General features: G+C 62.9%; 50 protein-coding genes and 1 tRNA gene (1 of these 51 running past the window's edge). 19 read left to right on the top strand and 32 right to left on the bottom strand.

What is annotated here, in order from left to right:
• Together MUU55_RS24595 and MUU55_RS24590 are read left to right on the top strand one after the other, a co-directional pair.
• Positions 1-46, top strand: the final stretch of a protein-coding gene (locus tag MUU55_RS24595) for a ParA family protein (RefSeq protein WP_244763414.1). The gene continues 749 nt to the left of window position 1, outside the view; 46 of the gene's 795 nt are visible here — the last part of the coding sequence; the start codon falls outside the window, past its left edge; it ends in the stop codon at positions 44-46.
• Positions 47-70: 24 nt separating this feature from the next.
• Positions 71-961, top strand: coding sequence for a ParB/RepB/Spo0J family partition protein (locus MUU55_RS24590; protein ID WP_244763413.1), 891 nt, complete (start codon positions 71-73; stop codon positions 959-961).
• A 15-nt stretch (positions 962-976) separates the two neighbouring features.
• Here MUU55_RS24590 and holA read toward each other — a convergent pair whose 3' ends face one another.
• From holA to leuS, 3 genes are read right to left on the bottom strand one after another with little or no spacing between them, the layout of a single operon-like run.
• Entirely contained in the window at positions 977-2,011 is a 1,035-nt protein-coding gene (holA, locus tag MUU55_RS24585; RefSeq protein WP_244763412.1) for a DNA polymerase III subunit delta, read from the bottom strand.
• Positions 2,012-2,018: 7 nt separating this feature from the next.
• The gene (gene lptE, locus MUU55_RS24580; protein ID WP_244763411.1) at positions 2,019-2,543 is read right to left on the bottom strand and encodes an LPS assembly lipoprotein LptE; all 525 of its coding nucleotides are present in this window, start codon (positions 2,541-2,543) and stop codon (positions 2,019-2,021) included.
• Entirely contained in the window at positions 2,530-5,157 is a 2,628-nt protein-coding gene (leuS, locus tag MUU55_RS24575) for a leucine--tRNA ligase (RefSeq protein WP_244763410.1), read from the bottom strand. The genes lptE and leuS overlap by 14 nt, the downstream gene beginning before the upstream one ends.
• Positions 5,158-5,344: 187 nt before the next feature.
• Between leuS and MUU55_RS24570 the strand changes: the two genes are divergently transcribed.
• Entirely contained in the window at positions 5,345-6,004 is a 660-nt protein-coding gene (locus MUU55_RS24570; RefSeq protein ID WP_244763409.1) for a YggS family pyridoxal phosphate-dependent enzyme, read from the top strand.
• A gap of 144 nt (positions 6,005-6,148) precedes the next feature.
• Entirely contained in the window at positions 6,149-8,047 is a 1,899-nt protein-coding gene (locus tag MUU55_RS24565; RefSeq protein WP_244763408.1) for a propionyl-CoA synthetase, read from the top strand.
• Between the two features lie 235 nt (positions 8,048-8,282).
• Here the strand turns inward: MUU55_RS24565 and MUU55_RS24560 are convergent, their stop codons facing one another.
• Positions 8,283-8,981, bottom strand: a complete 699-nt coding sequence (locus MUU55_RS24560; RefSeq protein ID WP_244763407.1) for a DUF1013 domain-containing protein — start codon at positions 8,979-8,981, stop codon at positions 8,283-8,285.
• 234 nt (positions 8,982-9,215) lie between these two features.
• Here MUU55_RS24560 and acs point away from each other — a divergent pair, with 234 nt between their 5' ends.
• Positions 9,216-11,171 carry an acetate--CoA ligase gene (acs, locus tag MUU55_RS24555; RefSeq protein ID WP_244763406.1) on the top strand — a complete coding sequence of 652 codons (1,956 nt, stop codon included), beginning with the start codon at positions 9,216-9,218 and terminating at the stop codon, positions 11,169-11,171.
• Positions 11,172-11,436: 265 nt separating this feature from the next.
• On the opposite strand, the gene MUU55_RS24550 is transcribed toward acs, so the two are convergent.
• A complete protein-coding gene (locus MUU55_RS24550; protein WP_244763405.1) occupies positions 11,437-11,634 on the bottom strand; it encodes a DUF1674 domain-containing protein in 198 nt (65 codons plus the stop codon).
• A gap of 159 nt (positions 11,635-11,793) precedes the next feature.
• Between MUU55_RS24550 and htpX the strand changes: the two genes are divergently transcribed.
• From htpX to purH, 4 genes are all read left to right on the top strand, one after another.
• The gene (gene htpX / locus MUU55_RS24545) at positions 11,794-12,759 is read left to right on the top strand and encodes a zinc metalloprotease HtpX (RefSeq protein WP_244763404.1); all 966 of its coding nucleotides are present in this window, start codon (positions 11,794-11,796) and stop codon (positions 12,757-12,759) included.
• Positions 12,756-14,162: an RsmB/NOP family class I SAM-dependent RNA methyltransferase gene (locus MUU55_RS24540; protein WP_425314228.1), complete on the top strand. Its 1,407-nt coding sequence runs from the start codon at positions 12,756-12,758 to the stop codon at positions 14,160-14,162. The genes htpX and MUU55_RS24540 overlap by 4 nt, the downstream gene beginning before the upstream one ends.
• 113 nt (positions 14,163-14,275) lie before the next feature.
• Positions 14,276-15,958: a heparinase II/III family protein gene (locus MUU55_RS24535; RefSeq protein WP_244763402.1), complete on the top strand. Its 1,683-nt coding sequence runs from the start codon at positions 14,276-14,278 to the stop codon at positions 15,956-15,958.
• Positions 15,959-16,070: 112 nt separating this feature from the next.
• On the top strand, positions 16,071-17,681 hold the full coding sequence (purH, locus tag MUU55_RS24530; RefSeq protein ID WP_244763401.1) for a bifunctional phosphoribosylaminoimidazolecarboxamide formyltransferase/IMP cyclohydrolase: 1,611 nt from the start codon (positions 16,071-16,073) through the stop codon (positions 17,679-17,681).
• 58 nt (positions 17,682-17,739) lie between these two features.
• Here purH and MUU55_RS24525 read toward each other — a convergent pair whose 3' ends face one another.
• Both MUU55_RS24525 and MUU55_RS24520 read right to left on the bottom strand, forming a co-directional pair.
• Positions 17,740-19,125, bottom strand: a complete 1,386-nt coding sequence (locus tag MUU55_RS24525; RefSeq protein ID WP_244763400.1) for an MFS transporter — start codon at positions 19,123-19,125, stop codon at positions 17,740-17,742.
• Positions 19,126-19,207: 82 nt separating this feature from the next.
• Complete coding sequence (locus tag MUU55_RS24520) at positions 19,208-23,989, bottom strand: NAD-glutamate dehydrogenase (protein ID WP_244763399.1); 4,782 nt, start codon at positions 23,987-23,989, stop codon at positions 19,208-19,210.
• Between the two features lie 276 nt (positions 23,990-24,265).
• Between MUU55_RS24520 and pdxY the strand changes: the two genes are divergently transcribed.
• Together pdxY and MUU55_RS24510 are read left to right on the top strand one after the other, a co-directional pair.
• Positions 24,266-25,141 carry a pyridoxal kinase PdxY gene (gene pdxY / locus MUU55_RS24515; protein WP_244763398.1) on the top strand — a complete coding sequence of 292 codons (876 nt, stop codon included), beginning with the start codon at positions 24,266-24,268 and terminating at the stop codon, positions 25,139-25,141.
• An 86-nt stretch (positions 25,142-25,227) separates the two neighbouring features.
• Entirely contained in the window at positions 25,228-25,869 is a 642-nt protein-coding gene (locus tag MUU55_RS24510) for a carbonic anhydrase (RefSeq protein ID WP_244763397.1), read from the top strand.
• A gap of 78 nt (positions 25,870-25,947) precedes the next feature.
• Here MUU55_RS24510 and MUU55_RS24505 read toward each other — a convergent pair whose 3' ends face one another.
• Together MUU55_RS24505 and MUU55_RS24500 are read right to left on the bottom strand one after the other, a co-directional pair.
• Positions 25,948-26,769 carry a lytic murein transglycosylase gene (locus MUU55_RS24505; protein WP_244763396.1) on the bottom strand — a complete coding sequence of 274 codons (822 nt, stop codon included), beginning with the start codon at positions 26,767-26,769 and terminating at the stop codon, positions 25,948-25,950.
• A gap of 215 nt (positions 26,770-26,984) precedes the next feature.
• Complete coding sequence (locus MUU55_RS24500) at positions 26,985-28,019, bottom strand: aspartate-semialdehyde dehydrogenase (protein ID WP_244763395.1); 1,035 nt, start codon at positions 28,017-28,019, stop codon at positions 26,985-26,987.
• Between the two features lie 479 nt (positions 28,020-28,498).
• On the opposite strand from MUU55_RS24500, the gene MUU55_RS24495 reads away from it, so the two are divergent.
• A complete protein-coding gene (locus MUU55_RS24495) occupies positions 28,499-30,388 on the top strand; it encodes an MFS transporter (RefSeq protein WP_244763394.1) in 1,890 nt (629 codons plus the stop codon).
• A 64-nt stretch (positions 30,389-30,452) separates the two neighbouring features.
• On the opposite strand, the gene MUU55_RS24490 is transcribed toward MUU55_RS24495, so the two are convergent.
• The 5 genes from MUU55_RS24490 to MUU55_RS24470 form a co-directional block, all read right to left on the bottom strand.
• Complete coding sequence (locus MUU55_RS24490) at positions 30,453-31,145, bottom strand: phosphatase PAP2 family protein (RefSeq protein WP_244763393.1); 693 nt, start codon at positions 31,143-31,145, stop codon at positions 30,453-30,455.
• A 121-nt stretch (positions 31,146-31,266) separates the two neighbouring features.
• On the bottom strand, positions 31,267-32,376 hold the full coding sequence (gene leuB / locus MUU55_RS24485) for a 3-isopropylmalate dehydrogenase (RefSeq protein ID WP_244763392.1): 1,110 nt from the start codon (positions 32,374-32,376) through the stop codon (positions 31,267-31,269).
• A 108-nt stretch (positions 32,377-32,484) separates the two neighbouring features.
• A complete protein-coding gene (locus MUU55_RS24480; protein ID WP_244763391.1) occupies positions 32,485-32,865 on the bottom strand; it encodes a RidA family protein in 381 nt (126 codons plus the stop codon).
• 4 nt (positions 32,866-32,869) lie between these two features.
• Positions 32,870-33,475, bottom strand: a complete 606-nt coding sequence (gene leuD, locus MUU55_RS24475; RefSeq protein ID WP_244763390.1) for a 3-isopropylmalate dehydratase small subunit — start codon at positions 33,473-33,475, stop codon at positions 32,870-32,872.
• Between the two features lie 153 nt (positions 33,476-33,628).
• Positions 33,629-33,883, bottom strand: coding sequence for a hypothetical protein (locus MUU55_RS24470; RefSeq protein WP_244763389.1), 255 nt, complete (start codon positions 33,881-33,883; stop codon positions 33,629-33,631).
• A 108-nt stretch (positions 33,884-33,991) separates the two neighbouring features.
• Between MUU55_RS24470 and MUU55_RS24465 the strand changes: the two genes are divergently transcribed.
• Positions 33,992-34,915, top strand: coding sequence for an HpcH/HpaI aldolase/citrate lyase family protein (locus MUU55_RS24465; protein WP_244763388.1), 924 nt, complete (start codon positions 33,992-33,994; stop codon positions 34,913-34,915).
• Entirely contained in the window at positions 34,912-35,118 is a 207-nt protein-coding gene (locus tag MUU55_RS24460; RefSeq protein WP_244763387.1) for a DUF1737 domain-containing protein, read from the top strand. Before MUU55_RS24465 ends, MUU55_RS24460 begins: the two co-directional genes overlap by 4 nt.
• 23 nt (positions 35,119-35,141) lie before the next feature.
• On the opposite strand, the gene MUU55_RS24455 is transcribed toward MUU55_RS24460, so the two are convergent.
• Positions 35,142-35,576, bottom strand: coding sequence for a metallopeptidase family protein (locus tag MUU55_RS24455; RefSeq protein WP_244763386.1), 435 nt, complete (start codon positions 35,574-35,576; stop codon positions 35,142-35,144).
• Positions 35,577-35,921: 345 nt separating this feature from the next.
• Here MUU55_RS24455 and MUU55_RS24450 point away from each other — a divergent pair, with 345 nt between their 5' ends.
• The 3 genes from MUU55_RS24450 to MUU55_RS24440 all read left to right on the top strand — a co-directional run bounded on the left by MUU55_RS24450 (position 35,922) and on the right by MUU55_RS24440 (position 40,094).
• Positions 35,922-36,275, top strand: coding sequence for a (2Fe-2S)-binding protein (locus MUU55_RS24450; RefSeq protein ID WP_244763501.1), 354 nt, complete (start codon positions 35,922-35,924; stop codon positions 36,273-36,275).
• The gene (gene bfr / locus MUU55_RS24445; RefSeq protein WP_244763385.1) at positions 36,241-36,726 is read left to right on the top strand and encodes a bacterioferritin; all 486 of its coding nucleotides are present in this window, start codon (positions 36,241-36,243) and stop codon (positions 36,724-36,726) included. The genes MUU55_RS24450 and bfr overlap by 35 nt, the downstream gene beginning before the upstream one ends.
• A gap of 398 nt (positions 36,727-37,124) precedes the next feature.
• Complete coding sequence (locus tag MUU55_RS24440) at positions 37,125-40,094, top strand: calcium-binding protein (protein ID WP_244763384.1); 2,970 nt, start codon at positions 37,125-37,127, stop codon at positions 40,092-40,094.
• Positions 40,095-40,144: 50 nt separating this feature from the next.
• Here the strand turns inward: MUU55_RS24440 and MUU55_RS24435 are convergent, their stop codons facing one another.
• The 10 genes from MUU55_RS24435 to obgE form a co-directional block, all read right to left on the bottom strand.
• The gene (locus MUU55_RS24435; RefSeq protein ID WP_244763383.1) at positions 40,145-40,672 is read right to left on the bottom strand and encodes an RNA pyrophosphohydrolase; all 528 of its coding nucleotides are present in this window, start codon (positions 40,670-40,672) and stop codon (positions 40,145-40,147) included.
• 10 nt (positions 40,673-40,682) lie between these two features.
• Complete coding sequence (locus MUU55_RS24430) at positions 40,683-41,891, bottom strand: divergent polysaccharide deacetylase family protein (RefSeq protein WP_244763382.1); 1,209 nt, start codon at positions 41,889-41,891, stop codon at positions 40,683-40,685.
• Between the two features lie 73 nt (positions 41,892-41,964).
• Positions 41,965-43,287, bottom strand: coding sequence for a S41 family peptidase (locus MUU55_RS24425; RefSeq protein WP_244763381.1), 1,323 nt, complete (start codon positions 43,285-43,287; stop codon positions 41,965-41,967).
• Positions 43,277-44,653: a murein hydrolase activator EnvC family protein gene (locus MUU55_RS24420; RefSeq protein ID WP_425314232.1), complete on the bottom strand. Its 1,377-nt coding sequence runs from the start codon at positions 44,651-44,653 to the stop codon at positions 43,277-43,279. Before MUU55_RS24420 ends, MUU55_RS24425 begins: the two co-directional genes overlap by 11 nt.
• A 191-nt stretch (positions 44,654-44,844) precedes the next feature.
• Positions 44,845-45,327, bottom strand: coding sequence for a 23S rRNA (pseudouridine(1915)-N(3))-methyltransferase RlmH (gene rlmH / locus MUU55_RS24415; protein WP_244763379.1), 483 nt, complete (start codon positions 45,325-45,327; stop codon positions 44,845-44,847).
• 85 nt (positions 45,328-45,412) lie between these two features.
• Complete coding sequence (gene rsfS, locus MUU55_RS24410; protein ID WP_117371367.1) at positions 45,413-45,826, bottom strand: ribosome silencing factor; 414 nt, start codon at positions 45,824-45,826, stop codon at positions 45,413-45,415.
• A gap of 103 nt (positions 45,827-45,929) precedes the next feature.
• Positions 45,930-46,538, bottom strand: a complete 609-nt coding sequence (locus MUU55_RS24405) for a nicotinate-nucleotide adenylyltransferase (RefSeq protein WP_244763500.1) — start codon at positions 46,536-46,538, stop codon at positions 45,930-45,932.
• 37 nt (positions 46,539-46,575) lie between these two features.
• Positions 46,576-47,853, bottom strand: coding sequence for a glutamate-5-semialdehyde dehydrogenase (locus tag MUU55_RS24400; protein WP_244763378.1), 1,278 nt, complete (start codon positions 47,851-47,853; stop codon positions 46,576-46,578).
• Positions 47,846-49,015 (bottom strand): glutamate 5-kinase, encoded by a 1,170-nt coding sequence (gene proB, locus MUU55_RS24395; RefSeq protein WP_244763377.1) that lies wholly within the window; start codon positions 49,013-49,015, stop codon positions 47,846-47,848. Before proB ends, MUU55_RS24400 begins: the two co-directional genes overlap by 8 nt.
• A 1-nt stretch (position 49,016) precedes the next feature.
• Entirely contained in the window at positions 49,017-50,027 is a 1,011-nt protein-coding gene (gene obgE, locus MUU55_RS24390; protein WP_244763376.1) for a GTPase ObgE, read from the bottom strand.
• A gap of 85 nt (positions 50,028-50,112) precedes the next feature.
• Between obgE and MUU55_RS24385 the strand changes: the two genes are divergently transcribed.
• Positions 50,113-50,973, top strand: coding sequence for an endonuclease/exonuclease/phosphatase family protein (locus MUU55_RS24385; protein WP_244763375.1), 861 nt, complete (start codon positions 50,113-50,115; stop codon positions 50,971-50,973).
• A gap of 32 nt (positions 50,974-51,005) precedes the next feature.
• Here the strand turns inward: MUU55_RS24385 and MUU55_RS24380 are convergent, their stop codons facing one another.
• The 4 genes from MUU55_RS24380 to rplU form a co-directional block, all read right to left on the bottom strand.
• Complete coding sequence (locus MUU55_RS24380) at positions 51,006-51,596, bottom strand: GNAT family N-acetyltransferase (protein ID WP_244763374.1); 591 nt, start codon at positions 51,594-51,596, stop codon at positions 51,006-51,008.
• A complete protein-coding gene (locus tag MUU55_RS24375; RefSeq protein WP_244763373.1) occupies positions 51,593-52,225 on the bottom strand; it encodes a GNAT family N-acetyltransferase in 633 nt (210 codons plus the stop codon). The genes MUU55_RS24380 and MUU55_RS24375 overlap by 4 nt, the downstream gene beginning before the upstream one ends.
• A gap of 126 nt (positions 52,226-52,351) precedes the next feature.
• Positions 52,352-52,621: a 50S ribosomal protein L27 gene (gene rpmA, locus MUU55_RS24370; RefSeq protein ID WP_117371375.1), complete on the bottom strand. Its 270-nt coding sequence runs from the start codon at positions 52,619-52,621 to the stop codon at positions 52,352-52,354.
• A 25-nt stretch (positions 52,622-52,646) separates the two neighbouring features.
• Positions 52,647-53,015 carry a 50S ribosomal protein L21 gene (rplU, locus tag MUU55_RS24365; protein ID WP_050745338.1) on the bottom strand — a complete coding sequence of 123 codons (369 nt, stop codon included), beginning with the start codon at positions 53,013-53,015 and terminating at the stop codon, positions 52,647-52,649.
• A 340-nt stretch (positions 53,016-53,355) separates the two neighbouring features.
• On the opposite strand from rplU, the gene MUU55_RS24360 reads away from it, so the two are divergent.
• A tRNA-Ser gene (locus MUU55_RS24360) sits at positions 53,356-53,445 on the top strand.
• A 246-nt stretch (positions 53,446-53,691) separates the two neighbouring features.
• On the opposite strand, the gene MUU55_RS24355 is transcribed toward MUU55_RS24360, so the two are convergent.
• The 3 genes from MUU55_RS24355 to MUU55_RS24345 form a co-directional block, all read right to left on the bottom strand.
• Positions 53,692-53,841 carry a hypothetical protein gene (locus MUU55_RS24355; protein ID WP_244763372.1) on the bottom strand — a complete coding sequence of 50 codons (150 nt, stop codon included), beginning with the start codon at positions 53,839-53,841 and terminating at the stop codon, positions 53,692-53,694.
• A 247-nt stretch (positions 53,842-54,088) separates the two neighbouring features.
• Positions 54,089-54,514 (bottom strand): hypothetical protein, encoded by a 426-nt coding sequence (locus MUU55_RS24350; protein ID WP_244763371.1) that lies wholly within the window; start codon positions 54,512-54,514, stop codon positions 54,089-54,091.
• 748 nt (positions 54,515-55,262) lie between these two features.
• A partial coding sequence (locus MUU55_RS24345; protein ID WP_342346072.1) for a cadherin domain-containing protein occupies positions 55,263-57,671 on the bottom strand: 2,409 nt, incomplete at its 5' end.

The following is a 57,671-nucleotide window of genomic DNA, read 5'->3' as shown; positions in this document are numbered from 1 at the left end:
GGCCTCCGAGGTGATCCAGCGTGAAAGGCAGCGGAAAGCTGCCTGATTTTCGTATCCGTGAGTAGAACCGATGAATGATGACAACTCCAAGCGGCGCCTGGGCCGTGGCCTTGCCGCGCTGATCGGTGAAATGGACCAGCTGCCGGCTGCCGATATCGGCGAACGACCGGCAGTCAATCCCGATCGGCTCGTGCCCATCGAATTCGTCGGCCGCAATCCTCGCAATCCGCGTCGATATTTCGATGAATCGGAACTGCAGGATCTCGCTTCCTCGATCCGCCAGCACGGGATCGTTCAGCCAGTGGTCGTTCGCACCACGGCGGATAACCGTTTCGAGATCATCGCCGGTGAACGACGCTGGCGTGCCGCGCAGCTCGCCGGATTGATCGAAATTCCGGTTATCATTCGCGATGTGGATGACCGAACGGCACTGGAGATTGCGATCGTCGAAAACGTCCAGCGTTCAGACCTCAATCCGCTGGAAGAAGCGATGGGCTATGAACTGCTGATTGCCGATCACGGTTACACGCAAAACGATCTCGGCGAAATCATTGGCAAGAGCCGCAGCCATGTGGCCAACAGCCTGCGCCTGCTGAAATTGCCCGAGCCTGTGCGCGATATGCTGGCCTCCGGTACGCTCTCGGCGGGACATGCCCGCGCGCTCATTCCGACGTCGGATCCCATTGCGCTGGCAAAGGCTGTCGTCGCAAAGGGCATGTCGGTGCGCGATGCTGAGCGGCTGGCGCAGAACGATATCAAGGCGCAGAGCGATCCAAGCCACGGTCAGGCTGCTCCGAAGGACGTAAAGGATGCGGATACACTGGCGCTGGAGCGTACGTTGTCCGACGTTCTGGGTCTCGACGTGACCGTGAACCACAAGGGCAATGGCGGCCAGCTCAAGATCGCTTACAAGACGCTGGAGCAGCTGGAAGAAATCTGCCGCCTTCTGGAACGCCGCTAGGATAATTAGCCGGATTCAGCGGCGACCGGATTGAAGTACGGTCGCCAGCATGGTTTGCATGGCGATTGTATCTTCAAGCGCTGGCCGCTGGCGGCTCTGCAAAATGGCGGCCTGCAGCCGCTGGCTTTCCCGGCGAATGGCCGGCGCAGTCCAGGCCTTCAGGGCGTTCTCCACGATCGGTTTGCGGCGGAAGTGCAGGTGGCGGCCCAGGGTTGCCATGACCTGCCCGGCGGGCGCCCGTTTTTCATCCATTTCGGCGCGCATGATTTCCAGAAGCTGGAACTGCCGCAGGCATCCTTGCAGAACAAGGAAGACAGGCGTCTTGGAGGACACGATCTTCTGAATGGCGTGGAGAAAACCCTCGCGGTCGCCCTTGAGAATGGCGTCTATGGCATCATCCGTGGAGATGGCGCTGGCATCCCCGACGATCTCTTCGACATCCTGCTCCTCGACGACCTCTTTGCCACGGCAATAGAGCGCGAGCTTGCGGACCTCGTTGCGGGAAGCAAGACGATCGCCGCCGATCGTTTCCATCAACCTTTCCCGCGCGGCGGGTGAAATGCGAAGACCTTCGGCCGAAAGCTCCTGATCGATGAGCGCCTGGAGGGCGCGACCGTCGTCCGCGTAGCAGGCGATGGCGATGGCCTGGGCTGCGGATTCGGCCGCCTTGCGCAGCGCCGAACCTTTCTTAAGATCGCCGGCCTCGATCAGCAGCGTGCAATCGCCCGATGGCATTGCGGTCAGCATTTCCAGCGCGTCGGAAACGCCTTTCTCGCTCCCGGCATTGCGAATCCAGACCAAACGTTCACCGCCGAACAGACCGATGGCGTTCATTTCATCCATCAGCTTGCCGGCATGGCTGCCGATTTCGGTGGCATCGAGTTTTATGACGGAGAAGGCGTCGGCGAGATCGACGCCGCTTGCCGCGGCAAGCGCAGCCGCCCGCTCGGACACCAGCCCGCGATCCGGCCCATAGACGAGGAAGAGCCGAGCGGGCAGAGGCTTCCTCTTCAGGAAACCATCGAACTCATGCGACTTTACCTCGGCCATAGCCGGCTCAACGCCGTGCGAGCGCCGAAGCGACGTCCGCGCGGATCAGTTCCGCCAGTTCCCGTGCGGCGCGATTTTCGGCATCGCGTACGGCGCGCAGCTTGGCGAATTCCTGCACCGGGAAATCGACAAGAGCGACAGCGGAGCGTTTACCGGATGCAAGCGTTTCGCCGGATTCGGTCTTCGTCAGATTGTAGTCTGCCGAGACGACGATGCGGCCGGCGCGCGGAATGTCGTCCGTGACATCGATGAGCACGCCGATATTGCGGACCGATACGTTGAGTTCCAGGTGATAGATCGCGTTCTGCGCCTCGCCGGCACCGCCGGCGAAGAGGAAGATCAGATCGTTGCGAACCTGCTGCTCGACCCGGTCATCCGCCTCGGAAATGGCGACGGCCGCGAGCTTTGTATCCGTGCCCGCGCCGGTCGAATAGAGCGGGCGAACCTGGCAGCCCGCCAGCGCGCCGACAAGCGCGATGCCGGCAACGAGTTTTGCGAGGCGTGAAAGACCGGTTCCGTCAGACAACAACATTCACGATCCTCTGCGGTACGACGATGATCTTCTTGGGGCGCTGGCCGGCGAGTGCGGCCTGAACGGCTTCGAGCGCGAGCACGGCCGCTTCGACCGCACTCTGGTCCGCATCGCGGGCGATTGTCAAATCCGCGCGCTTCTTGCCGTTGATCTGCACCGGCAGGGTGATTTCGTTTTCCGCGACCAGCCGGTCGTCATAGGCCGGCCAGGCAACGGTTGCGACGAGACCCTCGCCACCGATTTCACGCCAGGCTTCTTCGGAAAGATGCGGCGTCATCGGGGCGACGATGCGGATCAGGATGCCGACGGCCTCGCGCAGCGCCGAGACCAGATCGGCCGAAGCGGTGCCTGCTGCGGCATTGGTCAGCGGTGCGGCCAGCGCGTTGACGAATTCGTAGATGCGCGCGACGGCCTTGTTGAAGGCGAGCTTGTCGTAGTCAGCCTGAACGGCCTTCAGCGTCTTGTGCGCGATCTGCGAGACGGACAAAGCTTCGCCGTCCGTGCCCGGGCGGTTTTCGGCACCCCTGAGCGCAGGGGCCGCCTCCGAGATGAGGCGCCAGACGCGCTGAACGAAACGATGCGCGCCTTCGACGCCGGCTTCCGACCAGATGACATCGCGGTCCGGCGGGGAGTCGGAGAGGACGAAGAAACGGGCGGTATCGGCGCCATAGGAGGCGATGATATCGTCGGGATCGACGACGTTCTTTTTCGACTTCGACATCTTCTCGATCGAGCCGATGGCGATTTCTTCGCCGGATTCGAGATGCAGTGCACGACGTTTTCCGTCCACTTCCTCGATGCGGATCTCGGCCGGTGTCACCCATTCCCGCTTGCCGTCAATCGCGCGGCTATAGGTCTCGTGCACGACCATGCCCTGCGTGAAGAGACCCTTGAAGGGTTCCTTCACGTCGACATGGCCGGTCGCCTGCATGGCGCGGGTGAAAAAGCGCGAATAGAGCAGATGCAGGATCGCATGCTCGATACCGCCGATATACTGATCGACCGGCAGCCAGGAATTTGCCGCGACAGGGTCCGTCGGATTGTTTTCCCAAGGAGCGGTGAAGCGTGTGAAGTACCAGGACGAATCGACGAAGGTGTCCATCGTGTCCGTCTCGCGGCGGGCGTCCTTGCCGCACTGCGGGCAGGCGACATGGCGCCAGGTGGCGTGACGGTCGAGCGGGTTGCCCGGCTTGTCGAAGGTGACGTCGTCGGGCAGTTGCACCGGCAGATCGGCCTTCGGAACGGGCACGACGCCGCAGGCCTCGCAATGGATGACCGGGATCGGGCAGCCCCAGTAGCGCTGGCGCGAAATGCCCCAGTCGCGCAGGCGGAAGTTCACCTTACGCTCGCCCTGCGGGGCGTTGCCGAGCGTCGCCGCCGTGAGGCGCTTGGCGACCTCCTCGAAGGCTTCGTCCGTGCTCAGCCCGTCGAGGAAACGCGAATTGATCATCACGCCGTCGCCGACATAGGCCTCATCACCGATGGCAAAGGTCGCGGCGTCGCCGTCCCTGGGCATAACGACCGGCACGACGGGCAGGTCGTATTTACGGGCGAAGTCGAGGTCGCGCTGGTCGCCGGAGGGGCAGCCGAAGATGGCGCCCGTGCCGTAGTCCATCAGCACGAAGTTCGCGACATAGACCGGCAGCTCCCAGCTGGGATCGAAGGGATGGCGTACACGGATGCCCGTGTCCATGCCCTTCTTCTCGGCGGTCTCGAGGGCCGCCAGCGATGTGCCGGCGCGGCGGCATTCCTCGCAGAACGCCATGATTTCCGGATTGGTGGCAGACACTTCCCTGGCCAGCGGATGATCGGCAGAAATTGCCAGGAACGAGGCGCCGAACATCGTGTCGGGACGCGTCGTGTAGACGGTCACGTCCTTCTCGGCAGTCTCAGCGCCCTCGGCGACTTCCCAGCGCACCAGCATGCCCTCGGAACGGCCGATCCAGTTCTTCTGCATCAGCCGGACCTTTTCCGGCCACTGGTCGAGCGTCTCGAGCGAATCGAGCAGGTCCTGGCTGAAGTCGGTGATGCGGAAGAACCACTGGGTCAGTTCGCGCTGTTCGACCAGCGCACCGGAGCGCCAGCCGCGGCCGTCGATGACCTGCTCGTTGGCGAGAACCGTGTGGTCGACCGGGTCCCAGTTCACCTTGGACTGCTTGCGATAGACAAGGCCCTTTTCCAGGAAGTCCAGGAAAAGGTGCTGTTGGCGCTGATAATATTCGACATCGCAGGTGGCGAATTCGCGCGACCAGTCGAGCGATAGGCCCATCGACTTCAGCTGCTTGCGCATCGTCGCGATGTTTTCATAGGTCCAGCCCTTGGGGTGGACCTTGTTCTGCATGGCGGCGTTTTCGGCGGGCATGCCGAAGGCGTCCCAGCCCATCGGGTGCAGCACATTGTAGCCGCGGGCGCGCTTGTAGCGGGCGACGACGTCGCCCATCGCATAGTTGCGCACATGGCCCATATGGATGCGGCCTGAGGGATAGGGGAACATCTCTAGGACGTAATACTTTTCGCGCGGATCGTCGTTGTCGGTCAGGAAGACGTTCTCGTCGTTCCATTTTGCCTGCCAGCGGGGCTCGGCATCGCGCGGATTGTAACGTTCGGTGGCCATGTCTTTGATGTTCCGGAAGTCTTTTGGGAGTTTTGGCGAGCGGTTCGCCCATGCGAATATAGTGGCGAGACCTTCATCATGAAACCGCCGAAGCGTCAAGTTTTCCGGCCTCGTGCGCGTCTGTCGCGCTTGGCAAGCGGCGTCGTTTTCGCTAGGTCCTGGCCTTGGATACCAGAGGAGAGTGACGATGGAGCTTCAGGACCGTCTCGCAGAGGTTCAGGGCCGGATGAAGAAGGCGGCGGCGGAAGCTGGCCGCAAGCCGGATGCGGTCACGCTCGTCGCGGTGTCGAAGACCTTTGACGCCGAAGCCATCCGTCCCGCCATTACTGCGGGCCAGCGGGTCTTCGGTGAAAACCGCGTGCAGGAAGCGCAGGGCAAGTGGCCGGCGCTGCGCGCCGAGACCGATGGCATCGAGCTGCACCTGATCGGCCCGCTGCAATCCAACAAGACCGCCGAGGCCGTGGCGCTGTTCGACGTCATCGAGACGGTTGATCGCGAGAAGATCGCCCGCACCCTCGCCGAGGAGATGAAGCGGCAGGGCCGCAGCCTGCGGCTCTACGTCCAGGTCAATACCGGGCTCGAGCCGCAGAAGGCGGGCATCGCGCCCGACGATACGGTGGCCTTCGTCACCTTGTGCCGCGAGGAGCTTGGCCTTTCGATCGAAGGGCTGATGTGCATTCCGCCGGCAGATGAAAATCCCGGCCCGCATTTCGCGCTTCTGGCCAAGCTCGCGGAACGCTGTGGTCTCGAAAAGCTCTCCATGGGCATGTCGGGCGATTACGACGTCGCCATCGGTTTTGGCGCGACCTCGGTGCGCGTCGGTTCGGCGATCTTCGGAACGCGTTGAGTCCGGAAGCGCCTCGTCCCCGACTTAACGAAGCGCAAGCGCCAGGCTCGCCTTTGAGGCTTTGGTCTGGCTTTGCGGATTGCTCGCCCGCTCCTATTCTTCCCGATGAGGAACCGGCCGTTGATCGGCTGGCGGGAGGAAGCGATGCAGAAAACCTATGCCGAGATTTATCGCGCGTGGAAGGATGATCACCACGCGCATTGGCGTGAAGCCGCGCGAGCGATCGACTGGTTCACGGAACCGACGGATATCTTCGATGGCGACCAGGGCGTCTATGGCCGCTGGTTTCCCGATGCGCGCGGCAATACCTGTCACAACTGCGTCGATCGCCATGTGGCGGCGGGGCGCGGCGAGGTCGCGGCGTTGATCTACGACAGCCCGGTGACCGGCCGGAAGGCCCGTTTCACCTATGCCGAGCTGCTCGAGCGCGTGAACGCCATGGCGGCGGTGCTGGTGGATCAGGGTGTGGAACAGGGTGACCGGGTCATACTCTACATGCCGATGATCCCCGAGGCGATTTTCGCCATGCTGGCCTGCGCGCGCATTGGCGCGATCCACTCCGTGGTGTTCGGCGGTTTTGCAGCAAGCGAACTGGCAGCGCGCATCGATGATTCGACGGCGAGGCTTGTCGTGACGGCGAGCTGCGGCATCGAGCCGAACCGCGTCGTCGCCTACAAGCCGCTGCTCGATGTCGCCATCGATCTGGCCCGCCACAAGCCGGACCGTTGCCTTGTACTGCAGCGGCCGGAACTTGCCGCGACGCTGCAGGATGGGCGGGATATCGATATGGGCGCGGCGCTCGACGCGGCGCGCGGGCGTTCCATTCCATGCGCGCCGCTGGCGGCGACCGATCCGCTTTACATCCTCTACACGTCGGGCACGACCGGCCAGCCGAAGGGTGTCATCCGCGACAATGGCGGCCATATGGTCGCGCTCGCCTGGACCATGCAGGCGCTCTATGGCGTGAAACCCGGCGAAGTCTATTGGGCGGCGTCGGATATCGGCTGGGTCGTCGGCCATTCCTACATCGTCTATGCGCCCCTGCTGAACGGCAGCACGACGGTGCTCTATGAGGGCAAGCCGATCGGCACGCCGGATGCCGGCGCCTTCTGGCGGGTGGTGGAGGAGTACAAGGTCTCCGTGCTCTTCACAGCGCCGACGGCCTTCCGCGCCATTCGCAAGGAGGATCCCGAAGGCGCGCTCGTAAAACGCCATGATCTCTCCAGCCTGCGGGCGCTGTTCCTCGCCGGCGAACGGGCGGACCCCGACACGCTGCGCTGGGCCGAAGCTGTGATCGGTGTTCCCGTCATTGATCACTGGTGGCAGACGGAGACGGGCTGGGCGATCGTCGGCAATCCGCTCGGCCTCGATGCGCTGCCCGTGAAACACGGTTCGCCCACCGTGCCCATGCCCGGCTACGATCTTCATGTGCTCGACGATGCGGGCCATGAGGTCACCGCGGGCACGCTCGGCAATATCGCCATCAAGCTCCCCCTCCCTCCGGGCTGCCTGCCGAGCTTCTGGAATGCCGACGAGCGGTTTCGCACTACCTGCCTCTCGGAGTTTCCCGGCTACTACAAGACGGCGGATGCCGGTTATGTCGACGATGACGGTTATGTCTTCATCATGTCGCGCACCGACGATATCATTAATGTCGCCGGCCACCGCCTCTCGACGGGCGCGATCGAGGAGGTCTGCGCCGGCCATCCCGACGTTGCCGAATGCGCCGTCATCGGCGTCGCCGATGACATCAAGGGCCAGGTGCCCGCCGGGTTCCTCGTGTTGAAGAGCAATGTTTCACGTGAATCATCGCTCGTGGAGGCGGAGGTGGTGGGCCTCGTGCGCGAAAAAATCGGTCCCGTCGCCGCCTTCAAGACGGCGATCTGCGTGAAACGTCTGCCCAAGACCCGCTCGGGAAAAATCCTGCGCGGCACGATGCAGAAGATCGCCGACCGCGAGGAGTGGAAGATGCCGGCGACGATCGACGATCCCGCTATTCTGGATGAGATCGCCGAGGTGCTCACGGGGCGGAAGATCGGCTAACAAGGTCCTTGCACAGAGCCTTGCATGCGCCACTTCCATACAAGAAGTCGCCACTGCCCTCCTCCGTCATGGTCGGGCTTGACCCGACCATCCATCCGCACGCTCATCGCCCAGGTTTGTGGTTCCTCGGCTCAGGGCCGAGGGTGACGTTTTGGGAGGCAATGTCCCGGCACAAGCACAAAAAAACCGGCCGCTTTTGGCGACCGGTCTTATTGTTTCGTGACGATGATTTCGCTTAGTAGCGGTCGTCTTCGTCCTCGTCCGGGGTGGACGACTTGAGCGACTTGAGCTTGGCGAAGACGGCGTCGGCGTCGATTTCCTTTTCCTCTTCACGGTCGCTGTAGGGCAGCTTTTCCGTTTCGTGGGCGGATTCGAGCGTGGCGCCGAGTTCGGCGGCTGTCGGCAGCGGGCGGCCCTTGGAGGCGCGTTCGACTTCGAGGTCGAGATCGATCTGCGAGCACAGGCCAAGCGTGACCGGATCCATCGGCGTCAGGTTTGTCGAGTTCCAGTGGGTGCGCTCGCGGATCTGCTCGATCGTTGACTTGGTGGTGCCGACCAGACGCGAGATCTGCGCATCCTTGAGTTCCGGATGGTTGCGCACGAGCCAGAGAATGGCGTTCGGGCGATCCTGGCGCTTGGAGACCGGCGTGTAGCGCGGGCCCTTGCGCTTGGATTCGGGAACGCGGACCTTGGGGTCGGAAAGCTTCAGCTTGTGGTTCGGGTTGCCTTCGGCGCGCGCGATTTCTTCACGCGACAGCTGGCCGGTCGAGATCGGGTCGAGACCCTTGATGCCCTGGGCTGATTCGCCGTCAGCGATTGCCTTCACTTCAAGCGGATGCAGTTTGCAAAAAGTCGCGATCTGTTCGAACGACAGCGCCGTGTTGTCGACCAGCCAGACCGCGGTCGCCTTTGGCATGAGGAGCTGCTGAGCCATGCATATAGTCCTTCTGTCCGTCCGCGCCGGTGTCGCGGGTCGTGGGGTAGTTAACCACTATGTTCCGGGAATTGCGCCCTCTATACCCTCACTGTCGCAGAAATGCAATTCTTCAAGAGACAAATGACCTTTGTCTAATTGCCGTAATGCTTTGACCTGATATGAATGGCGCCGAGAGTGGCGGGACCGGAGGAGATACGGTTCCGCGTATGCGCAGTCATGAGGGAGGCATCCATGTCCGCAAAGACCTATCCGGTCCTGAAATCCGCGAAAAGCCGTGCGCTCATCGACAACGATACCTATCAGAAATGGTATCGCGAGAGCATCGAGAACCCGGAGCGCTTCTGGGACAAACACGGCATGCGCATCGACTGGTTCAAGCCCTATACGAAGGTCAAGAACACCTCGTTTAACGGCAAGGTCCCGATCAAGTGGTTCGAGGACGGCATCACCAACGTCTCCTACAACTGTATCGACCGCCACCTGAAGGCGCATGGCGACGACGTCGCCATCATCTGGGAAGGCGACAATCCCTATATCGACAAGAAGATCACCTATAACGAGCTTTACGAACACGTCTGCCGCATGGCGAACGTTATGAAGAAGCACGGCGTGAAGAAGGGTGACCGTGTCACGATCTACATGCCGATGATCCCCGAAGCGGCCTATGCGATGCTGGCCTGCGCGCGCATCGGCGCCATCCACTCGGTGGTCTTCGGCGGTTTCTCGCCGGATGCGCTGGCTGGCCGTATCGTCGATTGCGAATCGACCTTCGTCGTTACCTGCGACGAGGGCGTGCGCGGCGGCAAGCCGATCCCGCTCAAGGAAAACACCGATACGGCGATCGACATCGCCGCCAAGCAGCATGTCATTGTCAACAAGGTTCTGGTCGTGCGCCGCACCGGCGGCAAGATCGGCTGGGCGCCGGGCCGTGACATCTGGCACCACAAGGAAGTGCTGACGGTGCCGCGCGATTGTCCGCCGGCCAGGATGAAGGCGGAAGACCCACTCTTTATCCTCTACACCTCCGGCTCGACGGGCAAGCCGAAGGGCGTGCTGCATACCACGGCCGGCTACCTCGTCTATGCCTCGATGACGCACAAATACGTCTTCGATTACCAGGACGGCGATATCTACTGGTGCACGGCCGACGTCGGCTGGGTCACCGGCCATTCCTACATCGTCTACGGACCGCTGGCGAACCGCGCCACCACGCTGATGTTCGAAGGCGTGCCGAATTTCCCGGATGCCGGCCGCTTCTGGGAGGTGGTCGACAAGCACAAGGTCAACATCTTCTACACCGCGCCGACGGCGATCCGCGCGCTGATGGGCGCCGGCGACGACTTCGTCAAGCGTTCCGGGCGTTCGTCGCTGCGCCTTCTCGGCTCGGTCGGCGAGCCCATCAACCCGGAAGCCTGGGAATGGTATTACAATGTCGTCGGCGAAGGCCGCTCGCCCATCGTTGATACCTGGTGGCAGACGGAAACCGGCGGCATCCTCATCACGCCCTTGCCCGGCGCGACGGATTTGAAGCCGGGCTCGGCGACACGGCCCTTCTTCGGCATCAAGCCGGAACTCGTCGACAACGAGGGCAACGTGCTGCAGGGGGTAGCCGACGGCAATCTCTGCATCACCGACAGCTGGCCGGGCCAGATGCGCACGGTCTATGGCGATCACAAGCGCTTCGTCGAAACCTACTTCTCCACGTACAAGGGCAAGTATTTCACCGGCGACGGCTGCCGCCGCGACGAGGACGGTTATTACTGGATCACCGGCCGCGTCGACGATGTGCTCAACATTTCCGGCCACCGCCTCGGGACGGCCGAAATCGAATCGGCCCTCGTCTCGCACCACCTCGTTTCGGAAGCTGCCGTGGTCGGCTATCCGCACAGCCTCAAGGGCCAGGGCATCTATTGCTACGTCTCTCTGATGGCCGGCGAGGAGGGCAATGACGCGCTGCGCCAGGACCTCGTCAAGCACGTCCGCAAGGAAATCGGCCCGATCGCGACCCCGGACAAGATCCAGTTCGCGCCCGGCTTGCCGAAAACCCGCTCCGGCAAGATCATGCGCCGCATCCTGCGCAAGATCGCCGAGGACGATTTCGGCGCACTCGGCGATACCTCGACGCTCGCCGATCCGGCTGTGGTCGATGACCTCATCGCCAACCGCCAGAACAAGGCGGGCGGCTGATCGGTTCGGGTACGGAACGATAAAGCGAAACGGCGGCCAATGGCCGCCGTTTTCGTTTGGAGAGATTGCTTGGACTTATTGGAATGGGCAATCCCCCTCTCCTCCCCACTCACGTCATCCTCGGGCTTGACCCGAGGATCCACCCCACAAATGCCGTGCTCGCCGTATGGATCCTCGGGTCAAGCCCGAGGATGACGAAGGAGGTTGGAGGCATGGAAGCAAGGAGGGTTGAGGCGGGGCTGACTCCTGAGCCGGATTCCGGCTTTCAGAAATCGATCGCCCGGCCCTTGATCTCCCAGTCGCCGAACCGTGCCGGGTCCTCGCCGCCGCGGCCGCCGATCTCTTCGGCGCGCTCGACGGGCTCAGCTGCTTTGCGGCGTTCCTCGGCTTCCTGCAGGGCGCGCTGGGCTGCGGGTGAAAGCACTTTGCGGCCGTCGGAATGATTGTCGTTGTCGCTGTTCATGAAAATCGGCATCCTTCCGGGATATTGAAGAAGTGCGGGTGGTTTCCCATCATATAGGAGCGTGAAGACGCTGTGGAAAGCGCTGATTCACGTGAAACATGTCCTTGACAACAAGGATCGACAAACGGGTCGATGGAACTGGACAGGAGCCGAAAACGCATGAACATCGTTCGCACAGCCATGCTGCTCGCCGTCATGACGGCGCTTTTCATGGGCGTGGGCCTGCTCATCGGCGGCAAGGGCGGCATGATGATCGCGCTTGTGGTCGCGATCGGCATGAACGTCTTCTCCTACTGGAATTCCGACCGGATGGTGCTGTCCATGTACGGCGCCAAGGAGGTCGATGAGCGCACGGCACCCGAATATTACGGCATCGTACGGGATCTTGCCACGCGCGCCGGCCTGCCCATGCCGCGCGTTTTCGTCATCAACAGCGACCAGCCGAATGCCTTTGCCACGGGTCGCAACCCGGAAAATTCAGCCGTCGCCGCCTCCACCGGCCTCCTCCAGGCGCTGTCCTATGAAGAGGTGGCGGGCGTGATGGCGCATGAACTGGCGCATATCCAGAACCGCGACACGCTGACCATGACGCTGACGGCGACACTTGCCGGTGCGATCTCCATGCTCGCCAACTTCGCCATGTTCTTCGGCGGCGGTAACAACCGCGAAAACAACAACCCGCTCGGTTTCGTCGGCGTGCTGATCGCGATGATCGTCGCGCCCTTCGCCGCCATGCTGGTGCAGATGGCGATCAGCCGCACGCGCGAATATTCCGCCGACAAGCGTGGTGCGGAAATCTGCGGTAACCCGCTGTGGCTCGCCTCGGCGCTCGGCAAAATCGCAGTCGCGGCCGGTCGTGTTCCCAACAACGATGCCGAGCGCAATCCGGCGACGGCGCATATGTTCATCATCAATCCGCTCTCGGGCGAACGCATGGACAACCTGTTTTCGACCCATCCGAATACCGAGAACCGCATCGCGGCGCTTCAGGAAATGGCCCGCACCATGCAGGCCCGCTCGACGGAACCGGTCCGGGCTGATAATCCGTCACGCAAATCGCGCTCCGTACCGACGACGGGCTGGGGACGCGGTGGTTCCGAACCGCCCAAAGGTCCTTGGTCTTGAACGACGACACGCGCAGAAAAAAACCGTTCCCGAAACGCCCTGGCGGCCCCAGGCGGCCGAAGCCCGAGGTGGCCGAGAGCCAGCCGGAAAAGCCGGGCCTGCGCGCCCGTCAGGCGGCGGCTAAAATTCTCGCGGCCGTGGTCGATCGCAAGACGTCGCTCGACGGCATGCTGGATCTGGAAAACGGCAACCCCGCCTATCGCCAGCTGAACGATGCCGACCGGGCGCTGGTGCGTGCTATCATCAACACGGCACTGCGCCACCTTCCCCGCATCGAGGCCATTCTCGACACGCTCGTCGGCACGCCGCTGCCGGATGGCGCGCGCGCCCTGCACCACGTCCTGACCGTTGCCGCCGCACAAATCCTTTATCTCGACGTGCCGGATCACTCGGCTGTCGATCTCGCGGTCGAGCAGGCGCAGCTTGATCCGCGCAACCGCCGTTTCGCCAGCCTCACCAATGCGGTGCTGCGCCGGCTGTCGCGCGAAAAGGCCTCGCATCTCACGGCGACCCGCACCGTTCCCGTCATTCCTGAATGGTTTTACGACCGCCTCGCCGATATCTATGGCCGCGAGCATGCCGGTCGCATCGCCGAAGCGATGTTGCAACCGTCGGCCATTGACCTCACCGTCAAGTCCGACGCCGAAGGCTGGGCAGCCAAACTCGGTGGTCGTGTGCTGCCGACCGGTTCCGTCCGGCTTCCCGCCGCCTCCGGCGCCATTCCCGCGCTGGAAGGGTTCGAGGACGGCCAATGGTGGGTGCAGGATGCGGCGGCGAGCCTGCCGGCAAAGCTGTTCGGAGATCTCAAAGGCAAGCGCGTCGTCGATCTCTGCGCGGCCCCCGGCGGCAAGACGGCGCAGCTTTTGCTCGCCGGCGCTGATGTCGTGGCGCTCGACCAGTCGGGTAATCGCCTGAAGCGCCTTATCGGTAATCTCGAGCGCCTCGGCCTTTCTGCGGCGACGCAGGAGATCAACATGGCGGATTTCCGCTCCGACGATCTCTTCGATGCCGTTTTGCTCGACGCGCCCTGCTCCTCCACCGGCACGATCCGCAAACATCCCGACGTGCTCTGGACCAAGGGTCCCGAGGATATCGAAAAGCTCGCGCGCCTGCAGGAGCGCTTGCTCCGTCACGCCCTGACGCTGGTCAAACCGGGTGGAGACCTCGTCTTCTCCAATTGCTCGCTCGATCCTGTTGAGGGCGAAGACATGGTCTCCCGCGTGCTGGCCGACAACACGGATTGGCGAATCATCCCCGCCGATCCCGCCGACTGGCCGGGTCTGGAAGATGCGGTTTCGCCGCGCGGCGAGCTGCGCACGACGCCGGCCATGCTACCGGCAACCGGCGATCACGCGGGTGGATTGGATGGATTTTACGCTGTTCGGCTGAGAAAAGCCGGTTGAGCGCAAAATCATCCCAAAATATTGCCGAGGTCATCAACAGTCCATCAGTAGGCGATGAATTGACGGCACTCCTCTCCTCGGCCTACCTATAGGTCTGGAGGCATTCGTTAACCATGCAGCTTTCCGACCGGCAGCGGCTATCCTATCTGTATATGCGTGAAGGCTGGCGGCGCTTCTCGCGAAGGCTTGCCTTGGGGCGGATCAGCGCCATGCGTTTCTCCGGCGGCACGCCGGACCGTCTGATCGTGGCGCCGACGGATCTGCATCCCGCCGATTCTTTCGCCGGAGAAGAAATTACCGCCGGCCGTTTTCCGCTCGCCGGCCGTAGCCTCGAATGCGAAGGCGAATCGCCCTTCGCGCTGGAACTGCCGTCGGAAGAATTCGCCGTTCGCCTGCACTGCTTCGGCTGGCTTCGCCATATGCGCCTTGTCGATCCGGAAAGAGCGGCACTAACCACCCGCTTCATCGTCGACGACTGGCTGCAAAGCCATGGTCGTGTCATCGGCGGGCTCGCCTGGCGGCCGGATGTCACGGCGCAACGCATCATCGCCTGGCTCTCCCATTCGCCCGTTGTGCTGAAGGACGCCGATTATCCCTTCTACCGCCGTTTCCTGAAGAGCCTCGCCTTCCAGGTGCGCTACCTGCGCCATGTCGCCGATACGACGCGCGACGGGGAGCCGCGGCTTCGTGTGCGCATCGCGCTTGCCATGGCGTCCATAGCCATGCCGTCCTCGCCATCCAAGATGCGCAAGGCCGCCCGCCATCTCGACGAGGAGCTGGACCGGCAGATCCTGCCCGACGGCGGTCATTGCTCGCGCAATCCCCGTGCGGCCCTTGATCTTCTGCTCGACCTGCTGCCGCTTCGCCAGACCTATGTCAATCTTGGCCATGACATGCCGGCGCAGCTCATTCCCTGCATCGACCGCATCTATCCGGCCCTGCGCTTCTTCCGTCATCAGGGCGGCGAACTCGCATTGTTCAACGGCGCGACCTATACGCTGGCCAACGAGCTGATGTCGGCGCTGCGCTACGACGAGACGGGCGGCGCCCCCTTCAAGGCGCTGCCCTCGCTCAACTACGACCGGGTCGCGGTGAAGGACACGGTCGTGCTGATGGATACGGGCATGCCGAAATCCGTCGACCTCTCGTCGACGGCGGCAGCCGGCACGCTCTCCATCGAGATTTCCTCCGGAAAGAACCGCTTCATCGTCAATTCGGGCCGGCCACGCTTTGCCGGTGAAGCAATGCGGCAGATGTCGCGCATGACGGCCGCCCATTCGGTGGCGAACCTCAACGACACCTCCTCCTCGCGCATCTCCAGTTCGCGGTTCCTCGGACCGATCATCGTCGGCGGCGTGAGCAAGGTGAACGTCTCGCGCATCGAGCGCGATTCCGGTGCCGATGGCGTGACGGCGAGCCACGACGGGTACCTCAAGCGGTTCGGTCTGCTCTATGAGCGCGATATCCTGGTTTCGGCGACGGGCGGCGAAATCCGTGGCCGGGAGCGCTTCTTCAAGCCGGCGACGCCGAATGCACCTATCGAGAAGGGCGTGGCCGTCGTGCGCTTCCACATCCATCCGACCATCCAGCTCTACCGCGCCTCGGCCAGCGAGACGCGGCTGGTGGCGCCGGATGGCGAGGCCTGGGCGCTGACCTGCCTCGATGTGCCGGTCGAAGAGGAAGAGGATGTCTTCTTCGCCGATCCCTCGGGTGTGCGCCCGTCCCGGCAGCTGACGCTGACCATGCCGCTTGCCGAGATGCCGGAAGTTCAATGGTCGCTGGCGCGGCAACGCTGAGCGCTCGGGGTTGAGAATTCAGCCTTTCAAGGTTTTCTCCCGCTCACGCCTGTGATAACGGGGCGCATGACCATCCGCCCCCTCCTCCCGGGGCCGCAGAACGGAGCGCCCCATGGCCGTTGTTTCCAAGAAAATCCCCGCCCCTGACCGCGTTGCCGTCCGCACCGCGCTCCTGTCCGTGTCCGACAAGACCGGTGTCGTCGAGCTTGCGAAGGCGCTCGCCGACAAGGGCGTTCGTCTGCTCTCGACGGGTGGCACGCACAAGGCGCTCAGCGATGCCGGCCTCGCCGTCACCGACGTTTCGGAGGTCACGGGCTTTCCGGAAATCATGGACGGCCGCGTCAAGACGCTGCACCCGTCCGTACATGGCGGCCTGCTGGCGATCCGCGACGATGCCGAACATGTCGAGGCGATGAAGGCGCACGGCATCGGTGCGATCGATCTTACGGTCATCAACCTCTACCCGTTCGAGGAAGTCCGTGCCAAGGGCGGCGATTATCCGACGACCGTCGAGAATATCGATATCGGCGGTCCGGCGATGATCCGCGCCTCGGCCAAGAACCATGCCTATGTGGCCATCGTTACCGATCCCTCGGACTATCCGGCGTTGCTGGAGGAGCTGGCCGACGGCTCGACCTCCTATGCCTTCCGCCAGCGTCTTGCGGCGAAGGCCTATGCCCGTACGGCGGCCTATGACGCTGCGATCTCCAACTGGTTTGCCGAGGCGCTCAATATCGCCATGCCGCGTCACCGCGTGCTTGGCGGCGTGTTGAAGGAAGAGATGCGCTACGGCGAGAACCCACACCAGAAGGCGGGCTTCTACGTCACCGGCGAGAACCGCCCCGGCGTCGCCACCGCGACGCTGCTGCAGGGCAAGCAGCTCTCTTACAACAACATCAACGACACGGACGCCGCCTTCGAACTGGTCGCCGAATTCCTGCCGGAAAACGGCCCGGCCTGCGCGATCATCAAGCATGCCAATCCCTGCGGCGTGGCCACCGGCAAGACGCTGAAGGACGCTTACGCGCGGGCACTGGCCTGCGATCCGGTCTCGGCCTTCGGCGGCATCATCGCGCTCAATTCGACACTCGACGGCGAGACGGCGGAAGAAATCGTAAAACTGTTCACCGAGGTCATCATCGCGCCCGATGCCGATGAGAAGGCCCGCGCCATCATCGCCTCCAAGCCGAACCTGCGCCTGCTGGTAACGGGTGCCCTGCCTGATCCGCGCGTGCCGGGCCTCTCCGCCAAGACCGTCTCCGGCGGCCTGCTCGTGCAGAGCCGTGACAATGGCATGGTCGAGGATCTCGAGCTCAAGGTCGTCACCAAGCGTGCGCCGACGGCGCAGGAGCTTATCGACATGAAGTTCGCCTTCAAGGTCGCCAAGCACGTCAAGTCGAATGCCGTCGTCTATGCCAAGGACGGCCAGACGGCCGGTATCGGCGCCGGCCAGATGAGCCGTGTCGATTCCGCCCGCATTGCCGGCCTGAAGGCTGAAGAGGCCGCCAAGGCCATGGGCTTGGCAGAACCGCTGACGCGCGGCTCTGCCGTCGCCTCCGAGGCCTTCCTGCCCTTCGCCGATGGCCTGCTCTCGGCGATCGCCGCCGGCGCGACGGCGGTGATCCAGCCAGGCGGCTCGATGCGTGATGCGGAAGTTATCGCCGCAGCGGATGAGGCGGGCGTCGCCATGGTCTTCACCGGCATGCGCCACTTCCGCCACTGATCCTTAGCCGGAGTCCCCCTGGAAATCGAAACGCCCCGCTTGCGGGGCGTTTTGCGTTTCAGGCCTCGACTTTTGCGGCTGGATAAGGCGTGCGCAGCAGGAGCAGGAAGCCGACGACGAGGAAGACGATGAGCGCCATCATGCCGGCACGGGCGGAGCCCGTTGCCGTGGTGATGAGGGCGACCGAGAGCGGCGCCAGGAAGGACGTGGCGCGGCCCGAGAGGGCATAGAGGCCGAAATAGCGGCCGGCCTCGTCCGGGTGAATGCTCTGGGCGAGATAGGAGCGTGCGGAGGCCTGCACGGGACCGAAGGCGACACCGATCAGCAGGCCGTAGAGGATATAGGCCTTTTCCGCGGCGGTGCCGAAGAGGCCGTCGGAATCCTCTGCCGGAAGCGGGATCAGGCCGAACAGGGTGAAGCCGGGGCCGGTCGAGACGATGCCGACGGTCGCGATGGTCAGGCAGACGAGGCTCATGATGACCACGGTCTTGGAGCCCAGCCGCGTATCGAGCCGGCTGGCATAGAGGCAGCCGCCGATGGCGACGACATTGAGGATGATGCCGTAGATGCCGAGCTCGAAGGTCTGCCAGGCGAACATGCCGGCGGCAAAGGTGCCGCCGAGCGCCAGGAGGCCGTTGACGCCGTCCTGATAGATCATGCGGGCGACGAGGAAGCGCAGGATGCCGGGCTTGTTGTGCAAGTCCTTCAGCGCCTCGGAGAGGTCGGCGAAACCGGCACGCACGGCGGCGGCGATCGGCAGGGCCTTGCTCTGATCCGGCGTGAAGAAGAACATCGGCAGGATGAAGACGAAATACCACAGCGCCGAGATCGGCCCGGTGATGCGGGCATCTTCGCCTGCCGTCGCATCGAGGCCGAAGAGCGGGGCGATGCCGATGGCCGTCTTGCCGGTTTCCGGATTAGCGGCGAGCAGGGCGACGACGGCGATCAGCACGATCATGCCGCCGAGATAGCCGAGACCCCAGGCGATGTTGGAGATGCGGCCGGTGTCTTCGGGGCGCACAAGCCGCGGCATCATGGAATCGTTGAAAACGATGGAGAATTCCGCAGCCACCGTCGCCAGAACGATCAGCGCCATGGCGTAGAGCAGGCTGCTGCCGGGTTCGGCATACCAGAGTGCGGCAAGCGAGAGGATCTTGATGGCCGCAAAGACGGCGATCCAGGGTTTTCGCGCACCGGAAGCATCTGCAATCGAGCCCATGATGGGGGCGAGCAGCGCAATCGCGATGCCGGAGAGGGTAAGCGTATAGCTCCAGGCTGCCTGGCCGGCAGCGTGGTCTTGCGTGAGGCGCGAGACGAGATAGGGGCCGAAGATGAAGGTGGTGATGACGGTGAAGAACGGCTGTGCCGCCCAGTCGAACAGCATCCAGCCGGTTATGCCGAGCCGGCTCGTGCGTGGCTCCCGGCTTTCCGTGACAACCGTCATCGCCCCTCCCAATGTGGCGGGGGCGATGACCGCACCCGTCCCCAAGCCGGCTAACGGGATCCGCCAGCCGGCAGGGACTGTGTCATTTCGCCCGTTCCTGTGCAAGGTCGCTCAGGATGCCCGCAGCGACCGAGACCTTGGCCAGCGTCGCTTCGCCGGCTTCCGTCAGCGCCGAGAGGTTTGCCGTCACGCGGGCAAGCCGCTCCTTGTCGCCCTGCTGCCAGGTGGCGAGCGGCGCCTTGTCGCCCTTGTGGCGTGTCAGCACCACGGTGGCGAGGTCGCGCCGGGCATTGGCGATATCGGTGAGGCTGCGCTGGAGAGCGAGCGCCTCGTAGAGATCGCCGGTCGGGATGCGGCTTGCCGACGAGAGCAGCCGGCCGATATTCAGCGTCGCGCTGATGCCGGCGAAGGTCTGCGCCGTCTTGGCGAGCGTGTCGCCCGTCGCGTTGGCGATCAGCATGACCTCGGGCACGAAGGCGAGCAGGGAGAGCGTTGTGATCTCTTCCGCAAGCTCCGCCGGGACGCCCTCGTCCTCATAGGCATGCGCCTTGCGGCGGGCCTCGTCGCCAATGGCGTCGGAAACCAGCGTGGAGAGCTGCGGACGCAGCTGCTTCAGCGCCTGCTTCAGCTTGTGCACCGCCTGATCCATCGGGCCGGAGACCGCGCCGGTGGTCAAAAGCAGGCTGGTCACGTTGGCATAGATGCGGCCGATCTCTTCATAGAGTTCGTTCTGCAGGGTGCCGGCGACCTGGTTGTCCAGCGCATCGACGCCGGCATAGAGCGCGGCGAGGCCATAACCGTCGCGGGCGATCACCGCCGCCTTCACCGCATCCGCCGGGCCGAAGCCGGTGCCGTCGGTCAGGCCGTTGATGAAGGCCGGGCCGCCGCGGTTGATCACCTCGTTGGCGAGGATCGTCGCGATGATCTCGCGGCGCAGGCGATGCGAGCGGATATCGTCCGCATAGGCCTTCTGCATTTTCGCCGGGAAGTAACCGGTCAGCGTCGGCTCGAAATAGGGCTCATCCGGCAGGCTGGTGTGAACGATCTCGTCGAACAGCACCAGCTTGGCATAGGAGAGCAGCACGCCGATCTCCGGCCGCGTCAGCGGTTTGCCGGCCTGATAGCGTTCGGCAAGCGTGCGGTCATCGGGCAGCGTCTCGACCTTGCGGTTGAGCAGGCCGGCGGCCTCAAAGCGGTCCATCAGGCGGGTCAGCGGCGCGCGGTTGGCGGTGCCCTGCTTTTCGATCAGCGAGATCGCCAGCGATTGCAGATAGTTGTTGCGCAGCACGAGATGGCCGACTTCATCGGTCATCGAGGCGAGCAGCACGTTGCGCTTGGCGCGCGTCAGCCGCTCGTCGCGCATGGCGGAGGCGAGCGCGATCTTGATGTTGACCTCGACGTCCGACGAGTTCACGCCGGCCGAGTTGTCGATGGCATCCGAGTTGCTGCGGCCGCCCTTGAGGCCGAAGGCGATGCGGCCGCGCTGGGTGACGCCGAGATTGGCGCCCTCGCCGATCACCTTGGCGCGCACATCCTCGCCGACGATGCGGATCGGATCGTTGGCGCGGTCGCCGACTTCCGCATCGGTCTCGTTCTGGCCGCGGATATAGGTGCCGATGCCGCCGAACCACATCAGATCGACCGGCGCCTTGAGGATCGCGGTCATGATCTCGAACGGAGTGGCTTTGGCCTTCTCGAGACCGATGACGGCTTGTGCCTCCGGCGTCAGCGTCACGGATTTTTCCGTGCGCGGGATGATCATCGCGCCCTTGGAGAGCACGGAGCGATCATAGTCCTGCCAGCTCGAACGCGGCAGGTTGAACATGCGGCGACGCTCGGCAAACGACGTATCGGTATCCGGTGACGGATCGATGAAGATGTCACGATGGTCGAAGGCCGCGACGAGCTTGATCTTGCGCGACAGCAACATGCCGTTGCCGAAGACGTCGCCCGACATGTCGCCGACGCCGGCGACCGTGAACGGCGTCTTCTGGATATCGATGTTCATCTCGCGGAAGTGGCGCTTGACGGTCTCCCAGGCGCCGCGGGCGGTGATGCCCATCTTCTTGTGGTCGTAGCCGGCCGAGCCACCAGACGCAAAGGCGTCGTCGAGCCAGAAGCCGGCTTCCTGCGCCAGACCGTTTGCGGTGTCGGAGAAGGTCGCAGTGCCCTTGTCGGCGGCGACGACGAAATAGGGGTCGTCACCGTCGATGCGCACCGTATCGGCCGGCGGCACGACGTCCTGGCCGACAATGTTGTCGGTGACCGACAGCAGCGTGCGGATATAGGTCTTGTAGGCTTCGGTGCCGGCCTTGAAAATGGCGTCACGGCTGCCGCCGACCGGGAGCTGCTTTGGATAGAAGCCGCCCTTGGCGCCGACGGGAACGATGACCGAGTTCTTGACCTGCTGCGCCTTCACGAGGCCGAGCACTTCCGTTCGGTAGTCCTGCGCGCGGTCCGACCAGCGCAGGCCGCCGCGGGCGACCTTGCCGAAGCGCAGGTGCACGCCCTCGACTTCGGCCCCATAGACGAAGATTTCGCGGAACGGGCGCGGTTCCGGCAGGCCGTCGAGCGCCTTGGGATCGAGTTTGATCGCGAAGGTCTTGCGCGGTTTGCCGTCGGCATCGTGCTGGAAATAGTTGGTGCGCAGCGTCGCCTGGATGGCGTTGACGTAGCGGCGCAGGATCCGGTCCTCGTCAAGGCTCGGCACGTTGGCCAAGGCCTCTTCGATGGCCGTGGAGATGTCGCCGGACTTCTTCTCGCGCTGGCGCTCGGTGAGCTTCGGGTCGAGCCTGGTCTCGAACAGGCGGAAGAGATTGGCGGCAATGGCCGGATACTTGTTGAGCGTATCGGCGATATAGCCCTGCGAATAGGCGATGCCGGTCTGGCGCAGATAACGCGAATAGGTGCGCAGCGCCATGACCTCGCGGGCCGAGAGGCCGGCGGTCAGCACGAGGCGGTTCAGCGCGTCGTCGTCCACCTCGCCGTGCCAGGTGGCCAGGAAGGCTTCCTCCAGCATCGGGCTCAGTTTGGCGAGATTGACCTCCAGGCCGTCGCGCTGCTTCAGCTCCATGTCATGCAGCAGAACGCGGCGTTCGTTGCCGTCGAAGGTCGTGAGCATCAGGTCGTGCGTCTGTTCGCTGATGACGTTGAAGCCGAGATTTTCGAGCATCGGCACGCGGCGCGACAGGGAAACCGGTTCGCCGGCGTGGAAGATCTTCAGTTCCACCGAGGTCAGGTCGGTGTTCCAGGCCTTGCGGTAGAAGGAAATGCGGATCGGGGTTTCCGGCGTTGCCGTCGAAATCAGGGCGAGATCGGCATTGGCCTCGGTAGGTGTGAAGTCTTCCTGATAGCCGGTATCGGCATGGAGGCGAAGACCGTCTGCACTGGACAGCGCCTCGAAGCGATCGGTCCAGCGCGTGGCGATCTCGCGCACGGCCTGTTCCAGCTTGTTCTGGGCAATGCGCGGCGTCTTGCCGCCGGAACGACCGATGATGAAGTGTACGCGGGCAAGGCCACCCTCGGGGAAAGCCGGGTAATAGGCCGAGACGCGGCCGTCATAAGCCGACTTCAGATAGTTGCCGATCTTTTCGCGCACGTCGGAATCGTACTGTTCGCGCGGCACATAGACGATGACGGAGACGAACCGGTCGAAACGGTCGATGCGCGGCAAAACGCGGATGCGCGGCCGGTCGGAAAGCTCGTTGATCTGTTCCGAGAAGGTGGCGAGCAGGCCGGGATCGATCTGGAAGAGGTCGTCACGCGGATAGGATTCCAGCGTGTTGATCAGCATCTTGCCGGAATGGCTCTTCGGATCGTAGCCGAAATGGTCGATGACCGCCTCGACCTTGGAGCGGAGCAGCGGGATCTGGCCGGCGGCATGCGTGTAGGCCGTGGAGGTGAAGAGGCCGACGATGCGCAGCTCGCCGATCACCTTGCCCTTTTCGTCGAAGCGCTTCAGGCCGATATAATCCATATAGGCGCGACGATGCACGACGGATTTCACATTCGCCTTGGTGACGATGAGGAAATCCGGGCCTTCGAGGAATTCGAGGATTTCCGGAGTCGTCGTCACGGCGTCCTTGCCCAGACGCAGCACGCGCACATCGGGATCGGAGAGAATGCCGAGGCCATCGCCGCCGCGCTCCACCGTCGCCTGCTCGCCCTTGCCGGAATAGGAATATTCGCGCATGCCGAGGAAGGTGAAGTTGTTGCCGCGCAGCCAGTCGAGGAAGGCGAGTGCCTCGCTCTTGCCGGGCTTGTCCTTGGCGTAACGCTCCATGTCGGCGGTGGCGCCGTTGAGCTTTTCCAGCATAGACGGCCAGTCATCGACGGCCAGATGCACTTGGTTCAGCACGTTTTTCACGCGCTCCGCGAGATTGGCCGCTTCGGCGGGCAGCAGTTCGGACAGATGGATCTCGATATGGCTGACGCGCTGCGTCGGGTCGCTCTCCTCGTCCGGCGAGAAGAGCTTCGGTGCTTCCTCCTGGCTGACGACGAGGATCGGGTGAATCGCGAGATGGATATCGCGGTGCGTGCTCGTCACTTCGCCCATGACGGAGTCATAGAGGAACGGCTGGTTGCGGTCGGTGACGGAGAGCACGGAGACCGGCTGGCCCTGCGGCTTGACGTCTGCGAGCGTGGTGACGGTGACGCGCGGCGCGCTGCCGTCCCAAGCCTCGATTTCCGCCATGGCGTGGGCGGCGGCTGCGGCCAGCATCGGGCCGGTATAGTGGTCCAGATCGTCCTTGCTGGCACGCCCGAAGAGGATGTCGGGGTTGAGTGTTTTTGCGCCGAGAGCGGCGGCTGCGGCCTTTGCGGCCTCGATGTGTTTTTCTCGTTTCACGTTGGTCCGGGCACCCATGGAATTCTCCCTCGAATCCGATGCCGGGACGTTAGCAGAAGAAAAAATACACGCGACGAAATTTGTGCATTTGCGAGAAAATTCAATCGATTTTGTCCGAGATAGGTCAGTTTTGCTGTCGTTTTATCGGAAAATTGCCGATTTTTCGTCGAAAAGTAGCCAAAAACCGGCAGAGCACGGTCCGTGCTGTCCTGCAACAAAACCTCCTGAAAGGGCCAGGCGTTGACAGGCACAAGCCCCCTTGCCATCACTTCCACGAAACGAAGGAAGCCGGCTATGAGCGCGAGCGACAAGGGCACCGTCATCGTCATTTCGAGCCATGTGGTGCGCGGCACGGTGGGCAACCGGGCGGCCGTCTTCGCGCTCGAAACGCTCGGCCATCCCGTCTGGGCCCTGCCGACGGTCATCCTGCCCTGGCATCCCGGCCACGGCCGCGCCACGCGAGTGGCGATTTCGGACGATGATTTCGACGCGATCATTTCCGACCTGATCGGCGCGCCCTGGCGCGGCGAGGTCAAGGCGGTGCTGTCGGGTTATCTCGGTAGCGCGGCGCAGGCGCGCTCCGTCGCACGGCTGGTGGCGGGCCTCAGGGCCGACAATCCCGATCTTCTCTATATGTGCGATCCCGTCTGTGGCGACGAGCGCGGGCTCTACGTACCGGAGGCGACGGCGGTGGCGATCCGCGACAGCCTGATCCCGCTCGCGTCGATCGCCACGCCGAACCGCTTCGAGCTCGCCTGGCTGGCCGGCGCGCCGCTGGAGACCAACAACGCGATCGTGGAGGCCGCCCTTTCGCTCGGTCCGCCCCGCATGCTCGTCACCTCCTCGCTGCCGCTGATGGCGGGCAGCACGGGCAATCTGTTTCTGTCGGGACGCAGTGCGCTTCTGGCCGAGCACCGGCTGGTGGACAATCCGCCGAACGGCACCGGCGACCTGCTTGCCGCCGTCTTCCTGTCCCGGTTGATGGAAAATCTGCCCGAGGAACGGGCGCTGATGCTGGCGACGGCGAGCGTCTTCGAGATCGTGGCGCGCACCGCCAAGCGTGGCGCCGACGAACTGACGCTGGAGCAGGATGCCTCCAGCATTTCCACACCCATGGCCATGGTGCACATGCGCCGTCTCGTTCATCCGGCGCAGCCGCGCCGATCCTGACTTGCGTCAATCTCCGCCGAGTGGTTTATGCGGGAAACCGGGTGGAGCCTCGTCCGGTGGATCGTATCACGGGAGTATTCCGACCTATGAACCGCTTTCCCGATCGTCTTCTGAATGGCTATCGCAATTTCATGTCCGGCCGCTATGCTGAGCAGTCCGCCCGCTACCGGGCGCTCGCCGAGACCGGCCAAAAACCGAAAACCCTCGTCATTGCCTGTTGTGACTCTCGCGCAGCACCCGAGACGATCTTCGACAGCGGACCGGGCGAGCTTTTCGTCGTGCGCAACGTCGCCAATCTCGTGCCGCCCTATGAGCCGGACGGTCAGTTCCACGCGACCTCGGCCGCGCTCGAATTCGCCGTCCAGTCCTTGAAGGTGACCGATATCGTGGTGATGGGCCACGGCCGGTGTGGCGGTATTGCCGCGGCCCTCGACCCGGATGCCGAGCCGCTGTCGCCGGGCGATTTCATCGGCAAGTGGATGGGCATGTTGAAGCCCGTCGCCGAGCAGATCCAGAATGCGGAAATCCTGACCCAGGGCGAGCGCCAGCGGGCGCTCGAGCGCGTCTCGATCCGCAATTCCATCGCGAATCTCAGGACATTCCCCTGCGTGCGCATTCTCGAGGAGAAGGGCCGCGTGCAGCTGCACGGCGCCTGGTTCGACATTTCGACCGGTGAACTGTGGATCATGGATGCATCAACCGGCGACTTCAAACGTCCGAGCGCTTGAGCGTTCCGAACAGTAAGGCAACAAAAAGCCCGGCTTGGGAGACCAAGCCGGGCTTTTTCAGTTCTGGATGACCGGCGATCAGTCGCCGTCGATTTCCGCGCCGATGATGGCGATCGCGCGCTGGTAGACGCTCGCCGCGTTCCAGCCTTGCAGGGCGCCGAAATTGCCCTGGCCCGGCTGGTAGCCGCTGCCGGCGCTCCAGCCGTGGCCGCGCAGGAAGTTGGCGGTGGAGGCGAGCGCATCGGCCTTGGAACCGACGAGGTCGATGCGGCCATTGCCGTCGCCATCGACGCCGTATTTCAGGACGTTTGCCGGCAGGAACTGCGTCTGGCCGATTTCGCCATGGGCAGCGCCGCGTGCCGTCGTGCTCAGCGTGCCGTTCTGTACAAGCTGCAGGGCGGCGTAGAGCTGATTGGTGAAGTAGTCCGAGCGACGGCAGTCATAGGCGAGCGTCGCGACGGCCGACAGCGTGTGTTCCTTGCCAAGGAAGCCGCCGAAGCCGGTCTCCATGCCCCAGATGGCGAGCAGCGGGCCGGCGGGCACGCCGTAACGGGCCTCGATGCGCTCGAAGAGCGCGGCGTTCTGCTTCTTCAGGCTCTTGCCGCGGTTGATGATGGCCTTGCCGCCACGCTTCTGCATGAACTGGTCGAGCGAGAGCTTGAAGCTCTTCTGGCCACGGTCGGCGCGGATCGTGGCCTTGGCGTAGTTGACATTGGCGAAGGCCTTGTCGAGCGTCGAGCGGCTGATGCCGCGGCCGGCAGCCTCATCCTTGAACGCCTCGACCCAGGCCGAAAAACCGCCCCCATCGTTTCCGCACTTGGCGGCCTGAGCCGCTGCCGGTACCGCCGCCGTGGCGATCATTGCGGCCAGAACCTTGGCCACGCTCTTGATCATGCCCATGAAAAACCCCGTGATCTCGTGAATTCCGCTGCGGGAGCATGGCATGCTCCCCTGTTCCTGTCATCGCACCTTGCCGTGAGCCGCGCTTGCAGCCCGGCTCAAAGCGAAGTCCCGATTGTTCTCAGACGGAACAACCGGGACTTTTATTTAAACTTGGTTAAGGGAACGTTGCCACATTTCACCGAAATGCCGGAAACGCTTCCTTCCCAAAAAAATCAGGCGGCCTGCTTCTTCGCCTTGATCAGCCCGCGCGCGACGAGCAGCTCGGCGATCTGGATGGCGTTGAGGGCGGCACCCTTGCGCAGGTTGTCGGAGACGACCCACATGTTGAGGCCGTTTTCGACGGTCGCGTCCTCGCGGATGCGCGAGATATAGGTGGCGTCTTCACCGGCCGATTCGTAAGGCGTGATGTAGCCGCCGTTTTCGTGCTTGTCGATGACCTGGCAGCCCGGCGCTTCGCGCAGGATGTCGCGGGCTTCGTCCGCGGTAATCTCGTTTTCGAACTCGATGTTGACCGATTCCGAATGGCCGATGAAGACGGGAACGCGCACGGCCGTGCAGGTCACCTTGATCTTCGGGTCGAGCATCTTCTTGGTCTCTGCGAGAACCTTCCACTCTTCCTTCGTGTAGCCGTCTTCCATGAAACTATCGATGTGCGGAATGACGTTGAAGGCGATGCGCTTGGTGAACTTCTTCGATTCGACCGGATCGGCGACGAAGACGGCGCGGGTCTGCTGGAACAACTCGTCCATGCCTTCCTTGCCGGCGCCGGAAACCGACTGGTAGGTCGAGACGACGACGCGCTTGATCTTGGCGCGGTCATGCAGCGGCTTCAGCGCGACGACGAGCTGGGCGGTCGAGCAATTCGGGTTGGCGATGATGTTCTTGCGGGAAAACTGGGCGATGGCGTCCGGGTTCACTTCCGGCACGATCAGCGGAACGTCGGCGTCGTAGCGCCAGGCCGAGGAGTTGTCGATGACGACGCAGCCCTGCGCGCCGATCTTCGGCGACCACTTCTGCGAAATCGTGCCGCCAGCCGACATCAGGCAGATGTCGGTGTCGGAGAAATCGTAGTTTTCGAGGTTCTGTACCTTCAGCGTCTTGTCGCCGAAGGAGACTTCGGTGCCCTGGGAGCGGGCGGAGGCAAGTGCCACGACTTCATCAGCCGGGAAACCGCGCTCGGAAAGGATGTTCAGCATTTCCCGGCCGACATTGCCGGTCGCGCCGGCGACTGCGATCTTGAAACCCATGACTAAAGCTCTCTTTCTCTGTCTCTCCGCGGGTTTTGGAGGGAAACCCGCCGGCCAGGAGCGCGGGTTTCTGTCCCCGGCCATACCGGGGAGAGAGCGGTGGCCAGAGACGTCAGACGGTTTTCGTCGTCGTTTTGGCCATTGTTTTGGAAATCGATACGCAATAGCGAACCCGTCCGGCGTTGAATGCCGGAGCGATCATGCGAGCGATGGACTGTCCAAAGCGGTACATGGCGGTTCCCTTGCGTGGGTGCTGAATACGCTCATCTGCCGAAGAGTCAAGCCTTCCATGCGACTTCCGGCATTTCGCGGGCCCTCGACGAAAGTCTTACGCCGAAAGTCATAAGCCCAAAGCAGCGCTGATGCGGCGTTTCATTTTCTGCCATCCTTCCATCAGGCGCACCCCGTCCGGCGTTTTAGGGAGAAACTCCGGACCCCATGGGCTGCCCCGACACGCCGTTTTTGTGGAGGACAAACAAATGGCAAACGTTTCGACCGTGGGCAACGCCAAGTCGGCGCCCATGACGGGCGAGCAGAAGAAGGTGATTTTCGCCTCGTCGCTCGGCACCGTCTTCGAGTGGTATGATTTCTATCTCTACGGTTCGCTGGCGATCTATATTGGCGCCACCTTCTTCAGCCAGTATCCGGAAACCACGCGCAACATCTTCGCGCTTCTCGCTTTCGCTGCGGGCTTTCTCGTGCGTCCGTTCGGCGCGCTGGTTTTTGGTCGTCTCGGCGACCTCGTCGGCCGCAAATACACCTTCCTCGTGACGATTCTGATCATGGGCGTGTCGACCTTCGTCGTCGGCCTCTTGCCCGGTGCCGCCACCATCGGCATCGCTGCCCCGATCATCCTGATCCTGCTGCGCATGCTGCAGGGCCTGGCGCTCGGCGGTGAATATGGTGGTGCCGCGACCTATGTCGCCGAGCATGCGCCCGACGGCAAGCGCGGCTACTTCACGTCCTGGATCCAGACGACGGCGACGCTCGGTCTTTTCCTGTCGCTGGTGGTCATCCTCGCGGTCCAGTTCATCGTCGGCAAGGAAGCCTTCGCCGAATGGGGCTGGCGCATACCGTTCCTGCTCTCGGTCGTTCTCCTCGGCGTCTCCGTCTGGATCCGCCTGAAGATGAACGAATCGCCGGCCTTCGCGAAGATGAAGGAAGAGGGCAAGGGCTCCAAGGCACCGCTCACGGAAGCCTTCGGCCAGTGGCGCAACGCCAAGATCGCGCTGCTCGCGCTGTTCGGTGCCGTCGTCGGCCAGGCCGTCGTCTGGTATTCCGGTCAGTTCTACGCGCTGTTCTTCCTGACCGGCGTGCTCAAGGTGGATGGCCAGTCGGCCAACATCATGGTTGCCTGCTCGCTGCTGCTCGGCACCGGTTTCTTCGTCTTCTTCGGCTGGCTGTCGGACAAGATCGGCCGCAAGCCGATCATCATGGCCGGCCTGCTGCTCGCCATGTTGACCTACTTCCCGCTTTTCAAGGCGCTGACCTGGGCCGGCAACCCGGCTCTGGCAGAAGCGCAGGCAACGGTTCGCGCGACGGTGACCGCCGCCCCTGATGACTGCAAATTCCAGTTCAACCCGACGGGCACGGCGAAATTCACCACCTCGTGCGATATCGCGACCGCGTTCCTCACCAAGAACTCGGTGCCCTATGACGTCGTCACCACCGCTGCTGCCGGCACCCCGGCAACGCTCAAGATCGGTGAGCAGACGATCGCCAGCTACGACGCGACGGCTGCAGGCGACCAGGCCAAGGCCCTCGACGCTGCCTTCCAGAAGCAGACCAATATCGCGCTTCACGACAGCGGTTATCCGCTGGTGCGCGGCGCTGCCAAGGTACCGGAGAGCAAGCTGGATGCCTTCGTTGCCGCCAATCCTGAACTCGCGCTCGATGCCGCCGCCATTCGCGCCGGCGAAAAGGCGACGATGCCGGCAGCGGATCTTGTCAAAGGCAAGCTGTTGACGGCTGACGAAGCCAACGGCGTCACCGATATGGCGGTCTATTCGATTGCCGGTGGCGGTGCCTTCACCATGGTTGCGGACCCCGCAAACGTGAACTGGGTCACGATCATCGCCGTCCTGACGGTCCTCGTGATCTACGTCACGATGGTCTACGGCCCGATCGCCGCCCTGCTGGTCGAACTCTTCCCGACCCGCATCCGCTACACAGGCATGTCGCTGCCGTACCATATCGGCAACGGCTGGTTCGGCGGCCTGTTGCCAGCAACGGCCTTCGCGATGAGCGCGGCCCAGGGCGATATCTACTTCGGCCTCTGGTACCCGATCATCTTCGCAGGTCTCACCCTTGTCATCGGCCTTCTCTTCCTGCCGGAAACGAAGGACCGCGACATCCACGCCATGGATTGATCACCCCCTTCCGAACAATCCTTGGCGGACCCGGCGCGTGGCAACACGGGCCGGGTTCTTCGTTTCAGGGTTTCGGCAGCATGGATTTCGGCAAGGGCCAGCCGCGCGCATCGAAGCGGAAGAGCCAGTCCCTGTGGGCGAAGACGAAGGCGGTGGCGATCGCCGTCCAGAGGCCGAGCAGCAGGCCGGCGGCGACGTCGCTCGGATAATGCGCGCCGACGATGATACGCGAGAGACCGATTACCAGCGCACCGAGCAGGAAGAGCGGCCGCAGGCGCGGCACCAGCATGGAGAAGGCACCGAAGAAGGCGCCGACGGCGGCCGAATGGCCGGACGGAAAGCTGGAATAGAGGTCGTGATAGGCGAAGGGCGTCAGGCTGTAGGCGCCATGGTCGGCAAAGAGTTCCGGCCGGGCGCGGCCGACGATGAGCTTGATGAGATGCACCAGCGACGTGGTCGCCCCCGTGGTCACGAAGAAGTAGAGCGGCAGGCGCCATGCGGTCCGCGTCTGGCCTGTCAGTGTCTCGTTGCGGCTGATCCGGTGTGCCACATAGGCGAGGATGACGAGAAAGCCGGAGCCGTAGATCATCCAGCTAAAGGTGCCGAAATCGGTAATGCGCTGGTTGAAGGTGACGACGGCGCCGGGAAGTCCCTGGGCGCGCTGCGATATCGCGGGATCGAAGGGAAGAAGCACCACGACGAGCACGGCGGTGGCGGCGAGGATCCAGAGCGAAGAGGTCGCGAGCGATCGGTTCATGTCTTTCCCTTGCAGATACGTCGTCTCCATGTGCGGGCGCAACGCGGCTTTTCAAGGGATGCAAACGAAAAAGGCCCCCGCAGCGATGGCACCGGGAGCCTTTTCAGCGATGGGGTTCGGCTCAGGCCGACAGTCTCTTGAAGACGGTGAGGATGGCGTCGCCCATTTCGGTCGTACCGACCTGGCGGCTGCCTTCCGACATGATGTCGCCCGTGCGGATGCCGCTGTCGAGCACTTCGGCGATCGCTTTCTCCAGATTATCGGCTTCCGCGACCATGTTGAACGAGTAGCGCAGGCACATGGCGAAGGAGGCGATCATGGCGATCGGGTTGGCGATGCCCTTGCCGGCAATGTCAGGCGCCGAGCCATGCACGGGCTCGTAGAGCGCCTTGCGCTGGCCCTTGGCATCCGGCGCGCCGAGCGAGGCGGACGGCAGCATGCCGAGCGAACCGGTCAGCATGGCGGCGACGTCGGAGAGCATGTCGCCGAACAGGTTGTCCGTCACGATGACGTCGAACTGCTTGGGCGCGCGCACCAGCTGCATGCCGCCGGCGTCGGCCAGCATGTGCTCGAGTTGCACGTCGGAATAGGCGCGCTTGTGTGTTTCGGTCACGACCTGGTTCCACAGAACGCCCGACTTCATGACGTTGCGCTTTTCCATCGAGCAGACGCGGTTGCCGCGTGTACGGGCCAGTTCGAACGCCACACCGGCGATACGCTCGATCTCGTAGGTGTCATAGACCTGCGTGTCGATGCCGCGCTTCTGACCGTTGCCGAGATCGATGATTTCCTTCGGCTCGCCGAAGTAAACGCCGCCCGTCAGCTCGCGCACGATGAGGATATCGAGGCCCTCGACGAGTTCCGGCTTCAGCGAGGACGCGTTGGCGAGCGCCGGGTAGCAGATCGCCGGGCGCAGGTTCGCGAAGAGCTTCAGGTCCTTGCGCAGGCGCAGCAGGCCGGCTTCCGGGCGCACCTCATAGGGAACGGCATCCCACTTCGGGCCGCCGACGGCGCCGAACAGCACGGCGTCGGCCGCAAGCGCCTTCTCCATGTCGCCTTCCGAGATCGCCACGCCATGGGCGTCATAGGCCGAGCCGCCGACGAGGCCTTCGTCGGTCGTGAAACCGGCGCCGAGTTCGGCGTTCATATAGGCGATGATCTTGCGGACTTCCGCCATGGCTTCCGGGCCGATGCCGTCGCCGGGCAGGAGGAGGAGGTTACGCGCTGTCATGGGATTTTCCTTGAGGTCACGAAATGGTCGCGCGCTTCTTAGCGCAACTTCCGTTCAAGGAAAATCGCCGTAACGAAAGAATTTTGCGCGCAAGCATTCGCCTGTCGGCTATTTTCCGCGAAGTGCTGTAACTTCGATTTCGATCAGCATTTCCGGCCGGATGAGGTCGCAGACGACCATGGTGGCAGCCGGGCGGATCGTGCCGAAGGTTTCTCCGAGGATCGGGAAGACACGATCGGCGAAGGCGGCCTCTGTCACATAGTAATGGCAGCGCACGACATCGTCGAAAGAGAAGCCGGCATCGACCAGAACCTTGCCGATCGTGGCGAGGCAGTTGCGCGTCTGGTCTTCGACGCTGTCGGGCATGGTCATGGTGGCGTAGTCGTAGCCGGTCGTCCCGGAGACGAAGCACCAATCACCCTGAACGACGGCGCGCGAATAGCCTGCCGTCGCTTCAAAAGGAGAGCCGGATGAAATCAACCGGCGCATGGGATCAGGCCCAGGGACGCACGGAGGCGTTCTGCTTCTCGAAGCTGTCGATCGAGCCGGCCTTTTCCAGTGTCAGGCCGATATCGTCAAGGCCGTTCAGCAGGCAGTGGCGGCGGAAGGCGTCGATCTCGAAGCCGATGCGGCCGCCATCGGGGCCGGTGATTTCCTGGGCTTCCAGGTCGACGGTCAGGATGGCGTTGGCGCCGCGGCCGGCGTCATCCATCAGCTTGTCCAGGTCGTCCTGGCTGACGACGATCGGCAGGATGCCGTTCTTGAAACAGTTGTTGTAGAAGATGTCGGCGAAGCTGGTGGAGATGACGCAGCGGATGCCGAAGTCGAGCAGCGCCCACGGGGCGTGTTCGCGCGAGGAGCCGCAGCCGAAATTGTCGCCGGCGACGAGGATCGTGGCGTTCTGGTAGGCGGGCTTGTTCAGCACGAAGGTCTCGTTGACGCTACCGTCTTCATTGTAGCGCGCTTCGGCGAACAGGCCCTTGCCGAGGCCCGTGCGCTTGATCGTCTTGAGGTAGTCCTTCGGAATGATCATGTCCGTGTCGATATTGACGACGGGGAGCGGTGCGGCGACGCCGGTCAGCTTGACGAACTTGTCCATGCGGAAACCCTCGAAATGCGGTGGTGTGATTTTGCCAAGCGTTTAGATCAGTTTTCCCGGAATTTGAAGGGAAATCTTGATCGAGGGCCGCAAACGCAGCCGCCGGGCGCAAGGAGGCGCCCGGATATCCCTATGGGGAGGGGAGACCTCGCCTTAGAGGTCGATGATCGTCCCGCGACCGTCGTTCCAGATGCGCGGCTCGCGCTGGCCGGGGGCCGCACGGTCGTTGCGCGCGCGCGCCGTGGCGCGGACGGGTGCCGGCTGGAGCTTGCCTGCGAGCATGGAGCCGAGCATCAGCACGGCAGCGATGCCGGCGATGGCAAGGCCGATCGAGGCTGCGAACACGACAGTTGCGCTGGCGACCAGCATGGCGAAGACGGTGAAGAGGATGGAGCGGATACGCTGCATTTTGATTTGCCCTTTCTGCAAGAAGCAATGTGGGGGGCGATTTTGTTCATTGCAAGGCCGAATCTCTGGACGCTTGCCGGCTGCGGCAAAGCGCGGCACAAAGAGCGCATGAACAGGACCCCGCACCACCATCCGCTTCGCCTGCGCCGCTCGGTGCTGAGCGTTCCCGCCATCAATGCCAGGGCGCTGGCCAGGTCCCCGGCGCTCGATTGCGACGTGGTTCTCTTCGATCTCGAAGATTCCGTCCTGCCGGAAAAGAAGGCGGAGGCGCGCGCCGCGCTGGTTGCGCATTTCGCCACGCTCGACCGCGCCTCGGGCCGCGAATATGTCATTCGTATCAATCCGCTCGACGGGCCGGATGGTGCACTCGACCTTGAGGCGGTGCTGGACTGCATGCCCGATGCCGTACTGCTGTCGAAGGTTTCCGAACCGCAAGACGTGCTGACCGTGGCGGACTGGCTCTCCGAGGCGGGTGCCGATGATGACCGCGACTGGGGGCCGCGGCTCTGGGCGATGATCGAGACGGCCGCCGGCCTTCTCAACATCGCAGCCATCGCCGAGACGGGCCGCACGGAGGGCGGAAGGCTCGATTGTTTTGTCGTCGGTCTCAACGACCTGCGCAAGGAAACCGGCATTGCCGACATTCCCGGCCGCCCCTATCTCGCGCCGCTGTTGCTCCAGGTGGTCGTTGCCGCACGCGCTTTCGGGCTCGATGTCGTCGATGCCGTCTTCAACGACTTTGCAGATGCCGAGGGCCTTGAGGCGGAATGCCGCCAGGGCCGGCAGATGGGGTTCGACGGCAAGATGCTGATCCACCCGGCGCAGATCGACGCCGCCAACGCGGTCTATGGCGTGACGGAGGCGGAGGCCGCCGAGGCGCTGGCGATCGTCGCGGCCTTCGCCGCACCCGACAATGCGGGCAAGGCGGTGGTCACTATTGCCGGCCGCATGGTCGAAAAGCTCCACGCCGACCAGGCCGAGCGTCTGCTCGCCAGGGTCGACCTGATCAACGAGAGAAAGAGAACCGCATGAAAGTCTACCGCTTCCTCACCGCCATCGACGACGCCAGCTTCTGCCACAAGGTGACGCTGGCGCTGAACAGGGGCTGGGAGCTGCACGGCTCGCCGACCTATGCCTACAATGCCGATGCCAAGGTCATGCAATGCGGTCAGGCGGTCGTGAAGGACGTGCCGGGCAAGGACTATACGCCCGACATCAAGTTGTCCGAGCAGTAAGCCGAAAACATCGATCGCGGCGGTCAGCCCGCCGCGACTTCCGCGCTCGCCTCGATGCGCTCCATGTCGTCGTCCGACAGACCGAAATGGTGGCCGATCTCATGGATGAGCACGTGGGTGACGATGTCGCCGAGCGTTTCCTCGTTCTCGGCCCAGTAGTCGAGGATCGGGCGGCGATAGAGGGTGATGCGGTTCGCCATTTCGCCGGTCTCGACGGTGAAGCGCTCGCTGATGCCGCGGCCTTCGAACAGGCCCAGCAGATCGAACGGCGTTTCCAGCGCCATGTCCTCGAACACGTCGTCGCTTGGGAACTCGGCGATCTCGATGATGAGGTTACCCGTCAGCGCACGGAACTCTTCCGGCAGGTGGCCATAGGATTCCAGTGCCAGCGATTCGAACGTGCTGATGGTCGGGGCGTGGCGGTTGCGCCAATCCTCGGTCTGGTCAATGCGGGCCATGGGCTCTCCTTTGCCCGTCATATAGACGATTTCTCGGATTTTTCGAGGGTCGAATTTTGTAAAGCGCATGCCGTCAGCGCCGGGGCTGGGCGGATTGTCCGCCGATTCGGCATCGAGGCTTTTCACGATGCTTTGCCGGATTCGGAAAAAATCGGTGTTAAAACGGGTTTTGCAACAATTCGTGATCGGTCAGTTTGACGCATCCGCGTGATGCGTTTTCGATTGTCATCGAACTGTAACCCGCTGAAAAGACGATGATTTCAGTCAAGATTAGAAAGACTCTAAACTATTGAGTCAGTAAGGCTGACCCATTCATTCTTGACACTCAATGTCCTCTTTTGCTTAATGCCGGAAACTCAGTGCTTTGCGTATGACAGGCTAGACGAAATGCTCGTTTGCAGCTGCAATTTCATCACCGACAAGGACATTGTCGACGTGGTCAACAGCCTCCTCGATGAGGACTGTTGGCAGCTGATCGTGCCTGCAAAGGTCTATCACGCGATGCAAAAACGCGGCCGCTGCTGCGGCTGTTTTCCCAACGTCGTCGACATCATCATCCGCACAACGGAGCAGTACCACGCCCGCCGTGACTCGACGGGCGACGAGATATTTGATTTCATGACCCGCCTCAAACAATTCCATGAAGAAAACAGGAGAGCGGATCTTGAAAGGCGACAAAAAAGTCATCGAGCAGCTTAACGAAGCGCTCTATCTCGAGCTGGGTGCTGTCAACCAGTACTGGCTCCACTACCGCCTTCTCGAGGACTGGGGTTACACGCTTCTCGCCAAGAAGGAGCGTGCCGAGTCCATCGAAGAGATGCAGCACGCCGACAAGCTCGTTGCCCGTATCATCTTCCTTGAAGGTCACCCGAATCTGCAGACGGTTGCGCCGCTGCGCATCGGCCAGAACGTCAAGGAAGTTCTGGAAGCCGACCTCGCCGGCGAGTACGACGCCCGCAAGGCCTACAAGAACTCGCGCGACATCTGTCACGCGGCGGGCGATTACGTCACGATGAAGCTGTTCGAAGAGCTGCTGATCGACGAAGAAGGCCATATCGACTTCCTCGAAACCCAGCTGGAATTGCTCGGCAAGCTCGGCGAAGAGAAGTACGGCCAGCTGAACGCCGCCCCGGCCAACGAAGCCGAGTAAGGCATGCGGCCCTTCGCGGCCCTACCCGATCGATGAAAACCCCGGCTCGTCCGGGGTTTTTTCGTTTCCGGCCTCCAGCGCTGCAGCCTGTTCCCCCGGTAACAGGGGTGCTTCGCACCGGGGCCGTGCACCCCCTTGTCAGTTCCCAGGGGAACAGGGGGGCGACTTTTTTTGCACAATATAGCCGGCAAGAACGCATGCAGTCCGCGGCGTTCGACTGAACAGACGATGCCGGTCCCGGCTCGAAAAGGATGCGGATTCAGCCCGGGCGCACTGCCCGGCCCGGACGCTTCCGGCGCGATGCAGCGCCTTCTCCGGACCTCTATGCCTTACGACACGGCGCCAGTTGGAGCCGTGAGGGCCGGCTGGTGTCCAGAACGCAAGATCAGGAGGCCCCGATGGGTATGGTAATGGGTACGGATGGCGTCGACAATTTGCTCGGCAGCGATCTCGAAGACGATTTCATCATGGCGCTCGGTGGCGCCGACAAGATCGATGGTGGCATGGGCGCTGATCAGATCCTCGGCGGTGCCGGTGATGACACGGCCAATGGTTCCTTCCAGAACGACTATCTCATGGGGGACGAGGGCGCCGACAAGCTCTATGGCGATAGCGGCGACGACATGATCGACGGCGGCGCGGGTGCCGACAAGCTCTACGGCGGTTCCGGCCGTGACATGCTGTTTATGAACAAGCTGCAGACGGCTGCCGGCGACGTCGTCGATGGCGGTTCCGGTACGGACCGACTGGTGATCGACTATTCCGACCAGGCAACCGGCCTCAACATCACCATCAAGGACTGGATCGCGCCCCAGATGCTGACGGGCAATGTCAGCACGCTCAATGTCGAGAGCTTCCAGATCACGGGCACGAGCCTCGCCGACCGCATCACCGGCGGCAACTATTCCGACATGCTGACGGGTGGTCGCGGTGATGACATCCTTTCGGGCGGTCGCGGCTTCGACATGCTGATGGGCGACGAGGGCAAGGATACGTTGCGCGGCGGTTACGGCACCGATTACCTCACGGGCGGTGCCGACGACGATCTCCTTTACGGTGATCAGGGCGGCGACCTTCTCTATGGTGGTGCTGGCAACGATACCGTCTATGGCGGCGACGCCATGGACATGATCTATGGCGAAGCCGGAAACGACAAGCTCTACGGCGACGCCGGTGATGACATCATCGACGGCGGTGCCGGCAACGACACGATCAATGGCGGCGCGGGCAACGACACGGTCACCTACAAATACGGTGAGGGCAAGGACACGATCACCGACACGAGCGGCAGCGACCGTTTGGTGATCGAGGCCTTCAGCGGCAATTTCACGGCCAAGGCGGCAACCGTGGTCAACACGATCGGCGGCGGCACGACGGTTTCCGGCTTCGAGCACTACACAATCAATGCGACCGGTACCGGCGCCAACACGATCACGACGCTTTCCGGCAACGACGTCATCAATTCGGGGGCTGGCAATGACATCGTCAATGCCGGTGACGGCAGCAACCGCGTCGATGCCGGCCTCGGCAAGGACAGGGTCACGACCGGCACGGGCGCCGACTACGTCGTGCTCGGGGATGGTGGTTCCGATACGGCCGATGGCGGTAAGGGCATCGATACCGTGTCCGTCGACCGCAAGACCGCGACGATGGCTCTCACTTTCGAGGCGACCGGTGCCTCCGCCAAGATCAGCGATGGCACGACGCTGAACAACTTCGAGACGATCGAAGTGTCCTTCGGCTCGGGCAGTGACGTCGTGAAATCGGTCGGTTCGGCCAGCAGTGTGCGTTTCTATGGTTTTGCCGGCAACGATACGCTGATCGGCACCGCCGGCGGCGACGTGCTCGATGGCGGTGCGGGCAATGACAAACTCACCTCCGGTGCCGGCAACGATAGCCTGTACGACACCGGCGGCACCAACACGATCAATGCCGGCGACGGCAACGACGTGGTGCGCGTCGGCGACCTCGGTTCGTCGATCGGCCACAACACGGTCGATCTCGGCACCGGCAATGACAGCTTCTATCGCACGGCCTCCACCGGCAAGCTCACGCTCAACGGCGGTACGGGCACCGACTTCGCTTCCATCGATTTCAGCAAATACGCTTCGGGCATCACCTTCAAGGTGGCACCGAGCGTTGTCGTCGCCGGTACGCCCGTGACGGTGACGAGCATTGAGCGCATCGCCCTCTACGGCGGTGCGGGCAACGACGTCTTTACTGGCGGGGCGCTGAGTGACGAACTTCGTGGCGGTGCGGGCAACGATACGCTGACCGGCGGTGCAGGCAACGACTTCCTCTCGGGCGACGCCGGCAACGACACGCTGCGCGGCGGCGACGGCAACGATACGCTCTACGGTGACGGCCTCAACCGCACGGGCGGCAAGGACAAGCTCTATGCCGACGCCGGCAACGACACCGTCTATGCCGGGATCGGCGATCTTGCCGACGGCGGTATCGGGACCGACGTTCTCGACCTCGACGTCGCCGAACAGACGAAGGACATCACCTTCACGTTCACCACCGGCAAGGTGATCGTCGATGCCACGACCAACTTCAACGCTTTCGAGGCGCTGGTCTATGACGGCTCCAAGGGCAAGGACACGGTCACCGGCGGCAGCCTGCACGACAAGCTCTACGGCAATGCCGGCAACGACGTGCTGCATGGTGCCGGCGGCAACGACCGTCTTGAAGACGGTGCGGGTAGCGACCAGCTGTTCGGGGATATCGGCGACGACACGCTTGTCCGTACCGAATTCACCGGCAAGGATATCTTCGACGGCGGCACAGGCACGGATACGCTGATGTTCTACGACGGCCCGACCTCCGTTGTGCTCGATCTCGAAAGCCAGGCGAAGAACAAGGGCCTTGCTCTCGGCCTGACCGTCAAGGGCATCGAGATCATCCACGGCAGCAGCGCCGACGACGACATCAAGGGCGATGCGAGCAACAACACGTTCTACGGCGGCGACGCCGATGACGTGCTGCATGGGCGCGGCGGCAATGACGTGCTCGTCGGCGGTGCGGGCGACGACTGGCTGACCGGCGGCACCGGCAATGACCAGTTCGTCTTCGCCAGTGCCGGCCGGGATGGCGAAGGTGACGTCATTACCGACTTCACCCGCGGCCAGGACAAGCTGATGATCGACCGCAGCGACTATGGCATCGCGTCCGGCGACGCGACTGTGACGCTCATCGTCGGTGCCGATCCGGTGGCGACCTCGAGCAAGGGTACGTTCCTGTTCGAAAGCGACAACGGCCGCCTCTGGTTCGATTCGGATGGCAAGGGCCTGGAAGCGGACCTTGAACTGGTCGCGACGCTGCAGGGCATCAAGACCCTGTCGACCAGCGACTTCGGTTTCCTCTGATCCCAGGAAACCGAAAACCCTCCCCGGTTCACCGGGGAGGGTTTTTGCATTCAGGGCGCCAGATGGGCGAAGGCGGCGACGACTTCTTCATAGACCTTGCGCTTGAAAGGCACGATGAGCTCGGGCAGCTCCCGCATCTTCTTCCAGCCCCACGCGTCGAATTCCGGCTCGTGACCACCTGGCGGCGGGTTGATGGCAATCTCGCTTTCGGCTCCGTCGAAGCGGAAGGCATACCAGCGCTGGGTCTGGCCGCGGAATTTTCCCTTGAGGCCGATGCCGATCAGGTGCTCCGGCAGGTCGTAGTTGATCCAGCGCCCAGCATCGGCAAGCAGCGTGACGCTCTTCATGCCGGTTTCCTCGTAGAGCTCGCGATAGGCGGCTTTCAGCGGATCCTCGCCCTTGTCGATACCGCCCTGCGGCATCTGCCAGAGCTGCGGCGAGCCGTCATACTCGGAATTGCCGATGGCGATGCGGCGGCCGGCCCACACCGCATTGTCCGCATTCAGCACCATGATGCCGACGCAGGGGCGGTAGGGCAGGTCCTCTGCCCGGATCACCCTGTCCTTGTCCTTGCCCATCCGAATCTTCCTATTGCTTCTTGGCGAGGATATCCGCGAGCGACGCGACGCCGACGATTTCGATGCCGCGGCTGCCCGCTTCCTCGCACCATTCGCGAATAGCGTCCACACTTTCATCGAAGGCTGAGGCGACACCGATGGCCGTGCCGTTGCGCCTCGCGATGCGCTCCAGCTCGTCCAGCTTCTTCAGAACCGATGCACGCGACAGGTCGGCGTCGAGCTGGAGATCGGCAAAGGCATGCGGCGCCTCGACGGTGCCGGCGATGGTACCGGACAGCGACTGTGCCGAACTGCCGTCGTCAAGGAAGAGCAGGCCGCGGCTGGCGACATCGCGGATGACGGGCTCCAGCGCATCGGCATCGGACAGGAAGCGCCCACCCATGAAGTTCACGATGCCCGTATAGTTGGTGGTCTTCGCCATGGCGCGGTGCAACTCGGCAAGGTTCTTGGCCTCGCCGAGATCCGTGCGCAGCGTGTGCGGGCCGGGGTCGTTTTCCGGGTAGTCGAACGGCTCGAACGGCACCTGCAGCAGGATTTCGTGGCCGTTGCGGCGTGCTTCCTGCATCCAGCGAGGCAGGCTGTTGCCGCTGGCGGCGAAAGCCAGCGTGACTTCGCCGGGCAGTTGTTTGAGGGCGCGCTGCGTGCCCGTCTGGCTGAGGCCGAGGCCGCCGACGACGATGGCGATGCGCGTGCCGCGCGCACCCGACCACGGCCGGGCATACTGGTCCATCGGCCGGGTGCCGTCGAGGCCGATGACGGGGATCTTCCCGTCGGACGTATCCTCGAGCAGGTCCTCGTTCGGAAAGGCGGCGGTGCGCTGATCCTGCCCGACGCGGCTCGCCTCGATGATCAGTGGTCCATTACCGCTGCGCGTGCCGGGCTTGTAGGTGCGCACGACATTACCGTCGTCGGTGAGGGTCTCCTCGACGCGTCCGCCCGAAAGGCCCGATGTGCGCGGCACGCGCTCCCTGTCGGCTACGGCGACCTTCTGGTCGGCCTTGCCCTCGGTCTGGCTGTTGCTGGCGGTTTCGTCTGCGGGTGCCGGCAGCGGCGTGGTGAGGAGGCCGCTCGGCGCCATCGCCGTCCAGCCGGAAAAGCCGAGCAGGCCGGCGACGGCGACGGCAAACACGGCATTGCCGGCGGGGAACCGCGATGGTCCCGCCGATTGCGGCCTTTCCTTGCGGTTCTGGCCGAGCGGTGCGTGAATGTCTGTGCCCAAGGTCAGTCTGCGCCGGCCGGAAGCTGCATGAGGAAACCCGGGCCCGTGTGGTGACAGGCCCGGATGAAGCGGATCAGTTCTTCAGTTCTGCCTTTTCCGGATTGGCCGGGAAGGCCTTGTCGGTCTTCTGGCCGCGCAACAGTTCCAGCGCGTACTGAAGCTGTACGTCGTCCTTGGCTTCCGGCGGCACGTATGCTGCGGAACCGGAGCCCTGCTCCGTTTCGCTCTGGCCCTGGATATGACCGCGCAGGCTGGATTCGCCAGCGGTTTCCAGCTTGCCCTGCAGCTCGGCCGGCAGCGGCTGTTCGACCGTGATGTCGGGGGTGATGCCCGTTCCCTGGATCGATTTGCCCGACGGCGTGTAGTAGAGCGCGGTCGTCAGGCGCAGCGCGCCGGCATCGCCCATCGGGATGATGGTCTGGACCGAGCCCTTGCCGAAGGACCGCGTGCCGAGAACGGTGGCGCGGCGCAGATCCTGCAGCGCACCCGCGACGATTTCCGACGCCGAGGCCGAACCGCCATTGACCATGACGATGACCGGCTTGCCGTCGGTGATGTCGCCCGGCGTCGCGTTGAAGCGGCGGGTTTCGTCCTCGTTGCGACCGCGCGTCGAGACCACCTCGCCGCGTTCCAGGAAGGCGTCGGAGACGTTGATCGCCTGATCGAGCAGACCGCCCGGATTGAGGCGAAGATCGAGCACGTAGCCCTTCAGCTTGTCGGCGGGAACCTCTTCCTTGATTTTCTCGATCGCGGCTTCGAGGTCGTCATAGGTCTTTTCCGTGAACGAGATGACGCGGAGATAACCGACATCCCCCTCGACGCGGGACTTGACGGCCTTCACGGCGATGATGTCGCGCATGATGGTGAGTTCGATCGGTTTGTCGGCGCCCTTGCGAATCAGCGTCAGCTTGATCGGCGTGTTGACCGCGCCGCGCATCTTCTCGACGGCTTCCTCCAGCTTCAAACCGCGCACATCGGCGCCGTCGATCTTGGAAATGAAGTCGCCGGCGAGAACGCCCGCGCGGGCAGCCGGCGTGTCGTCGATCGGCGTGATGACCTTGACGAGCTCGTCTTCCATCGTGACCTCGATGCCGAGACCGCCGAATTCGCCGCGCGTCTGGGTGCGCATGTCGTCGGCGTCCTTGGCATTCATGTAGGACGAATGCGGGTCGAGCGACGTGAGCATGCCGTTGATGGCATTCTCGATCAGCTGGTCTTCCTTCGGCGGCGTCACATATTGCGCGCGCACGCGCTCGAACACGTCACCGAAGATGGAAAGCTCGCGATAGGTCGACGAGCCGGCGGCTTCGGCGGGCAGCGTTGCCGTGTTGATGACGCTCATGGCCGTCGCACCCATGAGTGCACCGACGAGAACGAGTGAAGCCCTACGAATCATTGCGTGCCTTTCCAGAATATTTGGCGGACCACCACGGCTGGGAATCAACCGGCTTTCCGTTCTTTCGGAATTCAATGTAGAGTGTCGGCTTGTCTGTTTCCAGCGTCAAAGCGTTGACACTCGCGACCCTTTTTTCACCCATCACGGCGAGCGGTTCACCCGCCACGACGAACTGACCTTCCCGCACGTTCACCTTGTCCATGCCCGACAGCACCAGATGGTAGCCCTCGCCGGCATTCAGGATGATCATGCGCCCATAGCTGCGAAACGTTCCGGCAAAGACGATCCACCCGTCCGACGGCGCCGTGACGAGAGCGCCCGCATTCGTCGCCAGCGTCATGCCCTGCGATTCGTGGCCGGTGCCGTCCGCTTCGCCGAACCGGCGCAGCACATCGCCTGCCGCTGGATAATCGAGTTTCGCCTGCAATTCCTGAAATTCATATGCCGGAGCAATGCGGTTTTTGTCGGGCACGCTGTCGCGGGCGAGTGCCCTGGCCTTTTCGCGCTCGGCTTCCGTCTGGTTGCGCCGTTCCTCTTCCTGCGACTTCGCGAGAGCTGCGGCATCGCGCACGGACGTGATCTCGCGTTCGAGGCCGCCGATAAGGCCCTCGAGACTGGTCGCGCGTGCCGCCAATTCCTCGGCGCGGCGACGCTCGGCGGCGAGCGTGCGGCCGTTCGTGCTGGCAAGCGCTTCGTTTTCGGCAATCAGCAATTCGGAACGCTTTTCCTCCTCGACGCGCAACTGCATGGCGTCGGCCAGTTCCGTACGCTCGCGGTCGATATCGCTCTTTATGTCCATCAGAGCGGAGAGGTCGTCGATGAGTTCGTTCGTCTCCTTGCGGATGCCGGGCACGACGGCGCCGAGCAGGATGGCGCTGCGCACCGAAGAGAGCGCGTCGTCCGGCGTCACCAGCAAAGCGGGCGGAGGATTGCGGCCCATGCGCTGAAGGGCAGCAAGCACTTCGGCGAGAAGGCCACGGCGATCGTGCAGCGAGGCGCGCACGCCCGCTTCCCGCTCGCGCATGCCCTCCAGCCGCTTTTCTCCGGCCAGGATCTTCTCTTCCATGTCCTTGCGCATCGCTGCCGATTTCAGGATTTCGTCGCGCAGGTTCTGGCGTGACTTGTCGAGCTTGGCGATTTCGGCTTCTAGCGCCTTGGTCTTCTCGTCCGAGACGGTGATCGACTGGGACAGTGTTTCCAGTTCGCGGCGTGTGCTGTCGCGACGCAGCGAAAGTGCTGCGGCTGGGTCGAGTTCGGCCTTCGGCAGGGAACCGGTCGTGACGGCGGCCTCGTTCGGCTCGGCGTGGACGGAATGAGGCAGGAGGGCAAGCGACAGCACAGCCGACAGCAGCGCCGGCCGCAGCAGGCGGCTGACATCTCCACCGGGATAGGCTTTGCCGGTTTTCCTCATCGTTTCCCAAAAATCCGTTCTGACCGCTCTATGCTGATTTGGCGTTTTCGCCAAGAAATCCTGCGGCCTGAAGATCCCTTGGACAGAAGAGCGCCAAAAATACGGCCTCTGCTATCCTGAACTTTGGGGCTTGCGCGGCGATGGTGTCAGCTGCGGTGATAGGGATGGCCGGAGAGAATGGTGACGGCGCGATAAAGCTGCTCGGCGAGCAGGATGCGCACGAGCTGGTGCGGCCAGGTCATCTTGCCGAGGCAGAGCGTTGCGTCGGCGCGGTCGTAAAGCGCCGGATCGAGCCCGTCGGCGCCGCCGATGGCGATCATCAGTTCGCGTTTTCCGGCATCGCGGAAGCCGCCGAGGAGCGTGGCGAAACCGGGCGAATCGAGCGACTTGCCGCGCTCGTCGAGCAGGATCAGCACGGCGCCGTCGGGCAGCGCCTTTTCCAGCATTGCCGCTTCCTCGCGCTTGCGGGTCTCGGCATTGCCGGCACGGCTTTCACCGACTTCGGCCATTTTGCCGAGTTCGAGGCCGATGGCGGGACCGGCCTTGGCGAAACGATCGATATAGCGGGCCGCAAGATCCTTCTCAGGGCCGGCCTTCAGCCGTCCAACCGCAAAAAGTCCAACCCGCATCGCCAGAAGCCCTGTCCGTTCGGGTGGCGCTTCAGCGGCGCCACCGTGTTTCCTCGCCAGACAGGCGCCCGGCGTCTTATCGCGTTTAGTGAACCGTGCCGTCTTCCATCTCGGGAGCCGCCCACATCCGTTCGATGTTGTAGAACTCCCGGATCTCCGGCCGGAACACATGGACGATGATATCGCCCGTGTCGATGAGCACCCAGTCGCCGGCTTCAAGGCCCTCGACGCGGGCATTGCCCAGGCCTTCGTCCTTCATGTCGGAGATGAGGTGGTCGGCAATCGCCATGACATGACGGTTCGAGCGTCCGGACACGACCACCATGTAGTCGCCCAGCGCCGATTTACCGGCAATGTTGATCGTGACGATATCTTCTGCCTTCGAGTCCTCGAGGCTAGCGAGGACCAGGTGAAGGGCACGGTCGGCGGCATCGTCGCTGCGGCCCGCGCTCCTGGAGAAAACGCCGATGACGTTTCCCTTTGCGTGCGCTGTTGTCAGGTTCGTTCCTTTCCGTAAAACAGGTCAAGCACGTCTCGTGCCGGTATATGTCGTCCCCGGCACCTACTAAATGTAGGCACCAATGGTTACCACTTTCAAGACGTCACTTCTGATGGATGGTTTTCTCTAGCATTTTGCGTGTGCGCAGTGCCGTGGAACTGAGAGGCGAGCGCGGTCCGTGGATGAAGGTCCAGGCGGGCGCCCGGCGGCCCGGCAGGCTCATCGCGTCCTCCTCGTCGACGCGGGCATAGTCGAAGGTCTTTGCCATACGCGAAGAGAGGTAGGCGAGCGTCGAGCCCGGCCGGTCGATGACGGCTATGGGGAAGGTGCCGGCGATCTTCTGCCAGTTCTGCCATTTGTGGAAGGTCTTCAGATTGTCGGCGCCCATGATCCAGACGAAGTTCACACCACGATTCAAGGCCTGCACGCGCTCCAAGGTCTTGGCCGTATAGCTCTGGCCGAGTCGCTTTTCGAAGGCTGTGACCTTGACGCGAGGGCTTGGCGCAATCGCCTCGCTGAGACGGATGCGTTCGGCGAGCGGTGCCAATTCCCTATGATCTTTCAGCGGGTTGCCAGGCGTCACCATCCACCAGAGCTGGTCGAGGCCAAGGCGGCGCAGCGCGGTTTCGGCAACCAGCGCATGGCCCTGATGCGGCGGGTTGAACGAGCCGCCGAACAGGCCGACGGCCATGCCCTTCTCGACATGCGGCATCCTCAGATAGCGTGTCTCAACCGCGTCTGCCGTCACGTCAGGGCCGCACCTGTCCGGTGCCGCGCACCCGGTATTTGAACGAGGTGAGCTGCTCGACGCCGACGGGGCCGCGCGCATGCATTTTCCCGGTCGCAATGCCGATCTCGCCACCCATGCCGAACTCGCCGCCATCGGCGAACTGGGTGGAGGCATTGTGCAGCAGGATGGCCGAATCGATCTCGGTGAAGAAACGCTCGACCACGTCGGGGTCCTCGGCGATCACCGCTTCCGTATGGGCGGAGGACCAGCGGTTGATATGGTCGATCGCACCCGAAATGCCGTCGACCAGCGAAACGGAAATGATCGCGTCGAGATACTCCGTCGACCAGTCCGATTCATCTGCCGCGACGAGATTGCCGATACGGGCGCGGATCTCGTCCGTCGCGCGCACCTCGCATCCGGCGGCCAGCAGGCCTTCGACGAGCTGCGCGAGATGCGTCTCGGCGACGGCGCGGTCGATCAGCAAGGTTTCGGCGGCGCCGCAAATGCCGGTGCGGCGCATTTTTGCGTTCACGACGATCTTCTTCGCCATCTCCAGGTCGGCCGATTTGTCGACATAGATATGGCAGAGACCTTCGAGATGGGCGAAGACCGGCACGCGTGCCTCGCTCTGCACGCGCGCGACGAGGCTTTTGCCGCCGCGCGGCACGATGACGTCGATCGATCCGTTGAGGCCGGACAGCATGGCGCCGACGGCGGCACGGTCGGTCACCGGCACATATTGAATGGCGTGTTCCGGCAGACCGGCGGCCTTGAGACCGGCGGCGAGGCAGGAATGGATCGCCTGCGATGAATTCACGCTGTCCGAACCGCCGCGCAGGATCACGGCATTGCCGGCCTTGAGGCACAGCGCGCCGGCATCGGCCGTCACGTTCGGGCGGCTTTCGTAGATCACGCCGATGACGCCGAGCGGCGTTCGCACGCGCTCGATATGCAGGCCGTTCGGTCGATCCCATTCGGCGATGATGTCGCCGACCGGGTCCTTGAGATCGGCGATATCACGGATCGCGGCGGCGATGCCGTCGATGCGCTCGGCGGTCAGCGTCAGCCGATCGATGAAGGAGGCGGCGACGCCGCTTTCGCGGGCATTGGCGAGATCGATCGCGTTGGCCGCGAGGATGGCCTCGCGGTTGGCGAAGATTTCGGCCGCCATGGCTTCGAGCGCGCGGTTCTTCTCAGCGGCCGTGGCAATGGCCAAGGGGCGGGCGGCGGCGCGGGCATTACGGCCGATCTCGGCCATCAGGGCGTCGATGTCGGTCTTGACCTGATCAAGCATGGCTCACGTCCTTTCCCGCCTCCGCGGTGGATGCGGCAAGGCCGGTTACCACGAGGTCGTCCCTGTGCACCATCGCGGCGCGGCCGGCATAGCCGAGGATTTCGGCGATATCAGCGGATTTCTTGCCGACGATCAGCCTGGCTTCATCCGCATCGTAGCCCGCAAGGCCACGGGCGATCTCGCGCCCATTCGTGCCGTAAATGGAAACCGTATCGCCGCGCGAGAACGTACCCCAGACGCCGCGCACGCCAGCGGGCAGCAGGCTTTTTCCCGCACTCAGCGCGGTTTCCGCGCCGGCATCGATCTCCAGCCGACCGGCCGGCTGCAACTGCCCGGCAATCCACGTCTTGCGTGCCGTGACGGGCGAGCCCGAAGGCGCAAACCACGAGGAGCGTGCGCCCTCTTCGATGGCGCGCAGGGGATGATCGACCTTGCCGGAGGCGATGATCATGGCGCAGCCTGCGCCCGTCGCGATCTTGCCGGCATCGATCTTGGTGCGCATGCCGCCGCGCGACAGTTCCGACGCCGCACCACCCGCCATCGCCTCGATCTCGGGCGTGATGGCGTCGATGGTTTCGAGGAAACGTGCGTTTGGGTCGAGATGCGGCGGCGCCGTATAGAGGCCGTCGATATCGGAGAGCAGCACGAGCAGGTCTGCCCCCGTCATCGTGGCAACGCGGGCGGCGAGGCGATCGTTGTCGCCATAGCGGATTTCCGTCGTTGCGACCGTATCGTTCTCGTTGATGATCGGCACGGAGCCGAGCTTCAAAAGCTGGTTGATCGTCGCGCGCGCATTGAGATAGCGGCGGCGCTCTTCCGTATCGCCGAGCGTCAACAGGATCTGGCCGGCGACGATACCGTCGGACGACAGGCTTTCCGACCAGGCGCGCGCCAGCGCGATCTGACCGACAGCGGCCGCGGCCTGGCTTTCCTCGAGCTTCAAGGCGCCCGAGGGCACCTTCAGCACGGAGCGGCCGAGCGCGATGGCGCCGGAGGAGACGACGAGCACATCCGTGCCGCCGGCCTTCAGCGCGGCGATGTCCTTGCACATCGCATCGAGCCAGGTTTTCTTGAGGCCCGTGGCGCGGTCCACGAGCAGGGCCGAGCCGATCTTGATCACAATCCGGCGGTGTTTTCCGAGCGGTTTGCGGTTCTTCGTCATCTCAGTCGTCGGACCCGGCATTCTTCGATTGAACGATGATGTCGCGTACGGCGCGCAGCGCGCCGACCATGCCGACATTGGCAACGGCGGAAAGCTGCAGCACCGGCTGGCCGCAGGCCTTTTGCAGCGCCTTGGTCTTCTTCTTCAGCTCGTCCTCGTCGAGAAGGTCGATCTGCGACAGCGCCACGATCTCCGGCTTGTCGGTGATGCCGCCGCCATAGGCTTCCAGCTCGTGTTTGACCGTCTTGTAGGCCTTGCCGACATCCTCTTCCTGTGCGGAGACAAGATGCAGCAGCACGCGCGTGCGCTCGACATGGCCGAGGAAGCGGTCGCCGAGGCCCACACCGTCATGCGCGCCCTCGATGAGGCCGGGAATGTCGGCGAAGATGAATTCGCTGCCGTCGATCGTCGCCACGCCGAGGTTCGGGTGCAGCGTCGTGAAGGGATAGTTGGCGATCTTCGGCCGGGCGCGGGTGCAGGTGGCGAGGAAGGTCGACTTGCCGGCATTCGGCAGGCCGACAAGGCCGGCATCGGCGATCAGCTTCAGCCGCAGCCAGAGGGTCTTCTCGTCCCCTTCGAGGCCCGGATTGGCCCAGTTCGGCGCCTGGTTTGTCGCCGACTTGAAATGCGCGTTGCCGAAGCCGCCATTGCCGCCGGCGGCGAGCTTGAAGCGCTGCCCCTCGGCCACCATGTCGATGATCAGCGTCTCGTTGTCTTCCTCGAAGATCTGCGTGCCGACGGGCACCTTCAGCGTCACCGAGGCACCGTTTGCGCCCGTGCGGTTGCGGCCCATGCCGTGCGTGCCGGTCGAGGCCTTGAAATGCTGCTGGAAGCGGAAATCGATCAGCGTGTTGAGGCCGTTGACGGCCTCCACCCACACATCGCCACCGCGTCCGCCGTCGCCGCCGTCGGGTCCGCCGAATTCGACGAATTTTTCACGGCGGAACGAGACAGCCCCTGCCCCGCCGTCGCCGGACCGGATATAGACTTTTGCTTCGTCCAGGAACTTCATCGGCTCGCCGTTCGCTTTATTCTGTTCAACATGCTCATTTTGCCGTCTTCGATATAGCCGCTTCCCGCAGAGGTCAAAGACTATCGTGAAATTCGTCAGCTATAACATCCAGTACGGCATCGGTCTCGACGATCGCCTCGACCTGCCGCGCATCGTCTCCTCGATCCACGGCGCCGATGTCATCGCCTTGCAGGAGGTGACCCGCAACTTTCACCTCAATGGCGGCATCGACATGGTCGCCGAATTGCAGACCCTGCTTGCCAACCATTATTCCGCCTTCTGGCCGGCCTGCGATCTCGATGCGGGCTCCGCCATCGAAAAGGGCCGGGTGGTCAACCGCCGCTTCCAGTTCGGCAACATGATCTTTTCCCGCTGGCCGATCCTGTCGACCCGCCTCATCCCGCTGCCGCGCACCCGCACGCTCGACAAGCTGAACCTCCAGCGCGGTGCCACCGAAGCGGTGATCGCTACACCGGGCGGTCCGCTCCGGGTCTATTCCGTGCATCTCGACCATGTCCATCGTGACGAGCGCATCGCGCAGATCCGCTATCTCAAGGACCGCGCCCAGCTTTATAGCGTCGAGGGCGGTGCGATTTCCGGCGCCCATGAATTCGGCCTGTCCGAACCGCCGGTTCCGGAGGACTATGTCCTGATGGGCGACTTCAACATGGTGCCGGAATCACCGGAATATTGCGAAATGGCCGGCGCCGTCGACGCGCTCTACGGCCGCCAGATCCGCGCCACCAATCCCGTCGATGCGCTGGCCGGCCTCGGCAAGCGCCATGCGGCGAGCTTCAGCTGGATCAACCCGAAGGATCATGCCGACCGCATGTTCCTCGACTACTGTTTCCTCAGCCACGGCCTCGTGGAGCGCCTGACGGATGCTTGGGTGGATGAGACCGCATTCGGCTCCGACCATATGCCCGTCTGGTTCGAATTGTCGTAAAACCGGGGCGGATCTCTCCGCCCCGATCGATATCAATGCCGCGGGACGGCCGGGTGGAAATCGCCCGGCGCCAGCAGCGTTTCGATATGCGGCACCATTGCCCCGCGGGCGGTGCTGAAGATGTCGCTGCAGCCGGTGATGCGGAAGCCCGCCTTTTCCTGCACCCGAAGAGAGGCCAGGTTGTCGGCGAAGACACCGGAATGGATTTCCGTGCCCGGCATGCGCATCAGGAAGCGCGCGGTCGCCGCATGCACCGCCTCGCTCATATAGCCGCGCCGCCAGTAGAAGCGGTTCAGCCAATAGCCGATTTCCCAGCCTTGGCGCCGCTTCTCGAAGGAAACGCAGCCGATATGCACGTCGTCATCCGCGGTGATGGCGAAGGCCCAGCCCTCGTTGAGGTCGGTGGTCATCACCGAAAGCCATTCGGTGGCATCCTGCCGGTCATACGGGGCGGGGACACGCGCCAGCATGCGCGAGACCTGGAAATCGGCAAGCGACTGGGCGATCGCATCCGCATCCGACATGCGGTGCGGACGAAGCGTCAGGCGGGCCGTCGTGATGGTCGGGCAGGGGCCGGGACCGGTGACATGCGTCCGCTCGATGGGGGTCTGCATGGCGTTCATCGCATGCCCCCCCAGCTCTTCAGCGAGACCCAGGTCTTGCGGTCGAGCCTGTACCATTCGACGGGCACCATGCCGCCGACGGCAAGGCTCTGCACCATGCCGGTCGCCTGGAACTGGAAGCCGCACTTCTGGATGACACGCCGCGAGGGGATGTTCATGACCCGGCAGCGCGCATCGATCTGGTCGACGTCGCGGGTGCGGAAGACCATATCGATCAGCGCATGCGCTGCTTCCGTGACGTAGCCCTGGTTCCAGTAGGGTTCGCCCAGCCAGTAACCGAGTTCGACGGTGCGTCCGTCTTCGTGTGGTTCGATGCCGCAGCAACCGAGGAAGGCGCCGTTGTCGGCTTTCGTAATGGCATAGACGCACTTGCCAATCGCGCCGGCGCGTGTGCGTCGCACGAAATCAGCGGCATCCGCAACCGTATAGGGGTGCGGCATGCGGGCGACCATGTTGGCGATATTGGCGTTGTTGGCGAGATGGGCAAGGGCGTCGATGTCGTCTTCGTGCGGGGCTCTCATGACGAGCCGCGGCGACAGTAAGATCGGGCAATCGGTCCTCGACCGGTCAGGCCTCAGCCTTTCCTGGGGAGACCTTGATTGGTCTTCCCGCAACAACTCGGTTTGCATGTTCAGTCCTCCAGAACGAAAAAGGGAGATAAGGTCTTGCCTCATCTCCCTTTTTCTTCTTCAGGCCTGAAACCTGTAGCGCCAGCCGGGTCGATGAGACGCCGGCTGTTTTAGAGCGCTACCGGCTTATTCCGCTGCTTCCGCTTTCGGGGCTACAGACACGTAAATGCGACCGTTGGCCTTCGTACGGAAATTCACATTGCCAGCTGTCAGAGCGAAGATCGTGTGATCCTTGCCGAGGCCGACATTGGCACCGGGATGCCACTGCGTGCCGCGCTGACGGACGATGATGTTGCCTGCGAGGACGGCTTCGCCGCCGAACTTCTTCACGCCGAGGCGCTTGGACTGGGAATCGCGACCGTTGCGCGAGGAGCCGCCAGCTTTTTTGTGTGCCATGGGAGTTCTCCTTTACCTGTCCGGATTATTCGGCTGCGGCTTCGGCGGCGTCAGACTTCTTGGAAGCCTTCTTGGCCTTGCCGGCGCCAGCGATGTCGATGATGCGGACAGTCGTGTTGTGCTGACGATGACCGCGCGAACGCTTCGAGTTCTGGCGACGGCGCTTCTTGAAGGCGATAACCTTCTTGGCGCGGCCATGCTCGACGACTTCTGCGGTGACGACGGCGCCTTCGACGAAGGGCGCGCCGATCGTTGCATCGGCGCCAACGCCGACCATCAGCACTTCGGTGAATTCGATCTTCGCACCAGCGTCGCCCGACAGCTTTTCAATCGTCAGAACGTCGTTGGCGGCCACGCGGTACTGCTTACCGCCGGTCTTGATGACTGCGAACATTTTATATCCTTTCATGTTCGTGCCGGCTCTTTGTCCCAAAGGGCAAGGCCGTCTTTTTATCAGTCGCGGGAATGACGATGCATTGGCGCATCGCCGGCTCAAGGAGGTCCAGGCAGGCGGCGCTTGAAATCCAAGGCCGAAAGCGCAAAGAACCTTCGTAGCGGCACAAGTGAGACCTATGCCACTGCACCTTGCGCAATAGGTGAGCCGCCGGAAACTGTCAAGGGATTTCCCGTCACCATGACAAAGAGATGAATTTTCTCGCCCTTCGCCCCCTTGCGCCCCCGCCCGACACCCGCTATGTACCGCCCCGCGCTGCACAAGCGCCGACCAGTTAAGCGGAGAGGTGGCTGAGTGGTCGAAAGCACCGCACTCGAAATGCGGCATACGGGCAACCGTATCGTGGGTTCGAATCCCACCCTCTCCGCCACAAACCATAAGCTATTGAAAATTAAGTATCTTTATGGGCAGAATATTAGCCCTGTGTACCGCTCATGTGGGCCACGGTTTCAAACGAGAAGTTTGGTACGACGCCCGTTCTGAGGTGTCAACAATTTGAATGCCTCGCCGGAGACAGTCGGTCCCGGTTTCCGTATCATCAGCTCACAACGATGGTCACGCCCGCCGTCACCGCCGCTTCGGTTGAATCTCCCGCCGACACCCACACGTGATACGTTCAGGCCTTCAACACCTTGTCGCCGATCCGACCGGTGTCCGAATCGAAGGTCGCGCCGATAGGAAGCGAGCCGAACAGCAAGAACGACACGATCGGGCCAGTGTTTCCGGCAACGATCGGGCGGAGATCGAGCGCAGCCCCCGCCGCCATAGATGCCTCCCCCGCTATGACAATCTACAGCCGGCGGGCGTTTCCGGAGGTATCGGAATTGTCGGCGTCGAAGTCGCAGCAGTCGACGGCAGCACACCGGACGACGACGACCGCCAGACGATTTCGGCAACGTGGACCGGCACGGCAACGACGCGGCTGAGTAGGAGTGCAGCACCGCGGATAATTCGATGCCATCCTCTCCCCAATCCGGAACCTAAGCAGCGATTTTTTCGATGAGCGCCTTCCACTATGTCGTCGGGTAGATCGACTTTTCCTTCGCATATCCCTCGAAAACTTGAACCAGATGCAACTTCGAATCCGAGTCGATTCGTGCTGGCTTAGATTGCAGTTGATGCGGCATATCAAAATGCGGGAAACGGTTCGCGTTTGGATCAGGGCTGTAGTCGCCGCCAGCCATCTTCCAGATATGCTCCCGCGCCTGAATTGCGGCCTGTGTCACGCGTGCCAGCACTATCTTCATGCTCGGCTCGTCAATGCGTAGTCCCTTGCCTGACAGGAAGTCGTCGGCGAACGTCCGCATTCGCTCGTCGCTGCGTTCCAACATCGTCTGGAGTACCTGCCGGGTTTTCTCAGTATCGCTCCCCAGCAGTATGATCTGCACCTTCTTCGGCTGGTGTCGCGCTTGGTCGAGCAGGAGCATCGAGAGCGGCATTCTGGACGGATTGTCCTGATGTTGTGCGACAAGGCTCCTGTATGTCTCGCCACCGATCGCAGCCGCCTACTTTTCGTTCAGGCTCTGCACTCCCGCGCGCAACAGCCGCCACCGCTCCTCGACTTCCTCCAGTACTTGCGCATGCGGGATCTTCGCCGCGGCAGGGTCGCGGGTGCCTAGGCTGACTTTCTCCTCAACCTTGCCGACGAGAGCTGGAGAGCATCTGGGACGCGCTTTCGGAACTGAAAGATACCTGTCTTGGGATGCTTGGATGGACGCGACATTAAGAGAACCATGTCTACCACCTTTGTGTACCACTCGGCCCATTAAGAAAGACGCCTATTCTCCAGCGCCTTCGGGATTTCCAGCGGGTTCCGAAGGATTTCTCATAAAGCCCCCTCTCTTCGCCACAACTAAGTCATTGATTTTATATCAAAACCTTGCGTAATTCGAGTAGGAGTGTGGGTATGGCTCTTCCATCGGGCTGTCAACCATCGAATATCAGGGTGATTCGCTCACCGCTTCGTCATGCGTCGGCGCTCATCCGATGCGCGCCGACGCATGACCAGAAAAGTACCGCCATCAACGGGCTGCAACCCTCCGGCGGTCTTTTTGAGGTATGTTCGATACTTGTACGGAAGGGGCCAAACCGTCCGTATCATTAAAATCCCGCTCCGCCGGCGCGGGATTGGGCAAGAAGAACCGGAGCTGCTAGCGCCGGTTCCGAATACCGTGAAGCCGTCCGCTGCTACAGCAGGAAATAACCCTTAGAGAGGGTGAGGGCGTCATCAAGGTGAATGGTGAAGTCGGCCTGGCCGTCGCCGTTCGTGTCTCCGTAGATGTAGGTGTCAGATTTCGCTTTGTCGTAGCGAAGTTCTCCGGCCTTCTTCGAAAAGGCTTTCGTATCGATGAACGTGAAGGCATCGTCCTTTGTCGTGGAAACCTTGGCATCAATGCCGGAAAGATCGATCCGGTCGCCGCCTGCACCGTCGAAGTCGAAGATCGTATCTCGGCCAGAAGCTGCAACAGTCGAGTCCGTCACCGACTTGAAGATGAAGATGTCCTTACCCGTGCCGCCGTAAAGGTCGTCCGCACTGCCCGCGCCATATAGCTTATCGTTGCCGGCCAGGCCTTTCAGAACGTCGTTGCCAGCCCCGCCGGTTAGCGTATCGGCCTCGGCCGTGCCTACGAGCGTGCCGCCCTTCGGCGCGGCCTTCAAAGCCTCACCCTTAACGTCGGTGACGGTGATCTTCAGCACCTGCGTGTCGATCAGCTTACCAGTATCGGTCGCCCTGACCGTTACGTCGTAGACGTTGTTTTTGCCTGCATCCTTGGCAGCCTCGTAATCTGGGGCCGACTTGAACGACAGGGCTCCCGTCTTCGTGTCCACCTTGAACAGCGCCTTGTCGGCTCCGCCGGAGATCGCCCATGCGACGGCACCCTTTTCCGGGTCGGTCGCCTTCAGCGTCGTCACGGCCGTCTTGTTCTCCGCGACCTTCAGCGACGACGACGTGGTGATGACCGGAGCTTCGTTGACATTGGTCACCGCGACCTTCAGCGCCTGTGTGTCAATCAGCTTGCCGGCATCCGTCGCCTTGACCGTCACGTCATAGATTCCGTCCTTGTTGGCGTCTTTCTTCGCCTCGAAGTCCGGGGCCTTAATGAAGGAAAGCACACCCGTCTTGGCATCGACTTTGAACAGCGCCTTGTCTGCTCCGCCGGAGATCGCCCATGTGACGGCACCCTTTTCCGGGTCGGTCGCCTTCAGCGTCGTCAACGCCGTCTTGTTCTCCGCTATCTTCAGCGAGGACGACGTGGTGATGACCGGAGCTTCGTTGACATTGGTCACCGTGATAGCGATCGCCTGCGTAACGCTGATACCGCCTGCATCCTTGACAGCCACGGTCACGTCATAAACGTTGTTCTTGCCGGCATCCTTCGTAGCCTCGTAGTCCGGGGCCGACTTGAACGACAGTGCCCCCGTCTTTGCGTCGATATTGAATAGCGCCTTGTCGGCTCCGCCAGAGATCGAATAGCTCAGCGTACCCTTTTCCGGATCGGTCGCCTTGACCGTCGTCACCGCCGTCTTGTTCTCGGCAATACTCACGGATGCCGAAGACGTGATGATCGGCGCTTCGTTGACATCCGTTACGGTGATCGCGATCGCTTGTGTAACGCTGATACCGCCTGCATCCTTGGCAGCCACGGTCACGTCATAGACGTTGTTCTTGCCTGCATCCTTGGCAGACTCGAAATCCGGGGCGGACTTGAACGACAGGGCACCCGTCTTCGCGTCGATATTGAATAGCGCCTTGTCGGCTCCGCCAGAGATCAAATAGGTCAGCGTGCCCTTTTCCGGATCGGTCGCCTTGACGGTCGTCACCGCCGTCTTGTTCTCGGCAACGCTTACGGACGCCGAAGACGTGATAGTCGGAGCTTCGTTGACATTGGTCACCGTGACCTTGAGCGCCTGTGTGGCAAAAAGTCCGCCGGTATCCGTCGCCTTGACGGTCACGTCGTAGACGTTGTTCCTGCCGCTGTCCTTCGGTGCCTCATAGTCTGGAGCCGACTTGAACGACAGCGCCCCCGTCTTCGAGTTGATGGCGAAAAGAGATGCATCCGCGCCGCCGGAAATCGAAAAGGTGACGGTGTCAGTTTCGTCGTCGGATGCGGTAATCGTGGCGACGGCGGTACTGTTTTCTGCAACGCTGATCACGTCATCCGAAGTGATTACGGGCGCTAGATTTCCCGTCGCCGTCAACGCTGCCGAAGTCCATACCGTCCCATCGTTGAACCGAACTTCGTCAATCCGATATTGCTCGCCAGAGAACCATGAGGAGATGGTGATTTTATCCTCGCCGTTGACATGCGCCAGAACGAGGTCGTCGCCATCTCGCTGTGCGATGATATCGGTGGCTGCAATGCTTGCGTCAAAAACCACCACATCCGTTTCGCCTGCTGCATTCGTCGAACTGGCGTTATAGATGGTGTCCTGTCCCCATCCGGCTCCGACTAGGTAGGTATCCGAGCCTTCGCCACCATCCAGGGTGTCATTGCCGGCATCTCCGCGCAGCGTATCGTCGCCTGCGCCGCCGTAGATCATATCGTTGCCCGCGCCGCCGATGAGCGTGTCCGCGCCAGAGCCACCGGAAAGCTC

The sequence above is a fragment of the Shinella curvata genome (genome assembly GCF_022899935.1).
GTDB lineage: Bacteria > Pseudomonadota > Alphaproteobacteria > Rhizobiales > Rhizobiaceae > Shinella > Shinella curvata.
The sequence above is the reverse complement of the archived record's forward strand: the minus strand, read 5'-3'. Positions and strand labels throughout refer to the sequence as shown.

Coding starts and splice junctions, on each gene's coding strand:
- MUU55_RS24590 (WP_244763413.1), top strand. CDS start 71: ATGAATGATGACAACTCCAAGCGGCGCCTGGGCCGTGGCCTTGCCGCG.
- holA (WP_244763412.1), bottom strand. CDS start 2,011: ATGGCCGAGGTAAAGTCGCATGAGTTCGATGGTTTCCTGAAGAGGAAG.
- lptE (WP_244763411.1), bottom strand. CDS start 2,543: ATGTTGTTGTCTGACGGAACCGGTCTTTCACGCCTCGCAAAACTCGTT.
- leuS (WP_244763410.1), bottom strand. CDS start 5,157: ATGGCCACCGAACGTTACAATCCGCGCGATGCCGAGCCCCGCTGGCAG.
- MUU55_RS24570 (WP_244763409.1), top strand. CDS start 5,345: ATGGAGCTTCAGGACCGTCTCGCAGAGGTTCAGGGCCGGATGAAGAAG.
- MUU55_RS24565 (WP_244763408.1), top strand. CDS start 6,149: ATGCAGAAAACCTATGCCGAGATTTATCGCGCGTGGAAGGATGATCAC.
- MUU55_RS24560 (WP_244763407.1), bottom strand. CDS start 8,981: ATGGCTCAGCAGCTCCTCATGCCAAAGGCGACCGCGGTCTGGCTGGTC.
- acs (WP_244763406.1), top strand. CDS start 9,216: ATGTCCGCAAAGACCTATCCGGTCCTGAAATCCGCGAAAAGCCGTGCG.
- MUU55_RS24550 (WP_244763405.1), bottom strand. CDS start 11,634: ATGAACAGCGACAACGACAATCATTCCGACGGCCGCAAAGTGCTTTCA.
- htpX (WP_244763404.1), top strand. CDS start 11,794: ATGAACATCGTTCGCACAGCCATGCTGCTCGCCGTCATGACGGCGCTT.
- MUU55_RS24535 (WP_244763402.1), top strand. CDS start 14,276: ATGCAGCTTTCCGACCGGCAGCGGCTATCCTATCTGTATATGCGTGAA.
- purH (WP_244763401.1), top strand. CDS start 16,071: ATGGCCGTTGTTTCCAAGAAAATCCCCGCCCCTGACCGCGTTGCCGTC.
- MUU55_RS24525 (WP_244763400.1), bottom strand. CDS start 19,125: ATGACGGTTGTCACGGAAAGCCGGGAGCCACGCACGAGCCGGCTCGGC.
- MUU55_RS24520 (WP_244763399.1), bottom strand. CDS start 23,989: ATGGGTGCCCGGACCAACGTGAAACGAGAAAAACACATCGAGGCCGCA.
- pdxY (WP_244763398.1), top strand. CDS start 24,266: ATGAGCGCGAGCGACAAGGGCACCGTCATCGTCATTTCGAGCCATGTG.
- MUU55_RS24510 (WP_244763397.1), top strand. CDS start 25,228: ATGAACCGCTTTCCCGATCGTCTTCTGAATGGCTATCGCAATTTCATG.
- MUU55_RS24505 (WP_244763396.1), bottom strand. CDS start 26,769: ATGGGCATGATCAAGAGCGTGGCCAAGGTTCTGGCCGCAATGATCGCC.
- MUU55_RS24500 (WP_244763395.1), bottom strand. CDS start 28,019: ATGGGTTTCAAGATCGCAGTCGCCGGCGCGACCGGCAATGTCGGCCGG.
- MUU55_RS24495 (WP_244763394.1), top strand. CDS start 28,499: ATGGCAAACGTTTCGACCGTGGGCAACGCCAAGTCGGCGCCCATGACG.
- MUU55_RS24490 (WP_244763393.1), bottom strand. CDS start 31,145: ATGAACCGATCGCTCGCGACCTCTTCGCTCTGGATCCTCGCCGCCACC.
- leuB (WP_244763392.1), bottom strand. CDS start 32,376: ATGACAGCGCGTAACCTCCTCCTCCTGCCCGGCGACGGCATCGGCCCG.
- MUU55_RS24480 (WP_244763391.1), bottom strand. CDS start 32,865: ATGCGCCGGTTGATTTCATCCGGCTCTCCTTTTGAAGCGACGGCAGGC.
- leuD (WP_244763390.1), bottom strand. CDS start 33,475: ATGGACAAGTTCGTCAAGCTGACCGGCGTCGCCGCACCGCTCCCCGTC.
- MUU55_RS24470 (WP_244763389.1), bottom strand. CDS start 33,883: ATGCAGCGTATCCGCTCCATCCTCTTCACCGTCTTCGCCATGCTGGTC.
- MUU55_RS24465 (WP_244763388.1), top strand. CDS start 33,992: ATGAACAGGACCCCGCACCACCATCCGCTTCGCCTGCGCCGCTCGGTG.
- MUU55_RS24460 (WP_244763387.1), top strand. CDS start 34,912: ATGAAAGTCTACCGCTTCCTCACCGCCATCGACGACGCCAGCTTCTGC.
- MUU55_RS24455 (WP_244763386.1), bottom strand. CDS start 35,576: ATGGCCCGCATTGACCAGACCGAGGATTGGCGCAACCGCCACGCCCCG.
- MUU55_RS24450 (WP_244763501.1), top strand. CDS start 35,922: ATGCCGGAAACTCAGTGCTTTGCGTATGACAGGCTAGACGAAATGCTC.
- MUU55_RS24440 (WP_244763384.1), top strand. CDS start 37,125: ATGGGTATGGTAATGGGTACGGATGGCGTCGACAATTTGCTCGGCAGC.
- MUU55_RS24435 (WP_244763383.1), bottom strand. CDS start 40,672: ATGGGCAAGGACAAGGACAGGGTGATCCGGGCAGAGGACCTGCCCTAC.
- MUU55_RS24425 (WP_244763381.1), bottom strand. CDS start 43,287: ATGATTCGTAGGGCTTCACTCGTTCTCGTCGGTGCACTCATGGGTGCG.
- rlmH (WP_244763379.1), bottom strand. CDS start 45,327: ATGCGGGTTGGACTTTTTGCGGTTGGACGGCTGAAGGCCGGCCCTGAG.
- MUU55_RS24405 (WP_244763500.1), bottom strand. CDS start 46,538: ATGCCGCATGTCGAGAAGGGCATGGCCGTCGGCCTGTTCGGCGGCTCG.
- MUU55_RS24400 (WP_244763378.1), bottom strand. CDS start 47,853: ATGCTTGATCAGGTCAAGACCGACATCGACGCCCTGATGGCCGAGATC.
- proB (WP_244763377.1), bottom strand. CDS start 49,015: ATGACGAAGAACCGCAAACCGCTCGGAAAACACCGCCGGATTGTGATC.
- obgE (WP_244763376.1), bottom strand. CDS start 50,027: ATGAAGTTCCTGGACGAAGCAAAAGTCTATATCCGGTCCGGCGACGGC.
- MUU55_RS24380 (WP_244763374.1), bottom strand. CDS start 51,596: ATGAACGCCATGCAGACCCCCATCGAGCGGACGCATGTCACCGGTCCC.
- MUU55_RS24375 (WP_244763373.1), bottom strand. CDS start 52,225: ATGCAAACCGAGTTGTTGCGGGAAGACCAATCAAGGTCTCCCCAGGAA.
- rpmA (WP_117371375.1), bottom strand. CDS start 52,621: ATGGCACACAAAAAAGCTGGCGGCTCCTCGCGCAACGGTCGCGATTCC.
- rplU (WP_050745338.1), bottom strand. CDS start 53,015: ATGTTCGCAGTCATCAAGACCGGCGGTAAGCAGTACCGCGTGGCCGCC.
- MUU55_RS24355 (WP_244763372.1), bottom strand. CDS start 53,841: ATGGCGGCGGGGGCTGCGCTCGATCTCCGCCCGATCGTTGCCGGAAAC.
- MUU55_RS24350 (WP_244763371.1), bottom strand. CDS start 54,514: ATGCCGCTCTCGATGCTCCTGCTCGACCAAGCGCGACACCAGCCGAAG.